57 protein-coding genes (2 of these 57 running past the window's edge) are annotated in these 54666 nt (G+C 69.8%); 33 read left to right on the forward strand and 24 right to left on the reverse strand.

The window, feature by feature from the left end; genetic code table 11:
• The 9 genes from dapA to VYJ16_RS00330 form a co-directional block, all read left to right on the forward strand.
• Nucleotides 1-659, forward strand: the 3' portion of a protein-coding gene (dapA, locus tag VYJ16_RS00290) for a 4-hydroxy-tetrahydrodipicolinate synthase (protein WP_336348324.1). 295 nt of this gene lie to the left of the window's left edge; 659 of the gene's 954 nt are visible here — the last part of the coding sequence; the start codon falls outside the window, past its left edge; the stop codon is at nucleotides 657-659.
• On the forward strand, nucleotides 659-1507 hold the full coding sequence (gene dapB / locus VYJ16_RS00295) for a 4-hydroxy-tetrahydrodipicolinate reductase (protein WP_336348325.1): 849 nt from the start codon (nucleotides 659-661) through the stop codon (nucleotides 1505-1507). The genes dapA and dapB overlap by 1 nt, the downstream gene beginning before the upstream one ends.
• Nucleotides 1504-2340 carry a 2,3,4,5-tetrahydropyridine-2,6-dicarboxylate N-succinyltransferase gene (locus VYJ16_RS00300; RefSeq protein WP_336348326.1) on the forward strand — a complete coding sequence of 279 codons (837 nt, stop codon included), beginning with the start codon at nucleotides 1504-1506 and terminating at the stop codon, nucleotides 2338-2340. Before dapB ends, VYJ16_RS00300 begins: the two co-directional genes overlap by 4 nt.
• A complete protein-coding gene (gene lysA, locus VYJ16_RS00305; protein ID WP_336348327.1) occupies nucleotides 2337-3674 on the forward strand; it encodes a diaminopimelate decarboxylase in 1338 nt (445 codons plus the stop codon). Before VYJ16_RS00300 ends, lysA begins: the two co-directional genes overlap by 4 nt.
• A 118-nt stretch (nucleotides 3675-3792) precedes the next feature.
• On the forward strand, nucleotides 3793-4650 hold the full coding sequence (gene dapF / locus VYJ16_RS00310; protein WP_336348328.1) for a diaminopimelate epimerase: 858 nt from the start codon (nucleotides 3793-3795) through the stop codon (nucleotides 4648-4650).
• Entirely contained in the window at nucleotides 4647-5873 is a 1227-nt protein-coding gene (locus VYJ16_RS00315) for a M20/M25/M40 family metallo-hydrolase (RefSeq protein ID WP_336348329.1), read from the forward strand. Before dapF ends, VYJ16_RS00315 begins: the two co-directional genes overlap by 4 nt.
• 105 nt (nucleotides 5874-5978) lie before the next feature.
• The gene (locus VYJ16_RS00320; RefSeq protein WP_336348330.1) at nucleotides 5979-7079 is read left to right on the forward strand and encodes an ABC transporter ATP-binding protein; all 1101 of its coding nucleotides are present in this window, start codon (nucleotides 5979-5981) and stop codon (nucleotides 7077-7079) included.
• A complete protein-coding gene (locus VYJ16_RS00325) occupies nucleotides 7079-7867 on the forward strand; it encodes an ABC transporter permease subunit (RefSeq protein WP_336348331.1) in 789 nt (262 codons plus the stop codon). Before VYJ16_RS00320 ends, VYJ16_RS00325 begins: the two co-directional genes overlap by 1 nt.
• Before the next feature lie 91 nt (nucleotides 7868-7958).
• The gene (locus VYJ16_RS00330) at nucleotides 7959-8567 is read left to right on the forward strand and encodes a TetR/AcrR family transcriptional regulator (RefSeq protein WP_336348332.1); all 609 of its coding nucleotides are present in this window, start codon (nucleotides 7959-7961) and stop codon (nucleotides 8565-8567) included.
• 17 nt (nucleotides 8568-8584) lie between these two features.
• Here the strand turns inward: VYJ16_RS00330 and purB are convergent, their stop codons facing one another.
• Nucleotides 8585-9967, reverse strand: coding sequence for an adenylosuccinate lyase (gene purB, locus VYJ16_RS00335; protein WP_336348333.1), 1383 nt, complete (start codon nucleotides 9965-9967; stop codon nucleotides 8585-8587).
• Nucleotides 9968-10134: 167 nt separating this feature from the next.
• Here purB and purH point away from each other — a divergent pair, with 167 nt between their 5' ends.
• Nucleotides 10135-11787: a bifunctional phosphoribosylaminoimidazolecarboxamide formyltransferase/IMP cyclohydrolase gene (purH, locus tag VYJ16_RS00340; RefSeq protein ID WP_336348334.1), complete on the forward strand. Its 1653-nt coding sequence runs from the start codon at nucleotides 10135-10137 to the stop codon at nucleotides 11785-11787.
• A gap of 205 nt (nucleotides 11788-11992) precedes the next feature.
• Here the strand turns inward: purH and VYJ16_RS00345 are convergent, their stop codons facing one another.
• The 3 genes from VYJ16_RS00345 to VYJ16_RS00355 form a co-directional block, all read right to left on the reverse strand.
• Nucleotides 11993-12871 (reverse strand): hypothetical protein, encoded by an 879-nt coding sequence (locus VYJ16_RS00345; protein ID WP_336348335.1) that lies wholly within the window; start codon nucleotides 12869-12871, stop codon nucleotides 11993-11995.
• A gap of 72 nt (nucleotides 12872-12943) precedes the next feature.
• Entirely contained in the window at nucleotides 12944-13741 is a 798-nt protein-coding gene (locus VYJ16_RS00350) for a hypothetical protein (protein WP_336348336.1), read from the reverse strand.
• A gap of 76 nt (nucleotides 13742-13817) precedes the next feature.
• A complete protein-coding gene (locus VYJ16_RS00355) occupies nucleotides 13818-14627 on the reverse strand; it encodes a hypothetical protein (protein WP_336348337.1) in 810 nt (269 codons plus the stop codon).
• A gap of 103 nt (nucleotides 14628-14730) precedes the next feature.
• Here VYJ16_RS00355 and VYJ16_RS00360 point away from each other — a divergent pair, with 103 nt between their 5' ends.
• On the forward strand, nucleotides 14731-15396 hold the full coding sequence (locus VYJ16_RS00360) for a hypothetical protein (RefSeq protein WP_336348338.1): 666 nt from the start codon (nucleotides 14731-14733) through the stop codon (nucleotides 15394-15396).
• A 56-nt stretch (nucleotides 15397-15452) separates the two neighbouring features.
• Entirely contained in the window at nucleotides 15453-16322 is an 870-nt protein-coding gene (locus VYJ16_RS00365; protein WP_336348339.1) for a hypothetical protein, read from the forward strand.
• Between the two features lie 15 nt (nucleotides 16323-16337).
• Here VYJ16_RS00365 and VYJ16_RS00370 read toward each other — a convergent pair whose 3' ends face one another.
• Nucleotides 16338-16799, reverse strand: coding sequence for a hypothetical protein (locus VYJ16_RS00370; RefSeq protein WP_336348340.1), 462 nt, complete (start codon nucleotides 16797-16799; stop codon nucleotides 16338-16340).
• 108 nt (nucleotides 16800-16907) lie between these two features.
• Here VYJ16_RS00370 and folP point away from each other — a divergent pair, with 108 nt between their 5' ends.
• Nucleotides 16908-19400: a dihydropteroate synthase gene (gene folP, locus VYJ16_RS00375; RefSeq protein ID WP_336348341.1), complete on the forward strand. Its 2493-nt coding sequence runs from the start codon at nucleotides 16908-16910 to the stop codon at nucleotides 19398-19400.
• Nucleotides 19401-19451: 51 nt separating this feature from the next.
• Here the strand turns inward: folP and VYJ16_RS00380 are convergent, their stop codons facing one another.
• Nucleotides 19452-20174 (reverse strand): DUF6517 family protein, encoded by a 723-nt coding sequence (locus tag VYJ16_RS00380; protein WP_336348342.1) that lies wholly within the window; start codon nucleotides 20172-20174, stop codon nucleotides 19452-19454.
• A gap of 203 nt (nucleotides 20175-20377) precedes the next feature.
• On the opposite strand from VYJ16_RS00380, the gene VYJ16_RS00385 reads away from it, so the two are divergent.
• Together VYJ16_RS00385 and VYJ16_RS00390 are read left to right on the forward strand one after the other, a co-directional pair.
• Nucleotides 20378-21346, forward strand: coding sequence for a phosphoadenosine phosphosulfate reductase family protein (locus VYJ16_RS00385; protein WP_336348343.1), 969 nt, complete (start codon nucleotides 20378-20380; stop codon nucleotides 21344-21346).
• Nucleotides 21347-21555: 209 nt separating this feature from the next.
• The gene (locus VYJ16_RS00390; RefSeq protein ID WP_336348344.1) at nucleotides 21556-22503 is read left to right on the forward strand and encodes a phosphoadenosine phosphosulfate reductase family protein; all 948 of its coding nucleotides are present in this window, start codon (nucleotides 21556-21558) and stop codon (nucleotides 22501-22503) included.
• Nucleotides 22504-22551: 48 nt separating this feature from the next.
• Here VYJ16_RS00390 and VYJ16_RS00395 read toward each other — a convergent pair whose 3' ends face one another.
• The 3 genes from VYJ16_RS00395 to VYJ16_RS00405 all read right to left on the reverse strand — a co-directional run bounded on the left by VYJ16_RS00395 (nucleotide 22552) and on the right by VYJ16_RS00405 (nucleotide 25710).
• The gene (locus VYJ16_RS00395) at nucleotides 22552-23454 is read right to left on the reverse strand and encodes an ABC transporter ATP-binding protein (protein WP_336348345.1); all 903 of its coding nucleotides are present in this window, start codon (nucleotides 23452-23454) and stop codon (nucleotides 22552-22554) included.
• Nucleotides 23441-24340, reverse strand: coding sequence for an ABC transporter permease (locus tag VYJ16_RS00400; protein WP_336348346.1), 900 nt, complete (start codon nucleotides 24338-24340; stop codon nucleotides 23441-23443). The genes VYJ16_RS00395 and VYJ16_RS00400 overlap by 14 nt, the downstream gene beginning before the upstream one ends.
• Nucleotides 24341-24417: 77 nt before the next feature.
• The gene (locus VYJ16_RS00405; protein ID WP_336348347.1) at nucleotides 24418-25710 is read right to left on the reverse strand and encodes an acyl-CoA thioesterase/bile acid-CoA:amino acid N-acyltransferase family protein; all 1293 of its coding nucleotides are present in this window, start codon (nucleotides 25708-25710) and stop codon (nucleotides 24418-24420) included.
• Between the two features lie 149 nt (nucleotides 25711-25859).
• Between VYJ16_RS00405 and VYJ16_RS00410 the strand changes: the two genes are divergently transcribed.
• Nucleotides 25860-26474, forward strand: coding sequence for a CPBP family intramembrane glutamic endopeptidase (locus tag VYJ16_RS00410; RefSeq protein ID WP_336348348.1), 615 nt, complete (start codon nucleotides 25860-25862; stop codon nucleotides 26472-26474).
• Here VYJ16_RS00410 and VYJ16_RS00415 read toward each other — a convergent pair.
• The 6 genes from VYJ16_RS00415 to VYJ16_RS00440 form a co-directional block, all read right to left on the reverse strand.
• Complete coding sequence (locus tag VYJ16_RS00415) at nucleotides 26446-27735, reverse strand: YcaO-like family protein (protein ID WP_336348349.1); 1290 nt, start codon at nucleotides 27733-27735, stop codon at nucleotides 26446-26448. The two genes, VYJ16_RS00410 and VYJ16_RS00415, sit on opposite strands and share 29 nt — an antisense overlap.
• 28 nt (nucleotides 27736-27763) lie before the next feature.
• Nucleotides 27764-28948, reverse strand: coding sequence for a TOMM precursor leader peptide-binding protein (locus tag VYJ16_RS00420; RefSeq protein ID WP_336348350.1), 1185 nt, complete (start codon nucleotides 28946-28948; stop codon nucleotides 27764-27766).
• Nucleotides 28945-29871: a SagB/ThcOx family dehydrogenase gene (locus VYJ16_RS00425; protein WP_336348351.1), complete on the reverse strand. Its 927-nt coding sequence runs from the start codon at nucleotides 29869-29871 to the stop codon at nucleotides 28945-28947. Before VYJ16_RS00425 ends, VYJ16_RS00420 begins: the two co-directional genes overlap by 4 nt.
• Before the next feature lie 744 nt (nucleotides 29872-30615).
• Nucleotides 30616-30837, reverse strand: a complete 222-nt coding sequence (locus VYJ16_RS00430) for a DUF7333 family protein (protein ID WP_336348352.1) — start codon at nucleotides 30835-30837, stop codon at nucleotides 30616-30618.
• Between the two features lie 80 nt (nucleotides 30838-30917).
• Nucleotides 30918-31640 (reverse strand): hypothetical protein, encoded by a 723-nt coding sequence (locus VYJ16_RS00435; RefSeq protein ID WP_336348353.1) that lies wholly within the window; start codon nucleotides 31638-31640, stop codon nucleotides 30918-30920.
• A gap of 100 nt (nucleotides 31641-31740) precedes the next feature.
• Complete coding sequence (locus VYJ16_RS00440) at nucleotides 31741-32571, reverse strand: aldo/keto reductase (RefSeq protein WP_379761775.1); 831 nt, start codon at nucleotides 32569-32571, stop codon at nucleotides 31741-31743.
• A gap of 153 nt (nucleotides 32572-32724) precedes the next feature.
• Here VYJ16_RS00440 and VYJ16_RS00445 point away from each other — a divergent pair, with 153 nt between their 5' ends.
• The 3 genes from VYJ16_RS00445 (at nucleotide 32725) to VYJ16_RS00455 (ending at nucleotide 35018) form a co-directional block, all read left to right on the forward strand.
• Nucleotides 32725-33081, forward strand: a complete 357-nt coding sequence (locus VYJ16_RS00445; protein WP_336348354.1) for a hypothetical protein — start codon at nucleotides 32725-32727, stop codon at nucleotides 33079-33081.
• An 85-nt stretch (nucleotides 33082-33166) separates the two neighbouring features.
• Nucleotides 33167-33541 carry a hypothetical protein gene (locus tag VYJ16_RS00450; protein WP_336348355.1) on the forward strand — a complete coding sequence of 125 codons (375 nt, stop codon included), beginning with the start codon at nucleotides 33167-33169 and terminating at the stop codon, nucleotides 33539-33541.
• Nucleotides 33542-33695: 154 nt separating this feature from the next.
• Complete coding sequence (locus VYJ16_RS00455) at nucleotides 33696-35018, forward strand: hypothetical protein (RefSeq protein WP_336348356.1); 1323 nt, start codon at nucleotides 33696-33698, stop codon at nucleotides 35016-35018.
• Between the two features lie 114 nt (nucleotides 35019-35132).
• Here the strand turns inward: VYJ16_RS00455 and VYJ16_RS00460 are convergent, their stop codons facing one another.
• From VYJ16_RS00460 to VYJ16_RS00470, 3 genes are all read right to left on the reverse strand, one after another.
• On the reverse strand, nucleotides 35133-35711 hold the full coding sequence (locus VYJ16_RS00460; RefSeq protein WP_336348357.1) for a DUF7110 family protein: 579 nt from the start codon (nucleotides 35709-35711) through the stop codon (nucleotides 35133-35135).
• A gap of 283 nt (nucleotides 35712-35994) precedes the next feature.
• A complete protein-coding gene (gene gfcR, locus VYJ16_RS00465; RefSeq protein ID WP_336348358.1) occupies nucleotides 35995-36636 on the reverse strand; it encodes a transcriptional regulator GfcR in 642 nt (213 codons plus the stop codon).
• Nucleotides 36633-37700, reverse strand: a complete 1068-nt coding sequence (locus tag VYJ16_RS00470) for a glucose 1-dehydrogenase (RefSeq protein WP_336348359.1) — start codon at nucleotides 37698-37700, stop codon at nucleotides 36633-36635. The genes gfcR and VYJ16_RS00470 overlap by 4 nt, the downstream gene beginning before the upstream one ends.
• A 285-nt stretch (nucleotides 37701-37985) precedes the next feature.
• On the opposite strand from VYJ16_RS00470, the gene VYJ16_RS00475 reads away from it, so the two are divergent.
• The 10 genes from VYJ16_RS00475 to VYJ16_RS00520 all read left to right on the forward strand — a co-directional run bounded on the left by VYJ16_RS00475 (nucleotide 37986) and on the right by VYJ16_RS00520 (nucleotide 43537).
• Nucleotides 37986-39290, forward strand: coding sequence for an HAD hydrolase family protein (locus VYJ16_RS00475; protein WP_336348360.1), 1305 nt, complete (start codon nucleotides 37986-37988; stop codon nucleotides 39288-39290).
• A 90-nt stretch (nucleotides 39291-39380) separates the two neighbouring features.
• Entirely contained in the window at nucleotides 39381-40100 is a 720-nt protein-coding gene (locus VYJ16_RS00480) for a DUF2103 domain-containing protein (RefSeq protein WP_336348361.1), read from the forward strand.
• 74 nt (nucleotides 40101-40174) lie between these two features.
• Nucleotides 40175-40654 carry a hypothetical protein gene (locus VYJ16_RS00485; RefSeq protein WP_336348362.1) on the forward strand — a complete coding sequence of 160 codons (480 nt, stop codon included), beginning with the start codon at nucleotides 40175-40177 and terminating at the stop codon, nucleotides 40652-40654.
• Between the two features lie 63 nt (nucleotides 40655-40717).
• A complete protein-coding gene (locus VYJ16_RS00490; protein ID WP_336348363.1) occupies nucleotides 40718-40924 on the forward strand; it encodes a hypothetical protein in 207 nt (68 codons plus the stop codon).
• Between the two features lie 172 nt (nucleotides 40925-41096).
• Nucleotides 41097-41375 carry a 50S ribosomal protein L37ae gene (locus tag VYJ16_RS00495; protein WP_336348364.1) on the forward strand — a complete coding sequence of 93 codons (279 nt, stop codon included), beginning with the start codon at nucleotides 41097-41099 and terminating at the stop codon, nucleotides 41373-41375.
• Nucleotides 41372-41506, forward strand: coding sequence for a DNA-directed RNA polymerase subunit P (locus VYJ16_RS00500; protein WP_227134824.1), 135 nt, complete (start codon nucleotides 41372-41374; stop codon nucleotides 41504-41506). Before VYJ16_RS00495 ends, VYJ16_RS00500 begins: the two co-directional genes overlap by 4 nt.
• Nucleotides 41507-41537: 31 nt before the next feature.
• Complete coding sequence (locus VYJ16_RS00505) at nucleotides 41538-41789, forward strand: KEOPS complex subunit Pcc1 (protein ID WP_336348365.1); 252 nt, start codon at nucleotides 41538-41540, stop codon at nucleotides 41787-41789.
• Between the two features lie 67 nt (nucleotides 41790-41856).
• Nucleotides 41857-42750 carry a DUF7847 domain-containing protein gene (locus VYJ16_RS00510; RefSeq protein WP_336348366.1) on the forward strand — a complete coding sequence of 298 codons (894 nt, stop codon included), beginning with the start codon at nucleotides 41857-41859 and terminating at the stop codon, nucleotides 42748-42750.
• A gap of 150 nt (nucleotides 42751-42900) precedes the next feature.
• Nucleotides 42901-43284 carry a prefoldin subunit beta gene (locus VYJ16_RS00515; protein ID WP_227134821.1) on the forward strand — a complete coding sequence of 128 codons (384 nt, stop codon included), beginning with the start codon at nucleotides 42901-42903 and terminating at the stop codon, nucleotides 43282-43284.
• 4 nt (nucleotides 43285-43288) lie between these two features.
• A complete protein-coding gene (locus VYJ16_RS00520) occupies nucleotides 43289-43537 on the forward strand; it encodes a DUF3194 domain-containing protein (protein ID WP_336348367.1) in 249 nt (82 codons plus the stop codon).
• A 78-nt stretch (nucleotides 43538-43615) separates the two neighbouring features.
• On the opposite strand, the gene VYJ16_RS00525 is transcribed toward VYJ16_RS00520, so the two are convergent.
• Nucleotides 43616-45562: a DUF2070 family protein gene (locus VYJ16_RS00525; RefSeq protein ID WP_336348368.1), complete on the reverse strand. Its 1947-nt coding sequence runs from the start codon at nucleotides 45560-45562 to the stop codon at nucleotides 43616-43618.
• A gap of 97 nt (nucleotides 45563-45659) precedes the next feature.
• On the reverse strand, nucleotides 45660-46217 hold the full coding sequence (locus VYJ16_RS00530) for a GMP synthase subunit A (protein ID WP_336348369.1): 558 nt from the start codon (nucleotides 46215-46217) through the stop codon (nucleotides 45660-45662).
• A 285-nt stretch (nucleotides 46218-46502) separates the two neighbouring features.
• On the opposite strand from VYJ16_RS00530, the gene VYJ16_RS00535 reads away from it, so the two are divergent.
• Nucleotides 46503-46649 carry a hypothetical protein gene (locus VYJ16_RS00535; protein ID WP_336348370.1) on the forward strand — a complete coding sequence of 49 codons (147 nt, stop codon included), beginning with the start codon at nucleotides 46503-46505 and terminating at the stop codon, nucleotides 46647-46649.
• A 48-nt stretch (nucleotides 46650-46697) separates the two neighbouring features.
• Here VYJ16_RS00535 and VYJ16_RS00540 read toward each other — a convergent pair whose 3' ends face one another.
• Nucleotides 46698-47609 (reverse strand): alpha/beta hydrolase, encoded by a 912-nt coding sequence (locus tag VYJ16_RS00540; RefSeq protein WP_336348371.1) that lies wholly within the window; start codon nucleotides 47607-47609, stop codon nucleotides 46698-46700.
• A gap of 156 nt (nucleotides 47610-47765) precedes the next feature.
• Entirely contained in the window at nucleotides 47766-48977 is a 1212-nt protein-coding gene (pan1, locus tag VYJ16_RS00545; RefSeq protein WP_336348372.1) for a proteasome-activating nucleotidase Pan1, read from the reverse strand.
• A gap of 246 nt (nucleotides 48978-49223) precedes the next feature.
• Between pan1 and VYJ16_RS00550 the strand changes: the two genes are divergently transcribed.
• The 3 genes from VYJ16_RS00550 to rad50 all read left to right on the forward strand — a co-directional run bounded on the left by VYJ16_RS00550 (nucleotide 49224) and on the right by rad50 (nucleotide 53701).
• Complete coding sequence (locus VYJ16_RS00550; protein WP_336348373.1) at nucleotides 49224-49502, forward strand: MarR family transcriptional regulator; 279 nt, start codon at nucleotides 49224-49226, stop codon at nucleotides 49500-49502.
• Between the two features lie 117 nt (nucleotides 49503-49619).
• On the forward strand, nucleotides 49620-50999 hold the full coding sequence (gene mre11 / locus VYJ16_RS00555) for a DNA double-strand break repair protein Mre11 (protein ID WP_336348374.1): 1380 nt from the start codon (nucleotides 49620-49622) through the stop codon (nucleotides 50997-50999).
• Complete coding sequence (gene rad50 / locus VYJ16_RS00560; RefSeq protein ID WP_336348375.1) at nucleotides 50996-53701, forward strand: DNA double-strand break repair ATPase Rad50; 2706 nt, start codon at nucleotides 50996-50998, stop codon at nucleotides 53699-53701. The genes mre11 and rad50 overlap by 4 nt, the downstream gene beginning before the upstream one ends.
• 38 nt (nucleotides 53702-53739) lie before the next feature.
• On the opposite strand, the gene VYJ16_RS00565 is transcribed toward rad50, so the two are convergent.
• Together VYJ16_RS00565 and VYJ16_RS00570 are read right to left on the reverse strand one after the other, a co-directional pair.
• Nucleotides 53740-54204: a DUF7346 family protein gene (locus VYJ16_RS00565; RefSeq protein WP_336348376.1), complete on the reverse strand. Its 465-nt coding sequence runs from the start codon at nucleotides 54202-54204 to the stop codon at nucleotides 53740-53742.
• Nucleotides 54205-54273: 69 nt separating this feature from the next.
• Nucleotides 54274-54666 carry the 3' portion of a DUF7322 domain-containing protein gene (locus VYJ16_RS00570; protein WP_336348377.1) on the reverse strand. 99 nt of this gene lie beyond the right edge of the window, so only the last 393 of its 492 coding nucleotides appear in the window; its start codon lies off the right edge, out of view; it ends in the stop codon at nucleotides 54274-54276.

Genomic DNA, 54666 nt, shown 5'->3' on the forward strand with positions numbered 1-54666 from the left:
CGGGCGCGGACGCGCTCCTGCTCATCTCGCCGTACTACAACAAGCCCGAGCAGCGCGGCCTCCGCGCGCACTACGAGACGCTCGCCGACGAGATCGACGCGCCCCAGATCGTGTACAACGTGCCCTCGCGGACGGGCCGGAACATCGAGCCCGATACCGCGGTGGCGCTCGCCGCCCACGAGAACATTGTGGGGTTCAAGGCCGCGTCCGGCGACCTCGGCCAGATAACGGAGATCGTCGAGCGGACGCGCGACGAGGAGTTCGCGGTGCTCTCGGGCGACGACGCGCTCACGCTCCCCATCTGCTCGATGGGCGGCCAGGGCACCATCTCGGTGGTCGCGAACGTCGAACCCGAGCGGACGACCGCGATGGTCGGCGCCGCGCTCGCCGGCGACTACGAGACCGCCCGAGCGATCCATCACGAGCTCGGCGAGCTGAACAGGGCGCTGTTCTGGGAGACGAACCCGATTCCGGTCAAGGAGGCGATGCACATTCGCGGGCATCACGCGCCCGAGTTGCGGTCGCCGCTCGGCCGGCTCGCGCCGGAGTACCGCGACGACCTCGCGGCGGTGCTCGACGACCTCGACGACTTCGAGCGCGAGCAGTACGACCGCGGTGACGGCTCCGCCGACGACCAGCTCGCGGAGGTGGATTCCTGATGCGCGTGGCGGTCACGGGCGCGACCGGTCGCACCGGCGGCGAGGTGCTCGAGGAAGCCGTCGCCCGCGGGTACGAGGTCGTGTTCGCGACCGCGCGGAACCCACCGGCATCGCCCGCTCACGGCGTCGACGTCGACGCGAGCGAGGATTTCGAGGCGCTCGTCGACGAGCACGAGCCGAACGTCGTCGTGGACTTCACGGGCCCCGACTCCTGCGTCGCGTACGCCGAGGCGTGCGCGGACGCGGGCGTCGCGTTCGTCACCGGAACGACCGGCCTCGGCGACGACCAGCAGGCCGCGCTCGAGGCGGCGAGCGACCATATTCCCGTCCTGCAGGCGGCGAACTTCGCTCGTGGCGTCCAGGCGTTGCTCGCGCTCGTCGGCGACGCGGTCGCAGCGCTCCCGGGGTACGACGTCGAACTCGTCGAGGCGCACCACAACGGGAAGCGCGACGCCCCGAGCGGGACCGCCGAGGCGATGCTCGACGCGGTCGACGACGCCCGCGAGCGTCACGACGTCGACGCCGGCGACGCTGCCGGCGAGCGCGTGCACGGACGCGAGGGCGAATCGCTCCGCGAACCGGGTGAGGTCGGCGTGCACTCGCTGCGCGCGGGCGACGTCCCCGGCGAGCACGAGCTCGTCGTCGCCGGGAACCACGAGGAGCTCCGCCTCCAGCATCGCGCGACCGACCGCGGCGTGTTCGCCGCGGGCGCGCTCGACGCCGCCGACTGGCTCTCCGGGCGCGACCCCGGCTTCTACGCGTTCGAAGACGTCGTCGCCGCGGGGTCGGCAGATATGGTCGGTACCGACGACGGTCAAGTACCCGGGGACGCTGGAGGGGAGCAATGAGTCTGGAAGCCGACGTCGCCGACCTCTGGGCGCGACACGAGGCCGGTGACCTCGACGCGGACGCGCATCACGTCCACGACGTCCTCCACGAGTTCCTCGACGCGCTCGAAGCGGGCGACGTGCGCGCTGCGGAACCGACCGGCGACGGGCCGGGTCGCTGGGAGGCGAACGCGTGGGTGAAGCAGGGCATCCTCCTCGTGTTCGCGACGCACGGCATCGACCAGTACGAGTACGGCGGCGTGACGTACAACGACGTCCTCCCCTTGCAGGATACGAGCGACTACGGCCAGCGTGGCTCGCGGAACACGCCCGACGGTACGGTCGTCCGCACGGGCGCGCACGTCGGCGCGGACTGCATCCTCATGAGTCCGAGCTTCGTCAACATCGGCGCGTACGTCGGCGACGGGACGCTCGTCGACTCCTGCGACACCGTCGGCTCGTGCGCGCAGATCGGCGCGGACGTGAAGCTCGGTGCGAACACGCTCATCGGGGGCGTGCTCGAGCCCGTCGAGGGGACGCCGGTCGTCGTCGAGGACGGCGTCTCGCTGGGCGCGGGCTGCCGGGTCACGTCGGGGTTCGTCGTCGGCGAGAATTCGGTGGTCGGCGAGAACACGCTCCTGACCCCCAGGATTCCCGTGTACGACCTCGTCGACGACGAGGTGTACTACGGCGAGCTCCCCGCGGAGCGCCGTGCGTTCCAGCGGTACGTCGAGTCGAGCGTGAGCGACGAGGACCTCATCCCGGGGGCGGCGTACAAGCCCGCGGTCGTCGCCACGGACCTCGGCGAGGAGACCCTGGAGGCGACCGAGCGCGAGGAGGTACTTCGAGAATGAGCGAGGAGTCCGCGAGCCGAACGGGCGACGACGGCACCGGCGAGTCCGGCGCTGTGTGCGACGGCGCTGGCGAGTCCGGCGCCGCGTGCGACGGCGGTCCCGAAGTGCGACGGCTCGCGGACTGGGACGCCGACACCCTGCTGGACCTGCGCCGCCAGTACGGGAGCCCGAGCTACGTGCTCGACCTCGACCGCGTGCGCGAGAACTACCGGCGGCTCGCCGCGGCGTTCCCGGACGCGGCCGTGCACTACGCCGCGAAGGCGAACGCGCTCGGGGACGTCTTCGAGGCGCTCGACGACGAGGGCGCGGGCGTGGAGTGCGCGAGCGCCGGCGAGGTCGTCCGCGCGCTCGACGCCGGCGTCCCGAGCGACCGCGTGCACTACACCGCCGTGAACCCACCTGCGGTCGACCTGGACACGGTCGTCGAGTTGTGGACCGACGGCGTCGCCGCCGACCTCACCGTCACCGTCGGCGCCGAGGACACCGTCGCGCGACTCGCGACCCGCGGCTACGACGGCCGCCTGTGTGTGCGCGTCAACCCCGGCGTCGGCGCCGGTCACCACGAGAAGGTCCAGACCGGCGCGAACGCGAAGTTCGGCGTGCCGCGCGACCGCGCGCTCGACGTAGCCGAGACCGCCACCCAGGCCGGCATGGACGTCGTCGGCGTGCACGCCCACGCCGGGTCGGGCATCCACGACGCCGACGACCTGGACGCGCACCGCGAGATGGTCGCGCGCGTCGGCGACGTCGCCCGCGAGTTCGACGCCGCGCACGACCTCGAGTTCGTGGACGTCGGCGGCGGCCTCGGCGTCCCCTACCGCGAAGCCGACGCACCACTCGACCTCGACGCCGTCGCGGACGCCACCCGCGACGCGCTCGGCGACGTCGACGCGCAACTCGTCGTCGAACCCGGCCGCTACCTCGTCGCCGACGCCGGCGTCCTCCTCACCGACGTCAACACCGTCAAGGAGACCCCCGACACCACCGTGCTCGGCGTCGACGCCGGCATGACCACGCTCGCGCGCCCCGCCATCTACGGCTCGTATCATCCGATTCGAAACGTTACCGCAGGGGGTGACGGTCGCGGCGAGGTGCGTGCGACCGTCACCGGCCCCATCTGCGAATCGAGCGACGTCTTCGCCGAGGACCGCCCGCTCGCCGAACCGGTCCGCGGCGACGTGCTCGCCATCGGGAACGCCGGCGCGTACGGCTACGAGATGGCGAGCAACTACAACACGCGGCCGCGGCCCGCGACCGCAGTCCTCGAAGACGGTTCGGCGTCGCTCGCGCGACGCCGCGAGACGCTCAGCGACATCACGACTCTGGAACTATGAACGTACAGCGACACACCCATCACCGACGCAGTCACGCCCCGCTTCGACCCGAACAGCCAGCGAACCACGAACTCGCGACCGACGCCAGCACCCGCCGCGGTGCGCGCGGAGGCGAGCGATGAGCGTCCACGACGAGGTCGGGTTCGAGAAGTACCACGGCACGGGGAACGACTTCCTCGTCGTGGACGCGAACGAGTACGTCCCCGACCGTGCCGCGTTCGCGACCCGGCACTGCGACCGAGCCGACGGCGTCGGCGCGGACGGCGTGCTCTTCCTCGCGCTCGAGGACCGCTTCGACCCGCCGCGGGTCGTCATGACGCTCGTCCAGCCCGACGGGTCGACCGCGGCGATGTGCGGGAACGGTGCGCGCGTCGCCGCCGAATGGGCGATGGAGCGCACTGGCGCCGCGGACGTCATGATAGACACGCAGGCCGGGACCCGGCACGCGCGCCGCGAAGGCGACGACGTCGCCATCGAGATGGGCGAGCCGCGCTTCGAGCCGGAGGTCGTGCCGCTCGCCGACGAGTACGACGAGCCGATGCTCGGCGAGGACCTCGAAGGGTACGCCGTGACCGCGTTGAACACGGGCGTCCCGCACGCGGTCGCGTTCGTCGACGACGTCGACGCGGTGGACGTCGACGCGGTCGCACCGCCGATCCGGAGTCACGACGCGTTTCCAGAGGGCGCGAACGTGACGTTCGCCTCGCGGCGCGAGGACGGCGGGTTCGACCAGCGGACGTACGAGCGCGGCGTCGAGGGCGAGACCGCGTCGTGCGGGACGGGTGCGGTCGCGATCGCGGCGGCGGCGCGCGTCCGGGACCGCATCGCGGCGGACGTCGTGCACGTCTCCCCGCCGGGCGGCGACCTCGTCGTGTCGTTCCCGGAGGACGGCGCGGCGACGCTGACCGGGCCGGTCGCGCACGAGTTCGACGGCGAGGCCGCGGCGACCGTCGACCGCGTCGAGCCGCAGCCGTGACCGCAGGCGACGACGCGTCCGCTGGCGGTGACTTCGACCCGGTCTCCTTCCTCGTCTCGCTCGCGTCGTTCGAGACCCACGAGCGCGTCGACGACGCCCGCGAGTACCTCGTCGAGACCATCGACGAGTACGCGGCGTCGGGCGTGGACGCGACCGTCGACGACGCGGGGAACGTGCTCGCGACGACCGGCGACCCGACCAGCGGGCCGCACGTCGTCCTGAACACGCACGTCGACACGGTCCCGCCGGACGTCCCGTTCGAGCGCGACGGCGACGTCCTCCGCGGTCGCGGGACGTGCGACGCCGGCGGGCCGCTCGCGGCGCTGCTCGCGGGCTTCCTCGCAGTCGACCGCGTGGTCGCCGCTCACGAGCGGGAAGACGCCGGCGACCGCGACGAGAACGACGACCGCGACGCGTCCGTCGCGGGTGCGGTGACGCTCGCGGTGACGCCCGACGAGGAGACGCTGAGCGAGGGCGCGCACCACCTCGTTACGGCCGGCGGGACCGCCGATGCGCCCGCACCAGTGGCGGCCATCCAGGACGCGGACGCGTTCGTCGTCGGCGAACCCACCGACCTCGCGGCGTGCACCGCCGCGAAGGGCCGGTTCCAGGGGACGCTGACGCTCCGCGGTGAGAACGCGCACGCCGCGGAACCCGATTCCGGGACGAACGCGGTCGCCGCCCTCGAGGACGCGCTGGGGGCGGTCGGGACGTTCGACGATCGCGCCGACGCGCCGCCGGTCCACGACCAGCTCGGCGCGGCGACGCTCACGCCGACGGTCGTCGACGGCGGCACCGCGACGAATCAGGTGCCGGCGAGCGCGAGCGTCGTCCTCGACCGGCGGTCGGTCCCGCCGGAGACCGCCGCCGGGTTCCGGGACGCGCTCCTCGCGCACCTCCGCGAGGCGGTCCCGGGTGACGTCGGCGTCGAGTTCGCGTTCACGGAGCGCGAGACGCCGTTCCTCGAGGCGTGGGCGACCGACGAGGGAGCGCGGGTCGTGGACGCGCTCGTCGACGCCGGCGCGCGCTCGCCGCGACCGTTCGGGGCGGCGACCGAGGCGTCGTACTTCGCCGCGCTCGCGCCGACCGTCGTCTTCGGGCCGGGCGTGCTCGCGGACGACGACGGCGCCGTCGCGCACTCCCCGCGCGAGTACGTCCACGCGAGCGACGTCGAGCGCGCCGCCACCGTCGTCGCCGACGCGCTCCACGCACTCCTCGACTGATCTGTTTCTTCGACGACGGCCCCGAAACCGCCCAGGACGGCTGTCTCGGCCTCTCAAAAATATCTGAACGGTAGATTCATACGTTCATTCCGCGTAGTTCCTGTCATGAGCGCGATATCGATAGCGGGGTTGACGAAGGACTACGGGGACGTCCGCGCGAACGACGACGTCACCCTCGACGTCGAGTCCGGCGAGGTCTTCGGGTACCTCGGCCCGAACGGCGCCGGGAAGACCACCACCATCCGGACCATCATGGGCTTCCAGTCCCCGACCAGCGGGACCGCGACCGTCCTCGGCGCGGACGTCGACGACGAGGGCGCGCTCGTCGACGCGCGCGAACGAATCGGGTACCTCCCCGCGAACCCCGCGTTCGACGACGAGGCGACCGGCCGCGAGGTCCTCGACCTCCACGCGAGCGTCAAGGGCGACTCGCGACGCGAGGAACTCCTCGAGCTGTTCGAGGTCCCGGTCGACCGCGAGATACGCGGGTACTCCACCGGGCAACGCCAGAAGCTCGGGCTCGTCCAGGCGTTCATGCACGACCCCGACCTCCTCGTGATGGACGAACCCACCGCCGGCCTGGACCCGCTCGTCCAGCGGACGTTCAACGACTTCGTCCGCCAGGAGAAGGCCGCCGGGAAGACGTTCTTCCTGTCCTCGCACGTCCTCAGCGAGGTCCGCCGGGTCTGCGACCGCATCGGTATCATCCGCGACGGCCGCATCGTCGAGGTGGCGTCCGTCGCGGACGTCCTCCAGCGCGCCGGCAAGTACGTTCGAGTTCGCGTCGCCGCCGACGTGGCGCGCGAGGACGTCTCCCTCGACGGCGTGCACGAGCTCACGGTCCAGTCCGTCGACGGCGGATACGCGGACCTCCCGATGGCGACCGCCGGCGGGGCCGGCGAGGGGAGCGACGAGCGAGACGCGGACGCGACCGGAACCGCGTTCGCCGAGTTGACGTTCACGTACACGGGGTCGTTCGACGCGCTCGTCGACTACCTCGACGGCTTCCACGTCCTCGAACTCGACGTCGAGGAAGCACCCCTCGAGCGCGTCTTCATGCGGTTCTACGACGACGAGACCGTCGGCGTCGACACCGGGGCCGACGTTGCCGGAGCCGGGACCGGAGACGCCCGCACCGAGTCGACCGACCGCGGCGACGACCCGATGCCAGCGGGCGCGGACGCCGGCCACGGGGGTGACGCCTGATGTTCGAGTTCGCGCGGTACTACGGGCGTCGACGCGTCAAAGGAACGGCCGTGATGACCGCCGGGTTCGCGGTGCTCGTCGCGCTCTACGTCTGGATGTTCCCGTCCATCAGCGAGGGTATCGACCTGGACGCGTACGTCGCGTCGCTCCCGCCCGCACTCCAGCAGGCGTTCGGCCTGCAGTCCCTGAACACCATCGAGGGGTTCCTCGCCGCGGAACTGTACGCGTTCGGGTGGGTGCTCCTGCTCGGCATCTACTTCGCGTACGCCGCCGCCAGCCTCGTCGCGGACGACGTCGACCGCGGCCGCATGGACATGCTCCTCTCCCTTCCAGTGACTCGGTCGAAGGTCCTCCTGGAGAAGTTCGCGAGCATCCTCGTCCCGCTCGTCGTCGTGAACGTCGTCACGCCGGTCGTCGTCTACCTCGCCGTCCTCGGCATCGACGAGTCCATCGCGATCGCCGACCTGGCGATGGTGCACGCGCTCGCCGTGCCCTACCTGCTGGTCGCCGCCGGCGTCGGCCTCCTCGCCTCCGTCGTCTTCGACCGTGCGAGCGTCGCCCAGCGCGTCGCAGCCGGCGGGTTCTTCGGGTTCTTCCTGCTCGACTCCGTCACCGCCGGCACCGACGTCGCGTGGCTCGGCACGCTCTCGCCGTCGCGGTACTACGACCCGACCGCGGTGCTCGTCTCGAGCGAGTGGGACCTCCAGGGCGCCGGCGTCCTGCTCGCCGCCGCGGTCGTCCTCGTGCTCGCGAGTCGCGCGTACTTCCAGCGGAAGGACGTTGCATGACCCGCACCGGACGCCACTCGCGGTCGTCCCGTCGACGTCACGTCGCGAACCGGAAGCGTCGAGTCCGTCGGGTCGAACGTCGAGGTGAGAGATGAGCAGCGGCTTCAGTGACGCGGACCGGGAACGCATCCGCGAGGAGCTCGTCGCGGCGGGCCGCGAGCTCTTCGAGCGCTACGGGCTCTCGAAGACGACCATCGCCGACCTCACCGACCCGGTCGGTATCGCGAACGGGACGTTCTACCAGTTCTTCGACTCGAAGGAAGCCCTGTTCCTCGAGGTGCTCGACCGCGAGGGCGAACGTCTCCTCCCCGAGCTCGTCGCGCCGTTCGAGCGCGAGGACGACGACCCGGAGGCGGTCATCGTCGCGTTCCTCACGCGCCTCATGGACGAGATCGAGACGAACCCGCTCATCGAGCAGTTGCTCGTCGACGACGACGACCTCCAGCGGCTCAGGAACGTCCACACGGACGCGGAACTGGAGGCCGAACGCCAGGAATCGCTCGCGTACTTCCTGCCCTACGTCGAAGCGTGGTACGAGGCCGGCGCGGTCGACGGCCCGGACCCGGAGACGGTCGCGAACGCCATCCGCGCGGTCTCGCTGCTGACGCTGCACATCGACGACCTCGGTGGCGGCGACACGTACCGCGAGACCCGCGACCTCGTCATCCGCGCCGTCGCGAAGGGATTGACGACGGATTGACTGGTCCGTAACGTCCCTTACTCGTCCACGTCGTCGACGAGGTCGCTCGCCACGCCGACGTACCCCGTCGGCGTGAGCGTCTTGAGTTCCTCGCGGACGCCGTCGTCGACGTCGAGGTCGTCGAAGAGGGCGTGGAAGTCCTCCATCGTCACGCGCTTCCCTCTGGTGAGGGCCTTGACGCGCTCGTAGGCGTCGGTGTCGCCCTCGCGGCGGAGGATGGTCTGGATGGCTTCGCCGAGTATCTCCGGCGTGGATTCGAGGTCCTCGCGCATCACGTGCTCGTTCGGGACGACCTTCGCGAGCCCGTTCTGGGTCTTACCGTACGCGATGAGGCAGTGCGCGAACGCCCCGCCGATGTTGCGTTTCACGGTCGAATCGGAGAGGTCGCGCTGGAGCCTGGACGTGGTGACGTACTCCGCGAGGAAGTTGAGGTCCGAGTTCGCTTTCGAGAGGTTCCCTTCCGAGTTCTCGAAGTCGATGGGGTTGACCTTGTGCGGCATCGTCGAACTCCCCGTCTCGCCCTCGGTGGCTTCCTGTCCGAGGTAGCGCTGGCTGACGTACAGCCAGACGTCGAGGTCGAGGTCGAGCAGGACCTGGTTCGCGCCGCGGAGCGCGTCGAACAGCGCCGCGAGGTCGTCGCAGGGGTTCACCTGTGACGCGAGCGGCGTGAACCCGAGGCCGAGGTCGGTGACGAACTCGCGAGCGAACGCCCGCCAGTCGACGTCCGGGTACGCGGCGTGATGCGCGGCGTACGTGCCGGATGCACCGGCGAGCTTCCCGCTGAGGTCGGCGGCGGCGCTCGCGACCCTGGCAGTGGTCCGCCCGAGGCGGGCGGCGTACACCGCCATCTCCTTCCCGAACGTCGTCGGGGTCGCGGGCTGGCCGTGCGTGCGTGCGAGCATCGGGACGTCTCGGTGCTCGCGAGCCATCTCGGTGAGCGTGTCCCGTATCTCGCGGAGCTCGGGGAGGAGGACGTCCTCGACGGCACCCTTCGCGAGCAGGCGGTGCGCGAGGTTGTTCACGTCCTCGCTCGTGAGCCCGAAGTGGATCCAGTTCGCGGCGTCGAGGCCCTCCGGCTGATTCAGGCGGACGTAGTACTCGACGGCCTTCACGTCGTGGTTCGTCGCCGAGTAGTCGCCGTAGCCGTCGACCTCTATCTGCTTGACGACCTGGGCGTCCTCGGTCGACCAGTCCTCGTAGCACGACCGGAGTTCGGCCGCCTGCGCGTCCGATATCTCCAGGGGCGTGGCGTCGAGGTCGCTCAGGGCGAGGAGGTACTCGACCTCGACCTGGACGCGAGCGCGCATCAGCGCGGACTCGCTCGCGTACGGCGCGAGCGGACTGGTCCGCGAGGCGTACCGGCCGTCCAGTGGCGAGACGGCCAGCAGGGGGTCTGTCATGGCCGGAACTGCCACCGGTGTCGGGAAAAGCGTGTCGGAACGCAACCACACGGGCGTGCATACTCGTGGCGATACTCAGGGCACTCGCGGCACAGTTATGCTCGTTCGTGCATACATTCGCGGTCTGGACCGAAACCACTAACCCGCCAGCGAAAGCGGCTGTAGGTATGACACGCATCGCGGGCCTCGCCTCGAACCGCGGCCGGAACCTCGTGCACGTCCAGGACCTCCAGCCCGGCGGCGCCGACCTCGCCGTCGTCGCATCCAATCACGCCGACGCACCCGTCCTCGAGAAGGCAGCGGACCGGGGCATCCCCACGGTCGCCGTCGAACGCGGCGACGACGAATCCCGACGCGAGCACGAGCAGCGACTCGTCGACGCCCTCGCCGAGTACGACGTCGACCTCGTCTGCCTCGACGGCTACATGCGCATCCTCTCCGATACCTTCCTCGACGCGATGCCGACGACGATCAACGTCCACCCGAGCCTCCTCCCGTCGTTCCCCGGCATGGACGCGTGGGGCGACGCGCTCGACGCCGGCGCGAAGACCACGGGCTGCACGGTGCACGTCGTCACCGACGCCACGGACGACGACGGGAACGTCGTCGACGAGAAGGTCGACGGCGGCCCCATCGTCACGCAAGAGCCCGTCCCGGTCTACGAGGGCGACGACGAGGATTCGCTCGCCGAGCGCGTCCTCTACGAGGGCGAGTTCAAGGCGTACCCGCGCGCCGTGAAGTGGTTCGCCGAGGACCGCGTCACCGTCGACGTGGACGCGAACACCGTCAGCGTCGAGGGCGACGACGCGGACGACGAAGGCGGACTCCCGGAGCGCCGCGTCGTCACCGAGGACCGCCACGCGGACCTCCGGTACGGCGAGAACCCGCATCAGGACGCCGCGCTCTACGCGGACGCGACGAGCGAGGAGGCGAGCGTCGTCCACGCCGACCAGTTGAACGAGGGCGCGAAGGCACTCAGCTACAACAACTACAACGACGCCGACGGCGCGCTGAACCTCATCAAGGAGTTCGACGAACCCGCCGCGGCGGTCATCAAGCACACCAACCCCGCGGGCTGCGCGACCGCGGACACCCTCGCCGAGGCGTACTCGGACGCGCTCGCGACCGACGCGAAGTCCGCGTTCGGCGGTATCGTCGCCCTCAACCGCGAGTGCGACGCCGACACCGCCGAACGCGTCGCGGACTCGTTCAAGGAGGTCGTCGTCGCCCCCGGCTACACCGACGACGCGCTCGACGTCCTCACCGCGAAGAAGAACCTCCGCGTGCTCGACGTCGGCCACCTGACTGCCTACTCTGACGACGGCGAACTCGTCGACGACCGCGAGCGCTTCACGAGCAAGGAACTCGTCGGCGGCCGCCTCGTCCAGGAGCGCGACCTCGAACCCGTCACGCGCGAGGACCTCGAGGTCGTCACCGAGCGCGAACCCACCGAGGAAGAGCTGGAGTCGATGCTGTTCGCGTGGAAGGTCCAGAAGCACGTCAAATCGAACGGTATCGTGTTCGCGAAGGGCACCGAAACCGTCGGGCTCGGCGTCGGCCAGGTCTCCAGAGTCGATGCGGTCGAGATCGCGGCGATGAAAGCCGAGCGCGACGCCGAAGGCAAGACGGCGGAGGGCGCCGTGATGGGGTCGGACGCGTTCTTCCCGTTCCCGGACGCCGTCGAGGAAGCCGCCGAAGCCGGTATCGAGGCCGTCATCCAACCCGGCGGGTCGAAGAACGACGACAAGGTCATCGAAGCGGCGAACGAGCTCGGAATGACGATGGTGCTGACCGGGCAGCGGTGTTTCCGGCACGATTGAGCGTCAGCGATTGAGTGCCGGAAATCGGCGAGTCGCAGCGCGCGAGCGAACGCAGTGAGCGAGCGCGACCGTCTCGCACGACTTCCGACATGACTGAACGTCAGTGAGGGAGTGCCGGAAGGCAGCGAGACGAGCGGAGCGAGTCTCGCCCGCCTCCAGACGCGGCCGAGCGGAGCGAGGCCGGGTCTGGAGACGGTGCACGTGGTCAGTCGGTGGTGGTTTCGTCGTCGCTCTCGATGCTGATGGTTCGTGTGAGACTGTTGAGGCCCCAGTCGAGGGTGAGTTCGAGTTCGTAGCTGTCGCCGTCGGTTGGGGCGTAGGGTTCGAAGGGGATGGTTTCGGTGTTGCCGGGGGTGATGGTGTCGCCGCGGGTCCACCACTTGTCGTGGATGGCGTTGTGCGTGCTGGTGGCGACGAGGGTGGCGGGGCTTCCGCCGTTGTTGTGGACTTCGAGTTCGTATCGGAGTGGGCCGCCGGTGACGGTGTCGGGGACGTGTGGGGTGACGTCGAGTTTCGGGGGGTCGCGGAGCGTGGCGAGGTGGGCGTCGTCGAGCGGGTATCGGGCGGTGCCGTTCGCGGTGTCGAGGACGACGCTGGCGGTGTCGTGGTCACCGGTGGGGACGGCGACGGCGAACTCCTCGGGTTGGTTGTCTTCGAGGCGGGCGTACCCTCCGTCGGTCACTGCGTCGTCGTCGACGCGAGCGCGAACGGGTGGGTCGCTGAACAGCTCGGTCGCGCGGTCCGTGCTCGCGTCGAGGACGCGAACGTCGAGGACGACCATGAGGTGGTCGGCGTGGCCGTGGGCGTCCCAGACCGGCCAGCCGTACTCCACGAACGACGACTGGAGGTCGAGCGCGCCGAGTTCCACGGTGACGGACCCGAGGTCGACCTCGTCGTCCTCGCCGACGACGCGCGGCGCGTCGGGCGTCGACGAGCCGTCGGTCGTGTTCGAACGGCTCGCGGGTTCGTTCGTTCCGCCGGTCGTGGTGTCGGCGTCGTCGCCGGTGTCCGCGTCGAGACAGCCGGCGAGGCCGAGCGCGAGCGCGTTGCTGGCGGTCGCTCCGAGGAGGGCGCGGCGGCGCATGCAGGAGGCTGGCCGGGCCGTCGGTAAGTGTCTTCGGCCCGGCGTCGACGGACGCGGGCCACCGACGCGCGGTCAGTCGTCGACGACCGCGACGTCGAAGTCCTGTTCCCCGAGCCCGTAGTCGACGACGACCTGAACGGTGTCGTAGCTCTCCTCGTCGACGCGCGTGTCGTGGACGTGTTCGGCGCTGACGGTCTCGCCGGGTGGGACGGTCGTGCGGTACGTCCACCAGGCGTCCTCGATGACGCTGTGGGTCGTCGTCCACGCGACGGTGCCGGGGGTCGCGCCGTCGTTCGTGACGGCGAACTCGACGGGGACGGTTGCGCCGCCGGTTTCCGCTGGGACGTCGAGCGTGGTCGAGTAGGTGGGTGGGTCCGCGAGGACGTCGCGCTGAGCGTCGGTCAGCGGGTAGCGTGCAGCCCCGTCGTTCCCGAGGACGACGGCGGCGTCCTGGACGGCGTCGCGGTCGGGGACGCTCGCGGCGAGTCGGTAGCCGTCCTGGTCGTTCTCGTTCACGAGCGCGCCGCTGCTGGCCTCCTCATCGTCGACCTCGACGTGGACGACGGTGTCCTGAATGACGTCCGCAGCGTCCGACGAGTCCTCGCCGGTCGGCGTCAGTGGGAGGACCGCGAACCGGCCGCGAGGATTCTGCTTCGCGTTCCAGTACCAGAACGGGCGGCCTTGCTCGACGAACGTCGACTGCAGGCGGAGGTCGCCGACCTCGAAGTCGACGCCGCCGAGGGTGACCACGTCTCCCGCTTCGATTTCTCGCGACCCGCCGAGCGGCCCGGCGATGCAGCCGGCGGTGCCGAGGGCGAGGGTCGTGCTGGCGGTCGACGCGGCGGAGGCGAGGAGGGCACGGCGGCGCATGCGTGGGTCTGTCGGTTGCTCCGACAAGTGTCTTCGGCTGGTACGCACCCGCGTCGTGCGTCGACGGCGCAGCGTGTCACGTCTCGACCGGGACGGTGCCGGTCCAGGCGTCCTGCCCCCAGTCGAGCGTGAGTTCGAGTTCGTCGCGGTCCCCGCAGAGGCACCCGAACCGGAAGCCGAACGTGGACTCGCCGCCGACGTCGGCGTCGAACTCGTGGGTCCAGTAGAGGTCGGTGGCGGCGTCGTGCGTGAGCAGCGCCGCGAGTCGACCGGGGGTGTCGCCGGCGTTCGTCGCCGTCGCCCAGGCGCGGGCGGTCCCAGCCTCAGGGACCGCGTCGGGCGGGTCGACGGCGACGCGCCACGCCGGCGGGGAGCGTAGTCGCCGCTGGAGCGCACGGTCGAGCGGGTACCGTCTTTCGCGGTCGTCCGCGTCCGTGAGGACCACGCGCCAGGCACTCCCGGAATCGCCGCCCGTCGTCGTCGACGGTGCGTCGAATCCGTCGAGCGCGTCGCCCGCGGGCACGGGGAACGCGATACGCGGCTGGCCGTCGCCGGCGCCGGAGGCGAGCGCGCCCGCGGCACCCGCGAGTCGGTCCGCGCCGCGTTCGACCGCGAGCGGGAGGTCCTCGATGGGTGCGTTGTACGCGCGGAGGTCGCAGTCGAGGACGACGTAGGCCGTGCCTGCGTCGCCGTGGACGGCCGCGGGCGCGGTGGTGTCGTCGACGAACGACGACTGCACGGAAAGCTCGCCGAGCGTCACCTCGCCGGCGTCGAGTTCGACGACGTCGCCCGCACCGACCTCGCGCTCGGGACCCAGGAGGGCGCAGCCGGCAAGGCTGGCGGGGACGGTCGAGCCGACGGTGGCGAGGAGGGCGCGGCGTCGCACGCTCGGGGATGACGCGGCCGCAGGTAAGTGCCTTCGGGAGCGTCGCGCGCCTTCGGCCGAATCGTGCGTGGGTTTTTCTACTGTGTACCGCGAATCTGGCGGTATGAGCGTACTCTCGGACCGACGGCTGCGGTGGTTGTCGGTGGTGCTGGTGCTGTCCGTGCTGGCGGGGGTGAGTGTGACGGTCGCGGGCGCGGTCGCGGTGGTGTCGGCGGTCGCGGGTGCGGCGGCCGGTGACGTTCTGTTGGTAGTCGCGCTCCGTGCGGCGCTACCGTTCCTGCTCGGGCTCGCGACGCTCACGGTGGTGGGCGCCGGTGCGCTCGGGTGGTTGCTGGTTCGGGCGCTCAGGCTCGCGGAGCTCCCGCGGAGCGAGCGACTGGAGCGCGTCGCTCGCGCCGTCGAACGGCTCGTTCCGTGGCTGGTCGAGGGGAAGGTGTCGCGGCGGGTCGCGCCGACGGTCGATGACCGCCGCGAGGCCGTCGCGCACCGGTACGCGGCCGGCGAGCTCACGGAGGACGAGCTGGAGCGGGAGCTCGAGCGCGTGCTGGCCGACGAGGAGTCGGCGACGGAGTGGTCGATGGCGGACGGCGACGACGCATTCGATAGAGCGTTCCGGGCGGACCTCGCTCGAGGGAAGACCAACACGGACGACGTCTACGAGGTTGCAGGCGGCGACCCCGACGTGCTCGAGGGTGCCGGCGGCGACCACGATGCTGAGGTCGGGGCGCACGACCGCGCCGGCGTGGACGTGGACCACGATCGACGGTAGGCGCTGGCGGCTTCTCCCTCGCAGGTTTCTTCTCTCGGCGGCCCGTCGACGGTTCCATGGGGTTGTTCGACGCGATGCGTCGCGCGCTCGGTCGCGGCGGCGACGCGGACGCGACAGACGACGGTGACGAGAGCGACGGTGCCGACGCTGGCGGGGACGGCGCGAGCGGCGAGTGGGGCGTGGACGCGGACGCGGCGGCGCTGGACCCGCAGCCGGGGCCGCGGCGTCGCGGCGGCGGGCACGGCCGCCACTGGGATACCGCGGTCGACTCGGACGCGGCGCTGCAACGCGTCGTCGCGACGACGCTCGACGAAGGGCGCGTCCGCGAGAGCCGCGTCGAGGGCGTGGACGCCGTCGAGTACGGCGCTGGCCACTTGCGCGCTCGCGTCCTCCGCGAGGACGGCGACGTCCTGACCGCGTACCCGGTCGGGGACGGCGTCGTCCACGAGACGACCGTGACCGACGTGACGCCGTGGGAGACCGACCTGGAGGCGGACGCGACGATCGTCCTCGGCCCGGAGGAGTTCGCGACGTACGGCGCGAGCGCGTGGGGCGTCGGCGGCGTCCCGCTCGGCGACGCCGAGGTCGAACTCGCGGCGCTCGCGTACGCCGTCGAGCTCGCGGACGAGGAGACGTACGAGACCGACGACGGCGGCGAGTTCTCCACGCGCGGGATGGCGGGGTTCGCGCCCGTCGAGGGCGGTGGCGTCGCGGACTTCGCGTTCCAGACCACGGTCAGAGAGGTCCAGCGCGTCCCGTTCTTCGACGCGAACGGCTACCGGTTCCGCGTGCCGCTCACCAGGGACGGCGACGGCACCGACTACGAGACGTGGCTGTACGCCGGCGCGCACGCTATCGACGGCCGCGTGCCCGAAGCCGGCGAGGACGTCTCGGGGGTCTTCTGGGTGCAGTCGCACGTGCGGTGAGGTCGGGCGAGGGGGTCAGCCCTCGAGGACCTGGTCGTAGAGCAGGAGGCGATCGAGTCGATAATAGCTGTCTGCAACCCGAACGGAGATGTTCTCGGGCGGTTCGTCGTGGCGTTCGCGGTACCGGTCCGACGCGTCGGTGAGCGCCGAGAGCAGCGACTGGAACGCCGTCGGGTCGTCGCCCTCGCAGGCGACGGCGCTCCCGCGGTCGAGGTAGTAGCGGACGACGAGCTTGGCGGGGTCGGCGAGGTCGCGGTACGGGACGACTGCCGCCTCGTCGCCCACCTCGTCCAGCGGCCCGGCGAACGACACGGACGCTCGCACCCAGTCCTCGTCGCAGGCACCGCGCTCGCGGAGCGACTCCGGCGGGTTCGAGACGGTGAACGTGTCGGTGCCGGTGGCAGGGAGTCCAGCGAGGCAGCCACCGCTCCCGGCTGCGAGGCCGGTCGCGGCGACGAGCAGGGGTCGTCGTCGCACGCAACCGGGTTCGGCCGCGTCCCGCAAGAACCCCGGCGTTGGGTGAAACGCCGACTTGGGTGACCCGCCTTCGACACGCCTAAGCGCCGCGGTCCGGTGACTACAGGCATGCAGTATCACGAGGCGGCGAACTTCCTGTTCGACCTGCGGCGGTACCGTCCGAGTCCGGGGACGGCGTCGACCGCGCGCCTCCTCGAGCACCTCGGCGACCCGCACGAAGGCTGCGAGTTCGTGCAGGTGGCGGGGTCGAACGGGAAGGGGAGTACGGCGCGGATGGTGGAGTCCGTGCTGCGGGAGACGGACCTGACGGTCGGGTTGTTCACGAGTCCGCACCTGGAGGACGTCCGCGAGCGCGTTCGCGTCGACGGGCGGAAGGTCACGCGCGAGGCGCTCGGCGAGTTCGTCGAGGAAGCGAAGCCCCACGTCTCGGCGCGGGCGGCCGACGGGGAGTCGCCGACGTTCTTCGAGACGATGACGGCGCTCGCGCTGTGGTACTTCGGGGAGCGCGAGGTCGACGTGGCGGTCTTGGAGGTCGGTATCGGCGGGAAGTTCGACGCGACGAGCGTCGTCGACCCCGCCGCCAGTGCGGTCACGAGCGTCACCCTCGAGCACACGGGCGTGCTCGGGGACACGATCGCGGAGATCGCGACCGACAAGGCCCACGTCGCGCCGGCTGACGCACCGCTCGTCACTGGTGCGACCGGTGAGGCGCTCGCGGCGGTCCGCGAGCAGGCGGGGGACGTCGTCACCGTCGGCACGGACGACGACGCGGACGTTCGCGTCGCGTACGAGGGGCGGACGAATCACGCGGAGGCGGCGGTCGGTATCGAGACGGACGCCGACGGTGCGCTCGACGTCCGCATCCCGCTCCTGGGCGAGTACCAGGCGGTGAACGCGGGCATCGCGGCGACGCTCGCGCGCCAGGTCGCGGACGTGAGCGACGACACGCTCGCCACGGGCCTGCGCTCTGCGCACTGGCCGGGCCGGTTCGAGGTGGTCTCCCAGGAGCCGTTGACGGTGCTCGACGGCGCGCACAACCCGGGTGCGTTCGAGGGGCTCGCCGAGACCCTGTCGACGTTCGACTACGGCGACCTCCACCTGGTCGTCGGCGCGATGCACGACAAGGACCACCGCGGGATGGCGGAGGCGATTCCGACGCCCGCGCACTGTTATCCGTGCGAGCCGGACCTCGACCGAAGCGAGGACGCCGACGTCCTCGGACGCGTCTTCGGCGCGGACGCCGAGACGGTGACGCCACGGGAGTCGGTCGCGAGCGCGCTCGACGCCGCGCTCGACGCCGCCGGGTCGGAGGACTGCGTGCTCGTCACGGGGTCGCTGTTCGCGGTCGCGGAGGCCCGCGAGCGCTGGACGCGCATCGAGGTCCCGAAGACGATACGCGACCTCGACGACGCCGAGCGGACGCTCGCGGGCGCGAACGTCACCGACGGCGGCGTCGCGGAACTCCGCTCTGAGGGCGTGCATCGCGTCCTGCGGACGCGCCTCCAGGAGCGCCAGGCGAACGCGCTCAAGGAGGCGTTGCTGCGCGTCGGCGGCGAGTGCGCCGTTTCGGGACTCGACGGGAACGACGAGCGCGTGGACGTCGTCCTCATGGGGACGCTCGCGCAGTTCGAGCGACTCGCGGCCGCGCTCGACGACGGCCCGTACGGCCTCGCCCGGTTCGCCAGTGAACTCCGGGACGCACTCGCCCTCGACGCGCCCCACGGCACGGGTTCCGATACCGTCGAGGGCGACGGCGACGACGAGAACGCCGACCCGCAGTGGCCGTGGACGGATGGGACGGCCGTGATGGGTATCCTGAACGTGACGCCGGACTCGTTCTTCGACGGCGGCGAGTACGACCGCCTCGAGGACGCGGTCGCGCGCGCCGAGGAGATGGTCGCGAACGGCGTGGACGTCGTCGACGTCGGCGGGGAGTCGACGCGTCCGGGCGCGGACCCCGTCACGGTCGACGACGAGATCGACCGCGTCGTCCCGGTCATCGAATCCATCCGCGACGCGGGCCTCGACGTCACCATCAGCGTCGATACGCGGAAGGCGGCGGTCGCGGACGCCGCGCTCGACGCGGGCGCGGACGTCGTGAACGACGTCTCGGGGCTTTCCGACCCCGAGATGCGGTTCGTCGCCGCGGAGCACGACGCCGGGCTGTGCGTGATGCACTCCATCGACACGCCCGTCGACCCGGAGAACGACGTCGCGTACGACGACGTCGTCGAGGACGTCCTCGACCAGCTCCGCGAACAGGTCTTGCTCGCGGAGAAAGCCGGTGTCGCGCGCGAGGATATCGTCGTCGACCCCGGGCTCGGGTTCGGGAAGACCCCAGCGGAGTCGTTCGAACTGCTGGGGCGCGTCGACGAGTTCGCCGCGCTCGACTGCGCGGTCCTCGTCGGGCACTCCCACAAGTCGATGTTCGGCGCCATCGACCGCGACGAGGACGACCGGCTCTCGGCGACGGTCGCCGCGACCGCGCTCGCCGCCGACCGCGGCGCGGACGTCGTTCGCGTGCACGACGTCGACGAGAACGTCGCCGCGGTCGACGCCGCACGCGCCGCTCGTCGCCCCGGGGAACTCGAAGAAGACTGATTGTCGCGGGTCGAACTCCGTCCGTTCGACTCGCTGTGTGGAACTGGTCGCTCAGTTCGCGTCGGCGACGACCATCGCCCCGGCGTTGGCGGCGTCGAAGCCGGCCGGTGCGACGCGCTCGGTCGCGCTCTCGTTCTCGTCGGTCTGATGCTTGATGCCCTCGATCATCGTGAGGATCTCCTGTTCGCCCGCGGGGAGTTTCGTCGGGTGGCCGCCGATGGCGAGCACGATGTCGTCGCCGTGACGCACCCGGGTGACGTACAGTTTCACCTCGACCTCCTCGCCGCCGAACGTCGTGTTCGTCGCGAACACGCCGACGCGCGCGTCCTTCCCGAGGACGGACGCGGTCTTGTTCTCGACGAACCGCGCGTTCTCGAGGTTCCCGAACGCGGTGTCGTAGTCCGCGGTGAGGTTCGCGAGGATACCGCTGTAGCTCATGTTCGCGTACGGGTTCGTGGTGTGCCCGAACACGTCGACGCGATGCGTCGAGACGACCGCGAGGACGCCCGTGGTCTCCTCGGCGATGTCGTCGTACTTCTCGTACCGCAGGTACCAGTTCGTGACCTCGATCCGGCGGTCCGAGACGGTCTGGTTCACGACCAGTTCCTCGCGTAGTTGCCGTTCGTATCCGCTCGCCGTCTTCGCGTCCGCGTCGACGCTCACCTCGTTCGCCTGGTAGACGAGCGCCTCCTCGCCCGTGACGAACCCGATGCAGCCGCTCGTCACTATCACGAGGACGAGCGCGACGACACCCACGCTCCGCGTCGATTCCATGCACCAGTGGTGTCGGTAAGTGCCAATCAACCTTCCGGCTGTTCGGGTGCAGTGTATCGGCCCGCGAACTGGTCGATTCGGGCGAATTCTGGGATGCTGGTAGGTGTCCGAAACGCCCGCATTGTCGTGGTAAGACGTACCATAACGCGTGCTGAGTCGTCCAAAAGACCCTTAACCCAGGCTCTAATTACATCTCATTACAGATGGCCGACTTCCCCGACTACCTCGACGTCGACTACACGGACGGCGAAGGCGAGAACCCCGAGGACTACCCCTCGGTCGAACACAAGATCGAGAAAGCCATCGAGGTCACGAAGAAGGGCCTCGAGGAGTACGAGAACCCCGTCGTCATGTGGACCGGCGGGAAGGACTCGACGCTCACGCTGTACTTCGTCAAGGAGGTCGCCGACCGTTTCGACCTCGAGGTGCCGCCGGTCGTCTTCATCGACCACTTCCAGCACTTCGAGGAACTCATCGACTTCGCGAAGCACTGGGCCGACGAGTGGGACCTCGACGTCATCTGGGCGCGCAACGAGGACATCGGCTCCATCGTCGACGAGCGCGACCTCGAGCCCGGTGACGACATCGAGATCGACGAGCTCAGCGACCACAACCAGCATCACGTCCGGAACATCCTCGAGTACGAGGAGGACTCGTTCCCGTTCCTGCTCGACACGTACGTCGGCAACCACCTCCTGAAGACGGTGGCGCTCAACGACGCCATCGAGGAGCACGACGTCGACGGCATCCTCTCCGGCGTCCGCTGGGACGAGCAGGAAGCGCGCGCGGACGAGACGTTCTTCAGTCCGCGTCACGACCCCGACATCTACCCGCCCCACGACCGCATCCAGCCCATCCTGCACTTCGACGAGCGCGCGGTCTGGGACACGTTCTGGCACTTCACCATCCCGGACGTCGTCGAGGGCTACCCCGAGGAGGGCTACGTCCCCGAGAGCGACACGGACCTGCCCGAGGGCATCGAGCAGGAGGACATCCCCGTGAGCCCGAAGTACTTCGCCGGCTTCCGCTCGCTCGGGAGCGAAGTCAGTACGGACAAGTCCGCGGAGGAACCCGCGTGGCTCCAGGACCTCGACAACACGACCGAGCGCGCGGGCCGCGCCCAGGACAAGGAGGACCTGATGGAGCGCCTGCGCGACCTCGGCTACATGTAACGGCGGGCGACTGACGACTGACACACGTGACTGCGGCCGACTGACGGCCGACCGTCGACTCGCGGCCGGCCCGCGACGCAGCGTCTCCGTTCGATTCTTCGACGCTCGACCACGTAGCCGGCGGCTACTCGCATCGAGCTTTGGTAGCCGATTCCTGTGCTACTGGTTGTCGGCATACAACCAATACCTCCGGGCGCGTCAAGAGGGACATGAGTACGTTCCCAGAGTACGTCACAGTGGACTACGAGCGCGGGGCGAGTGAGACGCCCGCGGACTACGCGTCGCTCGAATCGAAGTTCGCGGTCGCCGCCGAGACGGTCCGGACGGCGCTCGAACAGTACGAGAACCCGGCCGTGATGTTCACGGGCGGGAAGGACTCGACGCTCGTCGCGTACGTCGTCCGCGAGGTCGCCGTCGAGGGCGGGTTCGACCTGCCACCGCTCGTGTTCCTCGACCACTACCGTCACTTCGAGGAGACGCTCGCGTTCGCCGAACGCTGGGCCGACGAGTGGGGTTTCGAACTGGTCGTCGCTCGCAACGACGCGTTCGCGAGCTTCGAGCCGGGGAGCGAGGTCGCGGTCGCGGACCTCCCCGAGCACACGCAGCGCGAACTCCGCGAGGTCCTCGAGTACGACGACGACGCGTTCGTGTTCTCGCCGGACACGCTCGCGGGCAACCACCTCCTGAAGACCGTCGCGCTCAACGAGACCATCACCGACCGCGGGTTCGACGGCGTCTTCTCCGGCATCCGATGGGACGAGCAGGACGCGAGAGCGACGGAGACGTTCTTCAGTCCGCGTCACGACGCCGAGAAGTACCCGCCCCACGACCGCGTGCACCCGATCCTCGCGTTCGACGAGCGCGCGGTCTGGGACGCCATCTGGGGGTACGTCGTCCCCGACAGCGTCCCCGGCTACCCGGACGGCCACGTGCCCGTCGACGTCCTCGACCTCCCCGACGACCTCGACGTCCTCGACCTCCCCGTGCACCCGCTGTACTTCGAGGGCTACCGGAGCCTCGGCACGAAGGAGGGGTCGGCGGCGAACGACGACCGCGCCGCGTGGACCCAGGACGTCGAGGGCACGACCGAGCGCGAGGGGCGCGCGCAGGACAAGGAGGACATCATGGCGCGACTCCGGGACCTCGGCTACATGTAGGGACGCGTCGGCGAGGGACGCGTCGGCGAGGCGTCCGTTCCGCGGGCGTCAGTCCCAGGAGCGGACGCGCGTGTAGTAGTTGAACATGTCCGCGTACGTCGGGTCGGCCGCGGCGACCTTCTCCCGGTTCGAGTCGTCCGGAATCGTGCGTTTCGCGAGGTCGACGGTCGCGCCGTCCTGGAGGAACCCGCGGCGTTCCTGGCCGTCCTCGAACAGCCGGCCGTCGCGGACGAACTCGGAGACGTCGCCGACGAGCCGACGGCCGTCGACGCGGAGGACGCGCGGGACGTCCGCGAGGAGCGCGTCGGGGTCGCCGGCGGCGACGCGCTCGCCGTGCTGGACGAACGCGACGTGACTCGCGATGTCGGCGTCCATCGGTTCGTGACTCGTGAAGACGACGGTCTTCCCGTCGTCGACGAGGTCGCGGAGGTACGAGTGCAGGCGGTCGATCGTCGTCATGTCCAGTTCCGCGCTCGGCTCGTCGAGCAGGTAGAGCGGGACGTCGACCGAGAGCGTCGCCGCGAGCTCGAGCTTGCGCGTCATCCCGCCCGAGTAGTCGCGAACGGGTTTGTCGAGCGCGTCCCTGTCGAGGTCGAGCCAGTCGACGATGTCGCGCCACTCGTCGGTCGCTCGCGGGTGGAGGCCCGCGTAGAACTCGAGGTTCTCGCGGCCCGTGAGGTCCGGGAGCGCGAGCCCGCCCTGGATCATGAACGAGAGGTCGGTTCTGGCCTCGGTCGGCGACCGCCCGAGCACCTCGACGTCGCCGTCGTCGGGCGAGAGCGCGCCGCAGAGACACGACAGGAGGATGGTCTTCCCGGCGCCGTTCGGCCCCATGAGGAGCGTGACGTCGTTCGCCGGCACGCGAAGGTCCGCGTCGTCGAGCACGACCGCGTCGCCGAACGTCTTCCGGACGCCGGTCGCGCTCACCGCGAGCGCGTCACTCACCCGCATCACCCCCGTAGACGGCGCGACGCATCGTGAGGACGGCGACACCCCAGAGCGCGACCGCGAACCCGAGGAGGACGACGAGGTAGACGGGGTCCGCGGGGAGTTCCGGCGGCGTGACGCCGGCGCTCGCGGCCGCGCTTCCATGGACGTCCGTGAGGTGGTATACCTGGAGGCGTGCGGCGAGCGAGTTCGGGACGAGGTTCACGTAGTCCGCGAGCGGCGACATCGCGGGCTGGACGCCGTTGAAGCCCGTGGAGAAGAACAGGACGAGGAGCGTGGTGTTCGTGATGACGGTGAGGTACTCGCCCTTCGTGACGACCGCCGAGAGCACGACCGCGGTCGACATCCCGACGATACAGAACAGGAGGAGGCTCGCGAGCACGACCGGCACCGAGAGTACGCTGTGGAGGTCGAAGCTCGCGCCGTCGACGTACCCGACCGCGATGACGCTCCAGAACGACGCGAGCGCGAGCACGAACCCGGCGAGGAACCGCCCGGTGAGGTCCGCCGACGGATAGACGGGGAGCGACCGGAGCTTCCGGTAGCGCTTCTCCTCGAGGTCGGCGGTGAAGTTCTGCGCGAACGAGACGAGCGTCACCGTGAACGCGCCGAACAGCCCGAACGAGATGGCGTTCGTCGCCTTCGTGTCCGCCATCACCGCCGCCAACTCGGCCTCCGGGACGCCCTGTGGTTCGCTGATGAACAGCACCATCGTGAGGAAGTACCAGAACACCGGCCAGAGGATCGCCCAGAACAGCGCGACCTTGCTGCGCGCGAGTTCGCGGAGCGACCGCCGAGCGAAGCTCTTCGTCTGCCTGTACCATGGGGCGACGCCCGTGGCGTCGTCCGCTCGCTGCGTCGTCTGGGTCGATGCGTGGTCGGTTGCCATGTGTGTCCTGGAATGGTCGGTCGTCGAGTGCGCGCGCTCGGTCGTTGCGTGATCGGTCGTCGTGGACTCGGACGTGGTCATGGGTCGAGCCCCCGGTCGAGGTACGCGAGCGCGAGCGGCCACGCGGACCGGGCGGCGCGAGCGTTCGCGTCGACCGAGCCGCCGCCGGCGAGCGAGAGCCCGGGCACGATGTCGCCGACGTCCGTGCGCGTCGCGTCGTACGGCACCGGGACGACGTGCCCGGCGCCGTCGGTCGAGTGGTGCTCGTGAGCGTACGCGTGGTCGTGCGCGTCGAGGCGCGCGTCGAGCTCGTCGCAGAACCGGCTGGACGGCCAGAGCGCGTCGTCGGTCCCGGAGACGAGGAGGACGGGGCCGGCGACGCGCTCGACGGGGATGCGGGCGTCCGCGACGACGTCGTCGTCGGCCTGCTCGATGCTGCGTTCGTAGATCGGGCGGAGTTCGAGTTCGTCGCGCTTCACGAACCGCCCGAGTGCACCGGGCACGAACCGCTTCCCGAACGAGTACGGGACGAAGGGAACGTCGACGCCGCCGCGCGTCCACGGCGTGCCGACGCTCCCCCAGCCGTCCGGGATGCCCTGGAAGACGACGCTGCTCGGCGCGTACGCGACCACCGCGCCGATCTCTGCGTTCTGCGCGGCGAGCAGGAGGCCGGCGTTCGCGCCGCGAGACCAGCCGACGACGCCGAACGGGGCGGCGCGGACGCTCGACCGGTTCGAGAGCCAGTCGAGCGCACGCTCGAAGTACTCGATGCGGATGCCGTCGAGCGCGTCCGGCCGCCCGTCGACCTCGGGGCCGAAGTACGAGAGCGCCAGCACCGCGTACCCCTCGCTCGCCAGCAGCGGCCCGACCTTCCACGGCGGGTCGCCGCCGCCACCGGCGAGCACGAGCACGCCCGGGTGCGGGCCGTCGCCCGCGGGTTCGAGGAACCGCCCGACGACGCCGCGGTCGTCGACGACCGACGCCGTGACGCCCTCGGGCGCGAGCACGCGCTCGACGGTCGTCTCCGCGACCGGTTCGCCGTCGACGCGCGCGGTCACGTCCACGACGAGCGACGTGACGGCTTCGTCGGGCGCTGCGAGGTCGCGCTCGGTCGTCATCGACAGCGTCCGGAACAACCCCATCGCGTCCGCGCCGTCGTACGCGTCGTCGACCGGCGCGTGCTCGGCGAGGTCGACGACGCCGTCGCCGTCCGCCTCGAACGTCGCCGACGACTCGAGGACGCCCGACCGGTCCGGCATCCGCGCCGAGAGTTCGACGCGCGCACCGGGGTCGACGCCCGAGAGCCGGAGTTCGACGCGCTCCGTGAACGCAGGACGGCGAGGCGTCACGTCGAACGAGGCGTCGGTCATGTCGACGCCACCCCCGTCGCGTCGCGGTCCGTCAGCGTGATGTGCGTCCGCGGTGACCGCTCGGGCACGATGCACGACGGCCGCGAGATAGCGCGACGAGTGACGCCACGGGACCGCGACCCGAGCCGCCGACCGCGGAGGCGGGTCGCGTGACGGTCGCGTGGGCCGCCGTCGCGCTCGCGTACGTCCTCGTCGTGCCGGTCGCGTTCGCGGGCGTCGTCGTGCTCGGCCCGCGCGTCGGGTACGCGTACCGGCGCGAGCACGACCGCTGGGTGTACGCCGCGCTGTCGATAGCGTTCGCGAGCGCGCTCGTCCTCGGCGGACCGGTCGCGCCGACGCTCCGGTTCGAGCCCGCGTTCGCGCTCGCACTCCCCGCCGGCGTCGCGCTCTACTTGCTCGACACCGCCGTCGTCGAACGCGTCACGGGCGCGGCCGTCGAACGCGGAACGAGCGAATTCGCGTACGCCGCACCGATGCTGCTCGCGGTCGTCCCCGAGGAACTCGTCTTCCGGACGGCGCTCGCCCCGCTCGCGAGCGCGTACGGCGACGTCGCGTTCGTCGCCGCCTCCGCCGTCGGGTTCGGGCTCGCGCACGTCGCTCGCGGCCGCCGAGAGGTCGCCCTGAAGACCTGGGATGGCGTGGCGTACGCCGTCGCGTACGTCGCGACCGGGACCGTCGTCGTGCCGGTGCTCGCTCATCTCGGGTACAACCTCGCTGCGTTGTGGACCATTGCGTTCACGGGAATGGATGCGGTCGGTCGGTGAGTTCGTCCCCGTCGAACGCCGGATGGTTCTCGGGGAGCGCGAACGGGAGCGTCAACGGCACGAGTTCCGGGACGACGACGCGCGTCACGGCGAGCCCGACGTCGCGGACGTCCCGCGTCGTCAGGTCGAACGCGATCGGCGTGAACCCCGCGTCGTCGAGTTCGTCGAGCACGAACTCGAGCGCGCGCTCGGTCGACCAGTCCGAGCGGTCCGGGAACCCCTCGGACGGGACGGGCTCCGGGTCGCGTTCGAACAGCGTCGCGACCTCGTCGAAGTGCTCGGGGAGCGTGTAGTAGAGGACGTTCGCGTCGAAGTTGTCCTCGGGGTCCGCCGGGTCGAGGTCGTCGACGTCGTACTCGACGGCGAGTTCGGCGGCGTACGGCCATCCCTGCACGCACTCGACGAGCGACGACAGCACGGCGTCGACGGGGTCGACGTCAGCGCCGCCGCCGAGCAGGAACTTCGGGCGTTCGTCGCGGTCGTTCACGAGCGCCGCACCGAGCGTCGGCACGTCCAGCGGGGAGTCGTACGCGAACGCGTGCGCGGTCGTCGCCCGGTCGACGTGGTCGTCGAGGAAGTCGTCGACGCCCGGGATGGACGCGGGGTCGTACCGCGTCGGCGGCTCCTGGCGCCCCCACGACCGCATGAACGCGTCGCGTTCGACGAGTTCGTAGAGCGACCCGAGGAGCGCCGACGGGACGTCCGGGCCCGCGGCGCAGCCGTTCGAGGTGCCGAGGAGTCGCGTCTCCGTCGCGGCGAGCGACCCGACGTCCGCCCACACGAGGTCCGCGGGCACCGCTACCGGTTCGCCCGTGAGGAGGTTCGTGCCGGTCGTCCACGGCAGTTCGACGTCGCGCGAGAACTCGGCGAGTCGCTGCTCGTAGACGCCGTCGCCCCAGATGTCGAGGTGCTCGTAGTCGACGACGCGCTCGCTTTCGGCGACCGCCTCGTACGTCGCCATCTCGAGGTCGTCGAGCGCCGGCGGGAAGCACAGACAGTAGCGTTCGACGGTCTCGCCGAGCGCGCTCATGAACGACCCTTCGAGGTCGCGGGCCTTCCCGCCGAGCGAGAGTTCGAGGGGCGCGTCGGCGTCAGCGAGGTACGCGACGTCGGTTGTGTCGGGCGTGCACAGCGTCGCCCGCGGCTCGTGGCGGGACTGCTGCATGAGGTGCAGCGAGTTCACGATGCCCGTGTGCTCGCCGAGCAGCCGTCCCGCGTTCGCGTCGATGGGCGTGTCGTGCACGTGGACGTCCACGGTCACGCACCTCCCCGAGCGGTCTCAAGCACGGTCAGTCACCTCCCCGAGCGGTCTCTGTCGACCCCCGGATGCGGTCGGCGTGCACGACGTCGTCGAGCGAGACGAACGGCGAGTGGCCGTCGTCCGGGTCGACGCCGCAGGTCGGGCAGCGCGGGAGGCGCAGGACGTCCTCGGTGGTGGTCGCGCAGTCGAGCGCGTTCACGGTGACGACCGCACCCGCGGTGAATCCGACGCCGAACGCGAGCAGGTGCACGAGGTCGAGCGAGAGGTAGCCGGCGACCGCGCGTTCGAGCATCGGGAGCGAGCGCGCCGCGAGGTGGTCGTCGACCTCGACCGCGTCCCGGTACCCGAGGTAGCCCTCGCGGTTCGCGACGTTCGCGAGCGTTCGCCGCTCGAAGCACTCGTAGCACGCGGTCTCCCCGGGGAAGACGGCGGGCCCGACGACGCCGTCGAACCCGAGCGCCTGCCCGAGCACCCACGGCGTCCCCGCCTCGTGCGTCGCCTCGTTCAGGTCCGCGAGCAGCGTCGGTCGCGGGCGCGTCCCCGCGTAGACGACGAAGTCCGCGGCCGCGACGACCTCGTGGAGCGCATCGCGCTCGAACACCTCGAACCGGTCGTCGTCGCGGACGTACGCGAACGCGTCCCCGCCAGCGACGCCGTCGACCTCGACTCGCGCGGCGTCGCCGCCCGCCGTCGACGCGTCCTCGCCGACCGTTGCTCCGCCGCCCGCGGTCGCGTCGTCGAGCGAGACGACGCCGACGTCGCCGACGCCGAGCGCGAGCACGTCCTCCGCGACGTGACGCACCATCCTGGCGTCGCCGACGAGCGCGACCGTCTTCGACGCGACGCGGTCCGCGTCCGCCGCCCGGAACCGATGCCGCATCGCGAGATGGTGATGGAGTGGGTCCGCGTCGTCGCTCGCGTCGTACACGACGTCGTTCTCGGCGAGCGCCGCGAGCGCGTCCAGGACCTCCTCGCGTTCCGCGCCCTCGAACCCCTCGAGGACGTCCTCGACGTGCGTCTCGCCGTCGATCCGGTCCACGAGCGCGGTGATGCCGTCGTCCTCGTCCGCGTCCCGGAGCGTGAGGATGGGGCCGCTCCACGGGCCAGCGCGAACGTGGAGGGTGTTCTCGTCGACCTGTGCTGGGACGACCGTCGGGTTGAACGCGGGATACGTCACGTCCAGCGCGTCGTGCGTTGCTGATTCGTCTGTCATGGATCGCCTCCGTGGTCGAGCTGCCCGACCGAGATACTGTAGACTGCGGCCTCGTTCACGCCGTCGACGCCGAGGAGGTCGTTCGCTTCGTCGTCGTAGAACGCCGCGAGCGGCACCGACGCCAGCCCGACCGCGTTCGCCGCGAGCTGGAGGTTCTGCGCGAGATGCCCGGACTCCTGGAGGACGAACCGGTACCCGCGCGGCCCGTACTTCGCCATCGCCCGCCAGAACGCGCCCGTGAGGAACACCGACACCGCGGCGTCCGTCGGGTCGTGGACGTCACGTGGAATCGAGATGACGTCGTCCACTCGGTCGACCACGTCCGGGTCGCGGTCGAGCACGCGGACCGCGTGCTCCTCGGGGACGTAGTAGTACAGGCCCCGCGGGAGGTCAGCGCCCTCGTTGACGACCGCGACGTACGCCTCGACCGGGTAGAGTCCACCCGCCGACGCGTACGCGCGGAACGGCTTCTCGACGTCATCGTGCCCGTCGCCCGTCTCCCCGACGACGTCCTTCCCGGTGACGCCGCACGCGTGCTGGAGGAGCGTCGACAGGTCCTGGAGCGAGATACCTTCGCCCGACATCGCTCGACGGCTTCGACGCGTCACCACGACCGTGTCGAACCGGTCGTCCAGGCCGTCCGTCGGCGGGAGGTCGACGAGGTCCGCGTCGGCGTGGTCGGGCTGGAGGCGCGCTTGCGCGTACCCGAGCGACGGGTCGCCCGTGAACGTCCCCGCCGCAGGACCCAGCTGGAACTCGGATTGACGCGTCAGTTTCGTGTTCTCGTGGAACCGCTCCGCGACGTTCCCGGACTCGAACGCCCGCCCAGTGTACTCGTTGAAGTACGATTCGCGCGGTCGCGCGACCGTCGGGTCGAAGCGCTGACTCCGGAGTTGACGGAGTCGATTCAGGTCGACGTTCATCGCGCTCGCCCTCCGTCAGTCATCGCACCGGTCCTCCGTCGGTCGGCGCGTCGCGTTCGTGAATCGTGGCACTGGGTGTCCGTCGGTCGTCACTCCGAGTTCGGTGGTCATGGCGCTGGGTCTCCGTGGGTCATAGCGCTGGGTCTCCGTGGGTCGTGGCGTCGAGTCGCGATGGTGGGTCCTCGTGGAGGAGGCGTCACGGGAGCGGGGTCGTTCGAGTCGGCGCCGTCGCCCCCGCTGCGAGAGGACCGGGTGGCGACGGCGGTCGTCGGTCGATGCGTCCGGGAGTGCAGCGCACTGGCGGCCCGCCGGCGCTGCTGGCTCCCCGTCAGTTGGCGTTACAACAGCAGGAGCTGCACGTGCAGCAGCTACAGCTGGAACCGCCGTCGACGGGGACCGTGCGCTCGGTCGTCGAATCGTCGGTGATCTCGAGCTTCATGAGATACATCTTATCCACTGTTAGGATAATATTTAAACATTCTGGCGGTGGAGATTATCGCGGCTCGAACGCCGGTAATCCGCCGCTGTCTGTCGATTCAGTGGCGAGCGAACGGTCGGGAACGGACACGGAGTTCTTCCTCGCGAACGCAACTGCATGAAGAGCCGTGGGGCGAATACGGACGCTCATTTATGGCGCTGACGCAGCGTCGACCGATACCCACAGCCGAGACCCACACCCACAGCACGCGCTCGGCGAGGGACTGCACGATTGCGGCGGCACCGGAGAACGAAGAACTGCTGGGGCTACCCGCCGAACTGTCGCGACCCGTCACCGCCGCCGCCCGCGCGGTGCTCGCCGTGCTTCACGCCGAGGAACAGACACAGCCCACCGAAGACGAGCACGGACGGTGCCACCATCATCAAGATCGTCGACGCCGCCATCACGCCGGAAGCGAGCAAGCCGCCGACGCCAACGACGACGACGAGCAGGAAGAGACCGATCGTTGTGCCTTGAGTGAACTCCATACCTGTCGATACGAGTGCGACGACGAGAAGATGACGGTCGCGGAACCCCCCGCCGGACCCGTCCCCGGAGTCGCGACGACCTACGCGGTCGGCCGGGCGGCGTTCGCGAGTGACACCAGAATCCCGACGAGCCATCCGAGCGGGATGGACACCGCGAGCCACATCGCGACGTACGCGACCCCGGTGAGGTCGTACTCGGTCCGCAGGTAGTCGTTCACGCCACCGAGCGCGAGGACGTTGTCGAGGAACCACGCCGCGACGCTCTCGCTCCCGCCGAACACGACGTCGCCGAGCGCCGGCGAGTAGAACGCCGCGACGACCGGCGGCAGGAACAACGCGGTCACCGCCGCCGGATACGCCGCGAGCACCGTCGTGGCTCGGCCACCGACCTGCGAGAACAGGAACGCCAGCCCCGCGCACGCCGTCGCGACGAGCGCCGCCGCCACCATCGCGATGAACCCACTGAACGTGAACCGGAAGTACGACGCCGCCGCGAGCGCACCCCACGCCAGCACCGCGAGGAACAGCGTCCCCAGCAGCCCCAGGCGCGTGGACGTCGAATCCGCGCTCCACGCGAGGTACCGGAGGACGACGCCCGCGAGCGCGAGCGGATACCCCACCAGCACGAAGAGCGCGCCGAGCGCGCTCCACGCGCGGTACGCGACCATCCCGCTCGTCGTCTCCGGCGTCCACTTCCCGAGCACTTGCGACTCCTCGGTCCGCTGCCGCGGGAAGAACAGCGCCATCCACGACTCGTGGAGCCGCCGCACGTCCACCGCGACCCCCTCGACCAGACCACTCATACGCTACCGCACGCCCCCCACCGTTTGAACGCTTACGGCTCTCGCCGCCACGCGAACGGACGCGAACCGCGGTGTGCGACCGGTCGCGACCACGAGCACGCTACCAGGGCGCGAACCCGGGGTCGACCTCGCGGTCCGAGCGGTCGAGCCGCCCGATGCGCTCCAGGTCGCCGTCGTCCAGGTCGACGCCGAGACTCAGCCAGTTGTCCTCGATGTGCGCGTGCCCCGTCGCCTTCGGGATCGCCGTGATGCCCTGCTCGCGGAGCCACGCGAGACTCACCTGCGCCTCGCTCACGTCGTGCTTCCCCGCGATCTCCGAGATGACGGGTTCGTCGAACACGCTCCCGCGAGCGAGCGGCGAGTACGCCACGAGTTCGACGTCGTGCTCGTCGCACGCCGCCCGGAGCTCCTCCTGTTGGAGGAACGGATGACACTCGACCTGGTTCGCGAACACGTCCGCCGCGAGTATCTCCTCCGCCTCCGCGACGTGCTCGGGTTCGAAGTTCGACACGCCGACGTGCTCGATGGTGCCGTCCTCCGCGAGCGCGTCGAACGCCGCGAGCGTGTCCGCTGGGTCGTACGTTCGGGACGGCCAGTGGACGTAGAGGAGGTCGACGTAGTCCACGCCGAGCTTCTCGAGGCTCTCCTCGGTCGTCGCGAGCACGTCGTCGTGACTGAGGTTGTCGATCCAGACCTTCGTCGCGAGGAAGACGTCCTCGCGGTCGACGTCCGCCGCCTCGATACCGTCGCCGACGGCCGCCTCGTTCCCGTACGCTTGCGCGGTATCGATGTGTCGGTACCCCATGTCGAGCGCGGTCCGCACGGACTCCGCGCACTGCTCGGGGTCTTCGTTCTGCCACGTCCCGAGGCCGAGCATCGGCATGTCCTTCGCGTGCGGTACGTCGCTCGCCGTTCGCGGTGGTGTCGTCATGGTGAGTGCGAGACGCTATGCCCTGAAAGCGATTGGGGTGGCGGCCAAGAGACGTTGGCGACCACCGGGCAACGACGACCGACGCGACGCGTCGACGCGGGCGCTGCGGGCGAGTCACCGGCGTTTAACTCGCTCGCGGTCGACCGACCGCGCATGGAGTACGTCTACGTCGTCGCCGCCGCCGCGATCGCCGTCGTCGGGTCCGGATTCGCGCTGCTCGTCCTCCGGAAAGGGAAGAACGCGGAAGCCCGGAAGTCCGAGCGAGCGCACGCCGACGCCCAGAAGCGCGACCCGCCCGTCGACCTCGGCGAGACCTACGAGTTCGGCGTGCACGAGTTCACCACGCATCACTCCGGCGAGTCGATCGCCGTCGGGAAGGTCGAAGGGTTCGTGCTGTTCGTCGAGGACGTCCCCGCGAGCGTGCAGGTCGGGGACGTCATCGAAGCGACCGTTCTCTCCTGGAACGACGGGCGGACGTCCGCCGACGCGACGTTCGAACGCGAACGCTGACTCGGCCCGCGGCGACGCTGCGAGGCGACGCCGGTCGAAGCATCGCGGCCATCGTTTTATCCCACCCCCGGGCGTCGTGCGGAGTATGGCAACGACGGTCTCCAGCGTCATCGTGTTCGTCGTATCGCTCCTCGTCGGCGGCGTCGCAATCCACCTCGGCGCGACGTTCGCGCTCAAGGGCAAGGACTACACGTACGCCGTCGTCACGGCACTCCTCGGGTCGCTCGCGTGGACGGGCGTCGAGGTCGCGTTCTCGCTCGCGGACGTCTCCCTCGGGTCGCTCGCGAGCGTCCTCGCGCTCGTCGTCTGGGTCGGCGTCGTCAAGTGGCGGTATCGAGCGGGCTGGCTGCGCGCCGGCCTCATCGGCGTGTTCGCGTGGATCGCCGCGCTCCTCGTCCTCTCGCTCCTCTCGCTCCTCGGCGTTACCGCGGTCGACGCGTACGGCGTCCCCGGAGTCTGACCCCAGGAATCCCATTCTGTCGATGGCGTCCCGCGGCCCGCTTCGCGCGCCGCGACCGCCACCCCGGTCGCGTCGTCACGTGGTCGTCGACTGGTAACCAACCAGCAGGTATCGGGGCGGTACGATTGTCATTCTGGGGTGCAAGGAGCCAGCAATGGACCGCCGCCAGCTCCTGGCATCGGGAGCGCTGGTCGGGAGTGGGCTCCTCGGCGACACGACGCTACGTGCCGCTCGACGACACCTCGGCCTGTGGAGCGCCCCACCGAAGCCGCGCGCGACCCCCGTCGTCCGCGACCCAGGACTGACCGGTCGCATCGACGCCGTCGACGACGACGCCGTGACCGTCTCCGTGACCGCGACCGACCCACGCGACCCGTTCCGGGTCGTCGTCTGCAGGCGCACGTACCCCGACGGTCGCGTGCGAGCGCGAGCGAGGACCGACCGCGTCCGGGTCGACGCGGACACGCCCACGGCGACGGTCACCGTCGAGGTCGCTGACGGGACGGTCGAACGCGACCGCGACCCCTGGTTCTACGAGGTGTACGCACGCCCCGGGCTCGACGGCGAACGACGCGCGTACCTCTGCGAGTCCGCACCGTACGCGTGGACGTCCGCCGGGGACGCCGTCCGTGCACCGCGCGTCGCCGACGCCAAGCCCGCGGTCGACGGCGGCGACTTCGAGCGTCGACGCGACCGGAACGACTACGCGCTGACGTACCGCTGGCGGGACGTCGCCGACGCGACGTGGGCGGTCGACTACCGAGTGCGGCGGTCGACGCACGAGGCCGCCGTCGCCGCCGACCGCGGCTACGTCCGGACCTACGAGGAATCCCTGGCGAGCCCGGTCGCAGCGCACCTGCTCGCATCCCTCGACCAGGACGCTCGCCGCCCCGAGACGAGGAGACGAACACCGGACGACGGTCGCAACGACAGCCCCGACGCCAACCGCGACGACAACCGCGCCGACGGCCGCGACGACAGCCGAGACGACCGAGACACCGACAGCGGTCTCGCGTCGCTCTCCGCCGGCCGACGGTTCGACGCCCTCGTGCGGTTCGTGCAAGCCATCGAGTACGGGTACGACGCCGACACCGTCGGCGCGTACGACTACCACCGCACCGTCGAGGAGACCCTCGTCGCCGGCGTCGGCGACTGCAAGGACCGCACGTACCTGCTCGCCGGCCTCCTCCACCACGCGTTCGACTGCCGGACCGCGCTCCTCTTCCAGTCCGGGCACGTCCTCCTCGGCGTCCACCCCGACGACGTCCCCGCACTCCCCTACGCCCACGACCCCGTGCGTATCGGCGACGACGACTGGGTGCCCGTCGAACCGTCGCTCCGCGTCCCCGTCGGCTACCACACGTCCGCGCCGTTCATCGCCGTCTACGCCGGCGGCGAGTGGCGATACCACGACGCGAGCGCCATCGTCCGCGGCGCCGACCGCGTCCTCGAGACCTTCACGGACTACGTCATCTGACAGACCCAACCACGTCAGGTCACTCCTTCGGCTGCGCGACGCGGTCGCTCCGCACAACAGACAGCCGTCGAGAATCCGAACCGCTCGTCTCGCCGCACCGCTCGCGCCGCAGTATCAGCTGATGAACTTGTTGTCGCGCCAGTTCACGCCGCTCTTCCCCTCCTCGTTCTCGCCGGGACCTTCGACGACCTCGATCTTCGCCGGGCGTTCCTCGCCGTCGACGATACGGTGCGCGGTCAGCTCGCCGTCCTGGCTCGTGATGGCGGTGAGCGTGCCCTTGTCCGCGAGCTTCGCTATCTCGCGGAGCACCTGGAACATCTCGTACTGCAAGAGGGAGTTCTGGAGGACGGTCTCGCGGTCACCCTTGAACGCCGCGAACTCCACGAGCTCGCTCTCGATCTCCTCTTCCTCTTCGTCGCCCCACGTCGGCCCGTTGTTCACCTCGTCGGGGTCCTCCTCGTACACGCGGACCTCCGTGACGCTGGCCTTCAGCTGGGCGGTCGGCGTGTACTTGCTGACCTTGTCCTCGGCGATGGCCTTGAGAATGAGGGTGTTGTTCCGACGCGTGATGTCCACGTCGTCGACGTCGACGGGGAGTTCCGGGTCGTTGTCGAAGTACTCTCGAACGTCTTCGAGAGGCAGTTCGAGTGTCGAATGCAATCGGTAGACGTGACCTGTTTCGTCTGATGACATGGGAATAGTTTACGGCGCCGCCTGGTGGCCCTGCCGCTTGCCCTCTAGTAGGGCTGGCGAGTTTATATGACCTGCTGTTTGTTCCGAGTTTTGCGGTGTGGAATATCGGGCCTCAGCCCGCGAACCGCACGAACGTATGAGAAACCCTACCACGACCGGTGTGGGTGGTGGTGGCGTGGTCAACCGAGCACGACCGAGACCAGGGAGCAACCGCGTTGGCGACGAGAACCAGGACCGGGGTGCTCGTCCGGGAAGGCACCGGTACGCGTTCAGGCGTCGGTCGTCACTCGTCGTTCCCGACGCGCAGCACCTGCAGGAGCGAGTAGACGGGGACGCCGTCGATCTCGTCGTGGCCCTGTTTGTCGACGAGGACGCACGCGGCGACGGGCTTCCCGCCCTGCTTCTTGACGGCTTCGATGGTTTCGGTGAGCGTCGTGCCGCTCGTGATGATGTCGTCCACGACGTAGCACTCGCGGCCGCGGATCTGCGCGAAGTTCCGCGAGAACGACCCGCCGAGGTCGTCGAGGTCGCCCTCGTCCCACTGGTGCTTGCGGGGCGCGTACGTCGCCAGGTCCGTGTCGAGTTCGCGCGCGATGCTCGTCGCGATGGGTGCACCCGCCTTCTCGATGCCGATGGTGAGGTCCACGGAATCGCCCTCCTTCTCGAGGAGGTCGGCCATCGCGGCGGACATCGTCGACAGCCGCCAGGAGTCCCGTCCGATGGCGGACCAGTCGACGTGGATGTCGTGCGGGCCGCTCGGGCCGTCGCTGGCGCCCGCGTCGGCGGCGGGTGACGCGCCCGAGCGCTCCACGAGCCAGCTCGCGGTCTCGCGGGACACGTTCAGTTCGTCTGCGATCTCGCCCTTGCTGAGGCCGCGGTCGGCGAGTTCGGCTGCACTCTCGATGAGGTCGTCGACGTTCTTCATCTACGCCCGAATTCGACGGCCGTTTTTATAGTGCTGTCGTCGGTGGCGAACGCCGCGTCGAGTTCGTCCAGACCGTACACGCCCGTGACGAGGTCGTCGAGGAACGCGTCGTCGAGCCCGAGGAGGGTGTCGACGCCGGCTTCGAAGTCGCTGACGCCGGAGTTGACGCTTCCGACGAGCGCCTTGTTGTGGAGGACGAGTTCGCGATGAATGGCGCCGCCGTCGACCTCGAACTCCCAGTCTCCGGGGACGCCCAGGAGCGCGCCGACGCCGTTCGGCGCGAGCGCGTCGACGGTCTGGAACGCGTGGGGCGCGTACCCGGTGGCTTCGTACACGAAGTCGATTGGTTCGTGCACGTCGGGTATCTCGTCGACGGGCGTTTCCCGAGAGTCGACGTACGTCGCGCCGAGGTCGTCGATGACGTCGATGGTTGGGTCGGGGCGGTCGCGGCGACCGAGACAGTAGAGGCGCTCGAAGCGGTCGCTCGCGTCGAGCATCGCGAGCGTGAGGAGGCCGAGGCTGCCGTTCCCGAGGACGGCGGCGGTCTCGGGCTGCCAGTCGAACGCGGACCGGGCGGCGAACGCGAGCGCGAACGCCTTCTCGCTGATGCTCGCGGGTTCGACGAGGAACCCGAGGTCCGCGAGTTCCTCGGGTATCTCGACGAGGTACTCGGCGGGGCTCGTGAAGTACTCGCTCATGAAGCCGTGCGCGCCGACGATGCCGCGCTCGTGGTACTGGCCGTCGGGGGCGTAGTCGGGTTCGCCGCGAGCGAAGTACTCGTTCTCGCCGTTCGGGCGTCGGCGGACGGTCGGAACGACGACGTCGCCTTCTTCGAGGTCGGTGCCGTTCGGGTCCTCGACGACGCCGACCGCTTCGTGCCCGAGGACGAGGTGGTCCTCGCCGTCGGGGAACCCGCCGTGACTCCCGTCGATGACCTCGTGGTCGGTGCCGTCGATGCCGACGCGGAGCGTCCGCACGAGGGCTTCGCCCGACCCTGGTTCGGGTCGTGGTTTCTCGATGCGGACGGGGCGATCCCCGCCGCGGCGGACTGCGATAGCTTGCATAGCGTTCCCAATGCACCCCATCGTCAAAAGATTTATTCTCTACCGAGTAAAGTATGAGGTGCCGGTGGGTGTCAGCCTGTCGACGCCGAGAGGACCCGTGCCACAGTACTCTCGGCAGGCCCAGCAACGTTTCCGTGCCAGCCACCACCCACCGCAACTCTCTCCCCTCTCTCTCACGCGCCGAGCGACCCGACCCAGGAGCACCCCGCTCGCGAGCGAAGACACGCCGAGGTCTCCGCGTCGTCGCAGGGCTACGTTTAACCCGACGGCGGGCGCGCTTCCGGTATGGAACTGTACGACGAACTGTACGCGCTCTACGAGGAGTTCGAGACCGGGACGCTCCGGGACTACCAGGAGTTCGTCGACGTCTTCCCCGCCGTCGACTCCAGGGTCGCGCTCGACCACTGGCAGCAGGCAAACGACGAACTGGACCGCCGGAAAGCCGAGGTCCGCGAACGCTTCAGTGCCGGCGAGACATTCGCCGAGGTCGCCTCCGTCGCCAGCCGCGACCAGGCGTTCACCGCCCTCGACCTCCTCGCCAAGTACGACCGCGCGCCGAACGTCCTCGTCCTCGACGTCGACGAGACGCTGCGGTCCGCTGGGAACACCGACAACGAGATCCCCCGCGACACCCTGCACGTCCTCACCGAGTTCCACGAAGCCGGGATCCCCATCGTCATCTGTACCGGCCAGACCCTCGAGAACGTCAAGGGCTTCATCACGCAAGGCCTCGGGAGCGAACTCGTGCACTCCGGCGACCTCTCCGTCGTCTACGAGGCCGGGACGGGCGTGTTCACGCCCGGGCACGGCGCCGACACCAAGCAGTTGCTCTACGAGGACCTCGGCGAGGACATCCGCGCGGTGTTCGACGACGTGCGCTCGCGCATCCTCTCCGAAGCCCCCGAGCACCTGCGGACGGGCACGCACCTCCAGGGGAACGAGTTCAACGTCACGATGAAACCGAACTTCGAGACCGGGAGCAAGCGCGCTCGCGAGGTCATCGACGACGCGCTCGTGTACGAACTCGACCTCCTCGGGGACGTCGTCGCGGACGTCGTCGACGGCCATCCGAGCCCCGAGGACGACGTCGAATCGTTCGACGCGTGGTCCGCGGACGCCGACGACCTCGCACCGGCCGCGGCGTGGGCGCGCCGGTTCTACGCGGCCGCGGACCCCGAGATTCGGAGCGTCCTCGAGGGCGTCGGCGGGTTCCCCGACGTCGACGTCGAGGACGTCCCCGAGGCCGTCGCGGAGGTCTTCGAGCGCATCGACGTGGCGTACTACGAGGCCGACGCCGCCGAGATAGGCAGCCTGGAACTGAACAAGGTCGTCGGCGTCGAAGCCGCGCTCGACGTCCTCGACGTCGCGGACCCGTTCTCGCTCGTCATGGGGGACTCGAAGAGCGACCTCCGCGTGATGCAGTGGGTCGCCGACGAGGACGCCGGCATCGCGGCGGCACCAGAGCACGCCTCCGGCGACGTCCTCGAGCACGTCCTCGAGACCGACGAACTCGTCTTCGACCGCGGCGCGAGCGCAACGATGCTCCGCACCGTGTACGTGATGGCGTTGCTCGCGCGACTCGACGACTGACGTCGACCGTCGCCGTCGCCTCGACGCGGGCGGGGGTCGAGAACTGACCGGAACGCACTCCTTTTCCGTGGGAGCGACCAAGCCGAGCGTATGCGATGCTCGCGGTGCGGCATGGAACTCGAGAAGCCCGGAGACTTCTGTCTCGAGTGCCGCACCGCGAACGCCGACGGCGTCGTCCTCGACGCGGCCCGTGACCGCGCGGCGATCACGATGCTCGACGAGGACCAAGTGGTCGGGGAGACGACGGTGACGACGACGCCCGAGGACGGCGCGGAGACGGGCGTCGTCGAACTGCGGAACTTCGCGGGCCGGGTCGCCGACGAGATCATGCGCAAGCGCCCGGAGGCGGTGTACGCGGCGGGCGACCGCGACGTCATCCAGTCGGTGCGCGCGCAGAGCCACTTCGAGTTCTTCCGCGTCGACGGCGACGACCCCGTCGACGCCGCGATCGGGAGTCGCGGCGAGGAAGCCCTGGAGACCGTGGACGCCGCGCCACTGGAGAAGATCGGTGGGTCGCACTCGACGCTCGTCGGCGGCCGCACCGGGATGCGCGCCATCCAGACGGTCGCGGCGTACCCGCACGTGAAGAAGGTCATCCCGGGCCCCATCGACGCCAGCGGCAGGGGCTCGCAGGCGAGCATCACGGCGAAGGTGACGCGCGCGGACAAGAACGGGAACGTCCGCCTGCTCGTCCGCGACGGCTCCAGCGTCCAGGAGAACCGCATCGTCACGACCGCGGGCGACCGCGACACCGGCGAGCGCGTGCGCGACGACCTGAACGCGGCGCTCGACGACGAGGACCTGCGGTAAGGCCCCGGTCACCACTCGCTCGACTCGGCGCGACCTCCCGAAGACACTTGCCGCGGCCGGGAGTCGATTCCGGTATGCCGTCCCGACGCAGCGCACTTGCATTGGTCAGCGGTGCCCTCGCTGGTGCGGTCGCTGGCTGTACCGGGTCACTCGGCGAGTCGACCGCGACGGCGACGACCGCGGGCGGGTCCGTCCCCGGTGGAAACCCACCGCCGTGGCTCCGCGAGGACGCGGTCGCGGACGTGGTGGTGTCCGTCGGCGAACGCGGCCTCACCGAGGAATCGCCAGTCCGCGGGACGGTGCGCGTCGGAGACGTCTCGCGGCAGGTCGAACTGGCGACTGGCGAGTACTGGCTGTCCGCGGACCTCGTCGCCGACGGCGAGACGCCGACGGTCGCGCTCGAACTCGATTCCGGCGCCAGCGAGACCGTCGAGTGGTTCGAGTCGATGGGGACCGACGGCGTCGTCCTGTTCTCCGTCGTCGCGGACGGAATCCGCGTGACCCGCCACGGGCCCGGAACTGGCGAGACGCGGACGCCAGAACCGGACGCGTGAACGGCTTCGCGATTCGTGTCGTCCACAAGGCCTTTCCGTGGTAATTACATCTCATTAGACGAGATGCGTCGAGCCGACTTCGTGCTCGCGGCCATCCCCGGCATCGTCGCCACCGGCCTGTTCGCGGAGCGCGCCACCGCCGCCGTCGCCGACTCCGGCGGCGGGGCCGCCGACACTCTCGCGACCCTCCCGCTGTTCGCGGTCGCGCTCGTCGGCGCCCTCGCGCTCATCTGCTACGAGGTCACCACCGCGAACGCCATCGACGCCTGACCCACCCAGGGCGAGCACACCACGCCACGAGCGAGTCGCTCACCAACCATCCCGGCATCCTCGCACCGCCACCAGCGGACCGCTCCAGCGGCGCTTGCGGGGAGTTCCCACGGCGTCGTCGCGGCCTCGACTCAACAGGTTTAACTGTGCCGTAGCGGTATCAGCGAGTATCATGGCCAAGAAGCAGGGACGCACCGGCAGTGCCGGCCGATTCGGCGCCCGATACGGGCGCGTGGCCCGCCGCCGCGTCATGGAGATCGAGCGCGACATGAACAAGGACCACGCCTGCCCGGACTGCGGCACCGACGCCGTGGACCGCAAGGGCACCGGCATCTGGGTGTGCCAGCGCTGCGGGCACAAGTTCGCCGGTGGCACGTACAGCCCCGAGACGCCCGGCGGCAAGAGCGTCCGCCGGTCCATCCGCGCCGCACTCGAGGAGCAGGGCGAATGAGCTACAAGTGCTCGCGGTGCAAGCGCGACGTGTCGCTCGACGGCTACGGTGGCGTGCGCTGTCCGTACTGCGGGCACCGCGTGCTGCTGAAGGAACGCAGTCAGGACGTCAAGACCGTCCCCGTCCAGTAACGCGGATGGTCGCGGCGGCTTGCGACGGGCGATGACCGCGTTCTCTCACGAGACCGTTCTCGAACTCTCCTACGACGACGAGTCGCTGGCTCGGGTCGTCGAGCGGAGCGTCGGTCGCGAGGTCGGCGAGATAGACGACGACCGCTCCGAGACGACGGTCTCCCGCGACGGCGCAACGGTCGCGTTCACGGTCGGTGCGCGCGACCTGACCGCGCTCCGCGCGGCGACGAACACGTGGCTGCGGCTCGCGATGGTCGCCGAACGGACGGCGGCACTCGCCTGAGCGCTCGTCTCGTGGGTCCTGCGCGGAAAGCGACGGGTTTTCGGTGGCGGGTCGTGCTGGTCGGGGTATGTCGATCGAGCCGCGGGTGGTGTTCCAGGACGGTATCGACGCGTTCCTCTCGCGGAAGGCCGTCGCGCTCGGCGCGCTGTTCGTCGTGGTCGGGACGCTCGCGTCCGTCGCCGTGGACTCGCTCGGGCTTTCGCTCTCGGAAGCGCTGCTGGCAGCGGCGCGCGAGCAGGGACCGGTTCCCGCGGACGTCCAGGCGGAGTACGCGCGGTTACGCGAGCAGTTGGCGTGGGCGGCCGACGTGTCGGTCGCGGGCGCGTTCTGGTTGTTCGTCGCGTCCGTCGCGACGGGCGAGGTGGCGCGCATCGGCGCGATCCGCGCGCTCGCCGACGAGGAGAGCGACGACCTCCGCGTCGAGCACTTCTCGCGGCGCTTCCTCCGCGTGTTCGCGAACCGCATCGTGGTCGCGATACTGACCGCGGTCGTCCTCGCCGTCACCGCGATACCGACACTCCTGCTGCCCTCCATCGTCTCCGAGTTCCTCGCACTCCTCGGCCTCGTCCCGTTCGCGTACGTGCTCGTCGGCGTGTACTTCGCGTCGTTCGCGGTGACGCTCGACGACGACGGCCCGCTCGAGGCGTTCACGCGGTCGTGGTCGCTCGCCGCCGGGAACCGCGTCCCGCTCGTTCTCGTCGCCCTCGGCGTGCTCGCCGTCACGCTCGCGTTCTCCCTCCCGACCGTAGTCGCGCTTCCACTCCCGACCGGCACCGGGTCACTCGCCGCGGCCGTCGCCGCGAGCCCCGCCGGGTTCGCCGTCGCCGCAATCACGGGCGCTATCGCCGCCGTCTTCCGCATCGCCATCGCCACGCACGCCTACCGACAACTCCTCGACCGAGCACGACCGACCATCGACGACCACGCGAACCCAGCGACGCCGACCGAGGACGGCTTCTGACCGAGTCGCGCGGCGACGACGAACCACCGGCTCGCTCGCCGAGAACCGACTCGTGTCGGTGCCTCCAGTCCTGAACCACCGGATTCCGCGTTGTCCGCCTACGAGGTCCGAAAGCGGGGGTTTTTCAATCCGGACGTACTGCCTCTGGGTATGCAAGGCAATCTGCCGCCCGAGGCACAAGAGAAGATCGAGGAACTGCAGGACCTTCAGGAGACAGCCGAGCAGGTCGCCCGCCAGAAGCAGCAGGCGGAGTCCTCGCTCACCGAAGCGCAGACGGCGCTCGACGAACTCGACGACATCGACGAAGACACGACGATGTACCGCGAGGTCGGCGAGCTCCTCGTCCAGACCGACTACGACGACGCCGCTGACTCCCTCGACGAGAAGGTCTCGAGCCTCGAGATCCGCGTCGAGACCCTCGAGAAGCAGGAGGAGCGCGTGCAGACGCAGTTCGAGGAACTCCAGGGCGAGCTCCAGGAGATGCTCGGTGGCGCCGGCGGCGGCGGCCCGATGGGCGGCGCTGGCGGCGCGTAAGCGCATGCCCAGCGACGAAGCAGTCGTGCAGGCGGCCGCGGAAGCGGCGGAGGGACTGGTTTTCTCCCGGTTCAAGCGCTCGGCAGTCGACGACTTCGACGTCCAGGTGACGTTCGAGGACGGCGTGCTCGAGGTCGACGTGTGGATTCACGCCCCCGAGAGCGACGTGGACGAGGAGACCGTCGCCGAGGACGCGACGCTCGCCGCACGCAGCGCCGTCGACGACCTGTTCGAGGACGCCGACGAGCAGTAACCGACGGTCGTCCTCGCTTCGTTCTCGAACCAGCTATCTCCTCGTAGTCGTGAGTCCGCAACGCTCGGAGGTGTGAAGTCAGAGGAACGCGCCGAGGGTGCCGCTCGTGAGGAGGACGACGAGGAGGCTGAGGGCGACGGTGCCGGCGGTGACGAGGAGCGCGAGTGCGCCGCCGAGGCTCACCATGACGTTCGCGTGACTGGCGAGGGTTTCGGTGCGGTCGTTCCCGAAGACGGTGACGGTCGCGCGCTCGGTCGCCATCCCGGCCTCGACGGGTTCGAGGTCGTCGATGGCGTCGTCGGCGAGGTCCTGGATGACCGCGATGAGGGCGTCCTCGTCGATGGATTCGCCGACCTGGTTCGACGCCTCGACCTGGTTCACGATGTGCGTGTCGGTCGTCATAACCTCGGCGTCCTCGACGCGGTCGCCGAGCGCCTTCAGGATGCGTTCGCGGAGCCCGGGCTCCATGTTGTTCCCGTCGACGAGGACGTACGCCGTCAGCTGGTCGTCGACCTCGGTCACGGCGATGCGGACGCCGAGCGGGCCGATGCCGTCGAGTGGCCCCCACTCGGTCTCGTCCCACGCGGTCCCGAGGCGGAGCGGGTGCTGGTCGGCGTCAGCGAGCGCCTGAGCGGTGCCCTTCGACGCCTGCATCATGTCGAACGAGCGCTCGCTCCCGGGCGTGACGTGCCCGAGGTCCTCGCCCTGGAGGCCGTTGTTGCAGTTGTGCGCGTCGACGAGCAGGACGTTCTCGAACCCGCCGGCGCGCGCCTCCGAGGCACACGAGAGACCGACGGCGTAGTCGACGTCGTCCGCGAACTCGGGGCTGTGCGTGGAGACGAGGAGGATGCCGTCGTCGAACGCCTGCCCGATGACCTTCGCGTTCCCCTCGACGGTTCGGACGCTCTTGGTTGCGTCCCGACCGTACTCGATGGATTCGTACGCTGCTTCGGCGCGGTCGATGATGGTGTCGACCTCGCGGCTCGTCACGAGGTTGAAGTCGTGACCCGCGGTCGCGTGCGGCGGGAACGCGAGCCCGTCGGATTCGCGCGCCACGCGCTCGGGGAGGTTCCCGCCGCCGATCTCGCCCATCGGACCGGGATGAATCATCGGGAGCACCCAGCGCGCCTTCTCGGTGCCGTCCATGCGGCGGAACGAGGTGACGGTGACGGGAACGACCGCCTCCTCGCCGACCTCCTCGAAGAAGTCCTCGAGTTCCGTCGACCCCTCCGCGATGTGGCCGATGAAGCCAGCGACGAAGTCGAGGACGGAGACGCCCATGTTCGTCCGCCACGGACGGTCGATCGCGTACAGGAAGCCGACGACTGCGAGGCCGTGGAGGAGGCAGACCGCACCGAGGAGGACGAAGTCCGCGGGGACGACCGCGTACGATATCTCGACGGGTGCGTGCTCGGGTCGGAAGAGGAACGACTGCGCGAGCGTGCGCTCGGGGAACCCGCCTTCGGGCGTGCTGAGGTAGTAGAGCGTCCCGGAGTACACGAACAGGAGGCCGGCGGCGGCGACGGTCTGGATGCTCGCGGGGATGGCGGCGACGAGCGGTCGATGCCGCGAGATGGCGGTGATGACGAACAAGCGGAGCGCGAAGATGCTCGCCAGCCCGAGGAAGAGGACGTCGAAGACGAAGCCGGCGCCGAGGGTCTCGGAGGCGAGCGCGATGGCGCCGCCGACGACGAGGAACGCGACGACGATGACCTCGCAGAGGAGCGCGAGCAGAGCGGCGCGGTTGTGACTGAGTTGGCCGCCGAGGCGCTGGTCGACCCACGCGGTTCCGGCGCTCGCGAGGATGGTCGGGATGCCGATGAAGAACACGCCCTCGAACGCGTCGTTGAGCGCGACGAGGAGGCCGGCGTCCGTGACGAAGTTCGAGCCCGTCGGGTCGATACCGAACGCGCCGAAGCCGATGAGTGCGCCGAAGACGATGGCGAACGTCCAGCTGGTGTACCAGCGTGGAGCCCGGAAGATGAACCGGGACATACTCGCGAGGTCGCCCTGCGACGCCGTCATGTGTTCCCTTCGAAACGTCAGAACGGGATAAGCCTAACTAACCAGTTTCGTACGCTCGCAGCCGAAAGTATGGGCGGTCTCCGGGTCGCTGTCGGCGTTACCGGTCCTCGCAGATGGCGACGAAGTTCTCGAACACTTCCTCGCCCTCCTCGGTGTGTGCGACCTCGGGGTGCCACTGGACGCCGTAGAGGTCGCGGTCGGGGTCGCTCATCGCTTCGACGCCGCAGACGTCGGATTCGGCGGTGCGCGTGAACCCGTCGGGGACCTCCTTGACCTCGTCGGCGTGACTCGCCCACGTCCGCGTGTCCGGGTGGAGACTGCCGACGAGCGGGTCGTCCGCGTCGAGGATGTCGACGGTGACGTCGGCGTACCCGCCGTACTCGCCGCTGCCGACGCGCCCGCCGTCGAGCGCGTGCGCCATCACCTGCATCCCGAGGCAGATGCCGAGGACGGGGCGGTCGTCGTCGAGGTAGTCGTCCGAGCGGCCGCGACGGTCCATCTCGGGGCCGCCCGAGAGGACGATACCGTCGGCGTCGACGTCGCTCGGGGGCGTCTCGTTGTCGACGATCTCGGTGTCGACGCCCATGTCGCGGAGGGCGCGGTGCTCGAGGTGCGTGAACTGTCCGTGGTTGTCGACCACGACGATCCGAGTCATATCGGTCGAAGGCGGTCCCCGGTCAAAAGCCGTCCGGAACGCGCCAGACGGTGTCCGACACGCACGGCCGCCGCCAGCCTGTCAGCACGTAGCTGGCTCGACGTGACGGCATCGTACGCCCGCCTGCGACCGATCGCTACGTCGTGTTCGTGACGCTCGGACGGGTGGGTGGACGTCAGCGACGACTACGCAGTCGACTGACCGTGCCGCGGCGAACAACGCTCGGAAACGCGCGCGGCGGCCGTAACGACAACCGCTAAGTCACCAGCGTCACACCGACTGGGTATGAACGTCGACCTCTCGGAGTTCGACCACCCGACGTGGTTCACCGCCGGCGCGACCGCCGCGGGCTACCTCGTCCTGCTCGCCGTGATGACCGTCCTCCTGTTCGGGATTCCGTTCGGGCTCTTCTACTTCCTCGGCGTCGCCTGAACGCCCGACCGTTGCTCGGCGTCGCCCGAACGCCCGTTCGCATCGTGCTTACCGGCCAGCGGCGGCGTCGAGCGCGTCGCCGGCGTGGTCGAGGACGAGTTCGAGGTGGTCAGCGGGCTCGCGGTGCAATCGAGTGTCGGGGAGGACGCGGTCGTAGTGGTCGGCGGCGTCCGGGTGGACGTTCTCGTCGTCGGCGCCGTGATAGACGTGGACGGTCGGCCCGACGGTGTACTCGTCGAACCCCCAGTCTGTCGCGAGCGCTCGGTAGTCGTCGACGAGGCCGCGGTGGCCGCGTTCGAGCGCCAGGTCGCGCTCGGTCGCGAGAACTTCGGGGACGGTGGCGTCGTCGACGACGACGTCGTGCGCCACCGGCGCGGTCGTGAAGAGGTCCAGCAGGCCGTCGCCGTTCTGTCGGCCGAAGACCGCGGCCTGGATACGGCAGGCGAGCGAGAGCCCGAGGCTCGTGTGGCGAGCGAGGGCGTGCGTCGCGCGAATCATGGTCTCTTGGGGGACGTCCGCGTCCGGCGGGGCGGGACTCGCGAGCAGTGCCGTGCCGTGGACGCGCTCGGGGGCGAGCGCGGGGCACGCGAGCGCGTGCGGGCCGCCGCCGGAGAACCCGAGGACGCCCGCCGAATCCAGATCGAGCGCGTCGAGGACGCCCGTGAACAACGACGCGGCGTCCGCGACCGACCGCTCCGGACGCGGCTCGGACCCACCGAAGCCGGGGCGGTCCGGCGCGAGCACGCGAACGCCGCGCTCGCGCGCCGGCGCGTCGAGGAACGCCCCGAACGCCCGCGACCCCGGCGTCCCGTGCAGTGCGACGACCGGCGCCCCCTCGGGGTCGCCGAACGAGGCGAACGCGACCGTCCGTCCGTCGACGTCGACCCGCTCCGTCGGCACGGAGAACGAGCCGGTAGTCGGCGCGTGCGTCGAGTCAGCAGCAGTCGAACGCGGAGACATACCGGAGTCTGTCGAGGCAACTGGCAAATAAGTAACTGGAGCGTCCCACCGACCGCCACACTCCGACCGCGAACGACGCGAGACCCGGTGCGCGGGCATGGCAGTGCGCCGAAGCCCGCTCACGCGAACGCCTCGCAGGGGAGAACCCGGCGCGGCTCAGGCGAACGTCTTCGACACTTCGTCGTCCTCTTCCTCGGCCTGGATCTTCTCCCAGGCCTCCTCGAAGTCGCTCCGCTGGACCGTCGTCCGGTCGTCGCGGATCGCGAACATCCCGGCCTCCGTACAGATGGCCTTGATGTCCGCGCCAGACGCGTTCTCCGTGTCCTCCGCGAGCGCCGCGAAGTCCAGGTCGTCGGCGACGTTCATGTTCCGCGTATGGATCTGGAAGATGAGTTCGCGGCCCTCGGCGTCCGGCTTCGGGACTTCGATGAGGCGGTCGAAGCGCCCGGGGCGGAGGATGGCGCGGTCGAGCATGTCGAAGCGATTGGTGGCGGCGATGATGCGGATCTCGCCGCGGTCCTCGAACCCGTCCATCTCACTGAGGAGCTGCATCATCGTCCGCTGGACCTCCGCGTCACCCGAGGTCTTGGACTCGGTACGCTTCGCGGCGATGGCGTCGATCTCGTCGATGAAGATGACGGCGGGCTCGTGCTCGCGAGCGACCTCGAAGAGGTCGCGGACGAGCTTCGCGCCCTCGCCGATGAACTTGTGGACGAGTTCGCTCCCGGCCATCTTGATGAACGTCGCGTCCGTCTCGTTCGCGACGGCTTTCGCGAGCATCGTCTTCCCGGTGCCCGGCGGCCCGTACAGGAGGACGCCGCTCGGCGGTTCGATGCCGACGTCCACGAACATGTCGGGGTGCTCGAGTGGCATCTCGACGGTCTCGCGGACCTCCTGCATCTGCTCTTCGAGGCCGCCGATGTCCGCGTAGGACACTTCGGGGCTCTTCGTGACCTCCATCACCCGTGCCCGGACGTCCGTCTCGCTGGAGAGTTCCTTGACGATGGAGAGAGAGTTGTTGACGGCGACGCGGTCGTCCGGTTCGAGGTCCTCCTTCATCTCGTCTGTGACCTCGGTGAGGGCCTCCTGGTTGTTCCCGTGTTGCTTGATGATGACGCCGTCGTCGGTCACTTCCTGGATGGTGGCGACGAACAGCGGGGACTGCTTGAGCTTCTTGTTCTCGTGCGTGAGCCGCTCGAGTTTCTGCTGGTACTTGTTGTTCTCGGCGTTGGCGTCGAGGAGTTTGTCGCGCATCTCCTCGTTCTGCGCCTCCAGGACTTCGAGGCGCTCCTGCAGGGCGCTGATCTTCTCCTGCTTGGACGCGTCTTCCGCGTACGGGAAGTCCACGTCGTCCACGGTATCGGTCATCACCCACTCGTAAGGCACTGATTCTTAAGAGGCTTCGGGTGCACTGAGAAAGCCGATTCGCGACCGTGCTATGGGGGAGTCCCGGGCGCGAAAGCGTGGCAGACGGTGGACGACAGGCAGTTCCACCGCAGACAGTGCTATGCTTGATTGTGGCATAAAGCACCCACCGACCATACTCTATATTACCATCAGGAATATTCGAACATGGTTAGTATTATTAGGGAGTATGGGCTATGGTGTGCTACGATGAGCACGAACGTCTACGACCATCGCGACGAGGAAGCCAACGAAGAACCGACGGGCACGTGGGACGACGTGACCGACCTGCCGCCGAGCGCGAAGCTCGTCGCAAAGGTCCTCGAGTACGAGGACTCCCTGACCCAGAGCCAGCTCGCCGAGGAGACCCTGCTGCCCGCGCGCACCGTCCGCTACGCCCTGAACCGCCTCGAGGACGAGCACGTCGTCGACTCGCGGTTCTCTTTCTCCGACGCCCGCAAGCGCATCTACACGCTCAAGCTCGACTAGAGCGCACCAGACCTCGACCGGGCGCGACGACGTACGCGTGCGGTACCCCCCACCGGCGCCGTTCACTTCCGCCGCGCTCTGCAAACCCCTTTAGGCGATGCCGGCCAAGGCCGGGGTATGACACGGGTGATTCACACGGGCGACACCCACGTCGGCTACCGCCAGTACCACTCGCCCGAGCGCCAGCGGGACTTCCTCGCGGCGTTCGAGCAGGTGGTGGCCGACGCCGTCGACGACGACGTCGACGCGGTCGTCCACGCCGGAGACCTCTTCCACGATAGACGACCCGGCCTCCGGGACCTCCAGGGAACCGTCGCCGCGTTGCGCGACCTCCGGGACGCCGGCATCCCGTTCCTCGCGGTCGTCGGGAACCACGAGGGGAAGCGCGACGGACAGTGGCTCGACCTCTTCGAGGACCTCGGGCTCGCCGAACGCCTCGGCGACGAACCGCGAGTCGTCGACGACACCGCGTTCTACGGGCTGGACTTCGTGCCGCGGTCGCGACGCGAGGACCTCGAGTACGAGTTCACCGAGCACGACGCGACGCACGCGGCGCTCGTCTCGCACGGGCTGTTCGAGCCGTTCGCGCACGCCGACTGGGACACCGACCGACTCCTCGACGAATCCACGGTCGCCTTCGACGCCGTCCTCCTCGGCGACAACCACGCGCCCGGCACCGAGCGCGTCCAGGACGCGTGGGTGACGTACTGTGGGTCGACCGAGCGTGCGAGCGCGAGCGAGCGCGACGACCGCGGCTACAACATCGTCACGTTCGACGCGGACGAGAAGACGAGCACGGACGAACCGAACTCCGACGCACTCGGCGAGGGCGTTGCCATCTCGCGACGGGGCCTGGATACGCGCGAGTTCGTGTTCGTGGACGTCGACCTCGAACCAGGTGAGGGCGCGGACCGCGTTCGCGAGGCCATCCGCCAGTACGACGCGACCGACGCCGTGGTCGTCGTCACCATCCGCGGCGACGGCGAGCCCGTGACGCCTGCACCCATCGAGGAGCTCGCGCTCGACGACGGCGCGCTCGTCGTTCGCGTGAACGACCGGCGGGACGTCACCGTCGACACGGAGACGAACGTCTCGTTCGCGGACCCCGACGAGGCGGTCCGCGAGCGCGTCCGCGACCTCGGACTGAGCGAGGCCGCGCGTGGGATCGACGAGACCGTCCGCGAGAGCGCGGTCGCGGACTCGAACGTCCGCGGCACCGTCGAAAAGCGCGTCCGGGACATCGTCGACGACGACGCCCTCGACGCGTTCGCCACCGCAGACGACGCGGCGAACGCCGACGACGACGAAACGGTCGGCGACCAAGCCACCGACGAATCGCTCGACGCCGCGGACGAGGCCACCGACGAATCGCTCGACGCCGCGGACGAGGCCACCGACGAATCGCTCGACGGGGACGACCAGTCGGCGGCGGTCGACGCCGCGGCCGCGGACGGCGGCGACGGCGAGGACCAGTCCTCGATGGGTGAGTTCCTGTGAGGTTCCAGCGGGTCGCCCTCGAGAACTTCAAGTGCTACGCGGACGCCGACCTCTCGCTCGAACCCGGCGTCACGGTCGTCCACGGCGTGAACGGGAGCGGGAAGTCCTCGCTCCTGGAGGCGTGCTTCTTCGCGCTCTACGGGAGCGCCGCCATCGACGGCACCCGGGAGAGCGTCATCCGAACCGGCGAGGACGAGACGGTCGTCGAACTCTGGTTCCGGCACGCCGGTGCCGAGTACCACCTCGAACGGTCGCTGAAGGACTACGGCGACCGCGTCAGTCACGACTGCCTGCTCGAAGGCCCCGACGACGAGACGTGGGAGGGCGCGACCGCGGTCGACGGCGCCATCGCGGACCTCCTGCGGATGGACGCGGACGCGTTCGTGAACTGCGCGTACGTCCAGCAGGGCGAGGTGAACAAGCTCATCCACGCCACCCCCAGCGAGCGACAGGACATGCTCGACGACCTCCTCCAGCTCGGGAAGCTAGAGGAGTACCGAGAGCGCGCGAGCGACGCGCGGTTGGCAGTACGAGACGTTCTTCGAGATGCAGAACAGACCTATGAAAATCGCAAATCGGACGTCGAGGAGAAGGAGGCGAAGGGCCTCCACGATCGGTTGAACGCGCTCGAATCCAAGCGCAACGAGACGACCGCGGAGATAGAGCGCCTGGAGGAGCAGGTGGAGACCGCGAAGGGGACGCGCGACGACGCGCAAGCCGTCCTGGACGAGCACGAGGAGAAACGCGAGGAGCTCGAGGCCATCGAGGACGACGTCGAGGAACTCCAGGCGAAGATCAGCGAGACCGAGCGCGAGCGCGACGACCTCAAGGAGCGCATCGCGGAGCGTCGGGAGGCCGCCGACGAGCACGAGACTGCAGTATCGGAGCACCTCGAGGCGTCGTCGCTCGACGCAGCGGCGGTGCGGAACGGAGACGGGACCGTCGACGTGGACGCGGTCGACGACGCGGTCGCGGCCCTCGAGGACGAGGTCGACGCGCTCCAGGAGCGCATCAACGAGCTGTCGGTCGACATCGGGTCGAAGACGGACGAGGCGGACCGGCTCGCGGAGCGCGCCGAGGAACTCGAGGCGGAGGCCGACACGAAGCGCGAGGAAGCCGAGTCGCTCGCCGACGACGTCGAGACGGCGGAGAACGAACTCGCGGACCGAGAGGCGAAGGTCGAGGATCTGGAGGACGACATCGCTGAGGAGCGGGCGGCGTTCGAGAACGCGCCCGTCGAGTTCGGCGACGCCGAGTCGCTCGTCGCGGAGCGCGAAGCCGAGCGCGACGACCTGCGCGAGGAGCGCGACGCGGTCCGGGCCGAGGTGGAGTCGCTCCGCGACCGCATCGAGGAAGGCGAGCGTCTCCTCGAGGAGGGGAAGTGCCCGGAGTGCGGGCAGTCCGTCGACGGGTCGCCGCACGTCGACTCGCTGGACGAGGACCGCGAGCGCCTCGACGCGAAAAAAGCGGAACTCGATGCGCTCGACGACGACCTCGAGAGCGTGGCGGACCGCATCGAGGCCGCCGAAGCGCTGCGGGAGCGCGAGCGCGAGGTGGCGTCGCTCGAGGACAACCTCGAGAACCTCCGACAGCTCCTCGACGAGAAGCGCTCGAGCGTCGCCGACAAGCGGGAACGCCGCGAGTCGCTACTCGAGGAAGCCGACGAGCGCGAGTCGGCTGCAGCCGAGAAGCGCGAGGCCGCGGCCGAAGCGCGCGACGACGCCGACGACCTGCGGAGCGACCTCGGGGAGGCCAACGGCGAGAAGACCCAGGCGAAAGCGCGCATCGAGACGCTCGAAGCGCTCCGGGAGGCGAGCGACGCGCTCGCGGATGCCCGCGAGGACGTCGAGCGACTCCGCGAGGAGCGCGCGAGCCTCGCCGAGTCGAACGAGGAGCGCCGCGAGTGGCTCGCGGAGAAACGCGAGCGCAAGCAGGAGCTCGAGGCCGCGGTCGACGAGTCCGTCGTCGAGGAGGCACGGGCGGAGAAGGACCGCGCCGAAAGATACATCGAGAAGGCCGCGTCCGAACTCGAGTCGCTCCGCGAGGAGCGGGACCAACTCCAGAACGACATCGGTGGCGTTCGCGGCGAGATCGAGGAACTCGAGTCGCTCCGCGAGAAGCGCGACGCCGCCCGCGAGCGCGTCGACGCCCTGGAGTCGCTGTACGACGAGACCCAGGACCTCCAGGAGATGTACGGCGAACTCCGCGCGGAACTCCGCCGGCAGAACGTCGAGACCCTCGAGCGGATGCTGAACGAGACGTTCGACCTCGTCTACCAGAACGACTCGTATTCGCACATCGAGCTATCGGGCGACTACGAGTTGACGGTCTACCAGAAGGACGGGGAGACCCTGGACCCCGACCAGCTCTCTGGCGGAGAACGCGCCTTGTTCAACCTGAGTCTGCGCTGTGCGATCTATCGCTTGCTCGCGGAGGGCGTCGAGGGGGCGGCGCCGATGCCGCCGCTCATCCTCGACGAGCCGACGGTCTTCCTCGACTCCGGGCACGTCACCCAGCTGTTGACGCTCGTGGAGACGATGCGCGTGGACTACGGCGTCGAACAGATCCTCGTCGTGAGTCACGACGAGGAACTCGTCGGTGCAGCCGACGAACTCGTGCACGTCCGGAAGGACTCGACGACGAACCGCTCCACGGTCGAGATCGGGGAGACGCCGACCGCGGACCTGCTCGCCGACGACTGACCGCGGACGCTGTTTTCGGCCCGAGGTGTACGTGGTCGTTAATCGCCTCCCAGTCCACGTCGCTCGCCGTCTCCGTTCGCGTCCGTCCTGAGGTGTGCGATGCCGTCGCGAGCGAGCGCGGTGGCGTCGTATCCGCGTTCGCCGTGGACGCGGGTCTCTTCGACGAGCCCGGCGGCGCGGAACTCGGTGAGGAGGCCGTGGAGGTCGCTCTCGCAGCGGTCGTAGTCGTCGAGGAGCGTCACCGCCGGGAGCGGCCCGCGGTCGGCGAGTTCGAGGAGGAGGCCGAGCGACTCGTCGTCGTGGACGGCGGTGAGGACGCGACGCGTCGCGAGCGGAACGCCGGTCGCTGCGGCCGCGAGCGCGGAGTCGCCGTCGAGTTCGGTGACGTCGCTGCGCGCGACGTAGCGCTCCTCGCCGGTCTCGGGGTCGGCGACGAGCAGCGAGTCACCGGACGCCTTCCGCACGATGAGCGTGGCGCCATCGGGACCTTCGACGGTACGCATACCCCGGGATTGGCTGGCGGGGCGGTTAGGCGTCACGGTCCCCGCGAACGCAGTCGGAGCAGGGTTCGGTCAGGGCGTGTGCTGGCGGTTCCGATACCTGTGGACGAGGAAGAGCCCGGCGAGTCCGCCGACGAGCAGTGCGAGCAATCCGAGGGGGACGTTCTCCTGGAAGCCGACGAGCATCGCGCCCAGCGAGAGCCCGAAGAGCGCGACGTTCGCGGCGAACACGAGCTCCCAGAACTCCGCGCGCAATCCCTCGGGGACGTCGTCCGTCGACGGTGCCTCGGGCGTGTCCGGCGTGGTGTCCGGGACCTCGGGTCGCGGGACGTTCTCCGCTGGATTCTGGAGGCCGTCGCGCGGGTCGGCGAGCGCGTCAGGCCCGCCGGCGAGTCGCGACTCGATGCCGTCCGCCTCCGCGTCCTCGCGCGCCGCCGACGCCGCCGCACTCTCGCCGCGGCGCTC

The sequence above is a fragment of the Halorubellus litoreus genome, from assembly GCF_037081675.1.
GTDB classification, from domain to species: Archaea; Halobacteriota; Halobacteria; order Halobacteriales; family Natrialbaceae; genus Halorubellus; species Halorubellus litoreus.

Excerpts from the sequence above, each read along its gene's own strand:
- VYJ16_RS00320 (WP_336348330.1), top strand. The coding sequence starts at position 5,979 with ATGAGCGCGATATCGATAGCGGGGTTGACGAAGGACTACGGGGACGTC.
- folP (WP_336348341.1), top strand. The coding sequence starts at position 16,908 with ATGCAGTATCACGAGGCGGCGAACTTCCTGTTCGACCTGCGGCGGTAC.
- VYJ16_RS00550 (WP_336348373.1), top strand. The coding sequence starts at position 49,224 with ATGAGCACGAACGTCTACGACCATCGCGACGAGGAAGCCAACGAAGAA.
- VYJ16_RS00435 (WP_336348353.1), bottom strand. The coding sequence starts at position 31,640 with ATGAGTGGTCTGGTCGAGGGGGTCGCGGTGGACGTGCGGCGGCTCCAC.
- VYJ16_RS00475 (WP_336348360.1), top strand. The coding sequence starts at position 37,986 with ATGGAACTGTACGACGAACTGTACGCGCTCTACGAGGAGTTCGAGACC.
- VYJ16_RS00490 (WP_336348363.1), top strand. The coding sequence starts at position 40,718 with ATGCGTCGAGCCGACTTCGTGCTCGCGGCCATCCCCGGCATCGTCGCC.
- VYJ16_RS00300 (WP_336348326.1), top strand. The coding sequence starts at position 1,504 with ATGAGTCTGGAAGCCGACGTCGCCGACCTCTGGGCGCGACACGAGGCC.
- VYJ16_RS00525 (WP_336348368.1), bottom strand. The coding sequence starts at position 45,562 with ATGACGGCGTCGCAGGGCGACCTCGCGAGTATGTCCCGGTTCATCTTC.
- dapF (WP_336348328.1), top strand. The coding sequence starts at position 3,793 with ATGAGCGTCCACGACGAGGTCGGGTTCGAGAAGTACCACGGCACGGGG.
- VYJ16_RS00430 (WP_336348352.1), bottom strand. The coding sequence starts at position 30,837 with ATGGAGTTCACTCAAGGCACAACGATCGGTCTCTTCCTGCTCGTCGTC.
- VYJ16_RS00440 (WP_379761775.1), bottom strand. The coding sequence starts at position 32,571 with ATGACGACACCACCGCGAACGGCGAGCGACGTACCGCACGCGAAGGAC.
- VYJ16_RS00325 (WP_336348331.1), top strand. The coding sequence starts at position 7,079 with ATGTTCGAGTTCGCGCGGTACTACGGGCGTCGACGCGTCAAAGGAACG.
- VYJ16_RS00400 (WP_336348346.1), bottom strand. The coding sequence starts at position 24,340 with ATGGCAACCGACCACGCATCGACCCAGACGACGCAGCGAGCGGACGAC.
- dapB (WP_336348325.1), top strand. The coding sequence starts at position 659 with ATGCGCGTGGCGGTCACGGGCGCGACCGGTCGCACCGGCGGCGAGGTG.
- VYJ16_RS00455 (WP_336348356.1), top strand. The coding sequence starts at position 33,696 with ATGGACCGCCGCCAGCTCCTGGCATCGGGAGCGCTGGTCGGGAGTGGG.
- gfcR (WP_336348358.1), bottom strand. The coding sequence starts at position 36,636 with ATGAAGAACGTCGACGACCTCATCGAGAGTGCAGCCGAACTCGCCGAC.
- VYJ16_RS00385 (WP_336348343.1), top strand. The coding sequence starts at position 20,378 with ATGGCCGACTTCCCCGACTACCTCGACGTCGACTACACGGACGGCGAA.
- VYJ16_RS00420 (WP_336348350.1), bottom strand. The coding sequence starts at position 28,948 with ATGACAGACGAATCAGCAACGCACGACGCGCTGGACGTGACGTATCCC.
- mre11 (WP_336348374.1), top strand. The coding sequence starts at position 49,620 with ATGACACGGGTGATTCACACGGGCGACACCCACGTCGGCTACCGCCAG.
- VYJ16_RS00565 (WP_336348376.1), bottom strand. The coding sequence starts at position 54,204 with ATGCGTACCGTCGAAGGTCCCGATGGCGCCACGCTCATCGTGCGGAAG.
- VYJ16_RS00500 (WP_227134824.1), top strand. The coding sequence starts at position 41,372 with ATGAGCTACAAGTGCTCGCGGTGCAAGCGCGACGTGTCGCTCGACGGC.
- VYJ16_RS00395 (WP_336348345.1), bottom strand. The coding sequence starts at position 23,454 with ATGCGGGTGAGTGACGCGCTCGCGGTGAGCGCGACCGGCGTCCGGAAG.
- VYJ16_RS00515 (WP_227134821.1), top strand. The coding sequence starts at position 42,901 with ATGCAAGGCAATCTGCCGCCCGAGGCACAAGAGAAGATCGAGGAACTG.
- VYJ16_RS00480 (WP_336348361.1), top strand. The coding sequence starts at position 39,381 with ATGCGATGCTCGCGGTGCGGCATGGAACTCGAGAAGCCCGGAGACTTC.
- VYJ16_RS00520 (WP_336348367.1), top strand. The coding sequence starts at position 43,289 with ATGCCCAGCGACGAAGCAGTCGTGCAGGCGGCCGCGGAAGCGGCGGAG.
- VYJ16_RS00485 (WP_336348362.1), top strand. The coding sequence starts at position 40,175 with ATGCCGTCCCGACGCAGCGCACTTGCATTGGTCAGCGGTGCCCTCGCT.
- VYJ16_RS00445 (WP_336348354.1), top strand. The coding sequence starts at position 32,725 with ATGGAGTACGTCTACGTCGTCGCCGCCGCCGCGATCGCCGTCGTCGGG.
- VYJ16_RS00530 (WP_336348369.1), bottom strand. The coding sequence starts at position 46,217 with ATGACTCGGATCGTCGTGGTCGACAACCACGGACAGTTCACGCACCTC.
- VYJ16_RS00425 (WP_336348351.1), bottom strand. The coding sequence starts at position 29,871 with ATGAACGTCGACCTGAATCGACTCCGTCAACTCCGGAGTCAGCGCTTC.
- VYJ16_RS00360 (WP_336348338.1), top strand. The coding sequence starts at position 14,731 with ATGAGCGTACTCTCGGACCGACGGCTGCGGTGGTTGTCGGTGGTGCTG.
- VYJ16_RS00330 (WP_336348332.1), top strand. The coding sequence starts at position 7,959 with ATGAGCAGCGGCTTCAGTGACGCGGACCGGGAACGCATCCGCGAGGAG.
- VYJ16_RS00345 (WP_336348335.1), bottom strand. The coding sequence starts at position 12,871 with ATGCGCCGCCGCGCCCTCCTCGGAGCGACCGCCAGCAACGCGCTCGCG.
- VYJ16_RS00495 (WP_336348364.1), top strand. The coding sequence starts at position 41,097 with ATGGCCAAGAAGCAGGGACGCACCGGCAGTGCCGGCCGATTCGGCGCC.
- pan1 (WP_336348372.1), bottom strand. The coding sequence starts at position 48,977 with ATGACCGATACCGTGGACGACGTGGACTTCCCGTACGCGGAAGACGCG.
- VYJ16_RS00540 (WP_336348371.1), bottom strand. The coding sequence starts at position 47,609 with ATGTCTCCGCGTTCGACTGCTGCTGACTCGACGCACGCGCCGACTACC.
- lysA (WP_336348327.1), top strand. The coding sequence starts at position 2,337 with ATGAGCGAGGAGTCCGCGAGCCGAACGGGCGACGACGGCACCGGCGAG.
- VYJ16_RS00460 (WP_336348357.1), bottom strand. The coding sequence starts at position 35,711 with ATGTCATCAGACGAAACAGGTCACGTCTACCGATTGCATTCGACACTC.
- VYJ16_RS00535 (WP_336348370.1), top strand. The coding sequence starts at position 46,503 with ATGAACGTCGACCTCTCGGAGTTCGACCACCCGACGTGGTTCACCGCC.
- VYJ16_RS00390 (WP_336348344.1), top strand. The coding sequence starts at position 21,556 with ATGAGTACGTTCCCAGAGTACGTCACAGTGGACTACGAGCGCGGGGCG.
- VYJ16_RS00380 (WP_336348342.1), bottom strand. The coding sequence starts at position 20,174 with ATGGAATCGACGCGGAGCGTGGGTGTCGTCGCGCTCGTCCTCGTGATA.
- VYJ16_RS00405 (WP_336348347.1), bottom strand. The coding sequence starts at position 25,710 with ATGACCGACGCCTCGTTCGACGTGACGCCTCGCCGTCCTGCGTTCACG.
- VYJ16_RS00510 (WP_336348366.1), top strand. The coding sequence starts at position 41,857 with ATGTCGATCGAGCCGCGGGTGGTGTTCCAGGACGGTATCGACGCGTTC.
- purB (WP_336348333.1), bottom strand. The coding sequence starts at position 9,967 with ATGACAGACCCCCTGCTGGCCGTCTCGCCACTGGACGGCCGGTACGCC.
- purH (WP_336348334.1), top strand. The coding sequence starts at position 10,135 with ATGACACGCATCGCGGGCCTCGCCTCGAACCGCGGCCGGAACCTCGTG.
- VYJ16_RS00350 (WP_336348336.1), bottom strand. The coding sequence starts at position 13,741 with ATGCGCCGCCGTGCCCTCCTCGCCTCCGCCGCGTCGACCGCCAGCACG.
- VYJ16_RS00505 (WP_336348365.1), top strand. The coding sequence starts at position 41,538 with ATGACCGCGTTCTCTCACGAGACCGTTCTCGAACTCTCCTACGACGAC.
- VYJ16_RS00470 (WP_336348359.1), bottom strand. The coding sequence starts at position 37,700 with ATGCAAGCTATCGCAGTCCGCCGCGGCGGGGATCGCCCCGTCCGCATC.
- VYJ16_RS00365 (WP_336348339.1), top strand. The coding sequence starts at position 15,453 with ATGGGGTTGTTCGACGCGATGCGTCGCGCGCTCGGTCGCGGCGGCGAC.
- VYJ16_RS00450 (WP_336348355.1), top strand. The coding sequence starts at position 33,167 with ATGGCAACGACGGTCTCCAGCGTCATCGTGTTCGTCGTATCGCTCCTC.